The sequence below is a fragment of the Persicitalea jodogahamensis genome (assembly GCF_014651615.1).
GTDB classification, from domain to species: domain Bacteria; phylum Bacteroidota; class Bacteroidia; order Cytophagales; family Spirosomataceae; genus Persicitalea; species Persicitalea jodogahamensis.
In genome coordinates this window covers 135346-193016 of record NZ_BMXF01000002.1, presented here as the reverse complement: position 1 = coordinate 193016, position 57671 = coordinate 135346, and the positions used below count along the sequence as shown (strand labels likewise).

Sequence of the window (57671 nt, the reverse complement as noted above, 5' to 3'; positions counted from 1 at the left end):
CGGAAATCGTACGTTTGCCACTATTCTACCAAAAAGGCCCTGCCTTTCCACCGCTACAATCTGCACGCTGTACCAAAAGAACAGGAATACCACGGCGTGGTAATCTATGAGCATCCCGAATTTGGCGAACAGGAGAACATTTTGAAGGCCGAAAAGTAGTCACCGGACATTATCAATCAGTCAACGAGTCGAAGAATACCAGGGATTTATCAAAAAGCACATCCGGCTGCACAACGTACCGGGACAACGCCTACTTAAAAGCTGTCGCCCCCATTACTCGTTCCAAACCTTTTCTTTTATATTGCTCTCTCAAACCAAATGATCAGAGCAATTCATATGAAGAAATCTTTCCTTGCCTTTATCATCCTGAGCGCAGCCAAAGTACTCACTTCTTCCTCTCAGGCCCAGACTACCATCTACCGCGATCCGGCCATCACGCAGCTCGTGGAGCAGGTTTCTGCCGACAGCCTGAAAGCCCACGTCGAGAAGCTGGTCAGTTTTGGCACGCGGCAGACGCTAAGCGGTACGCAGGGAAAGCGCGGCATCGTTCCGGCGCGGGAGTGGATTCTGAGTAAGTTTCAGGAATTCGGCAGACAATCCGGCGGCCGGCTGACCGCAACCATCGACACCTGGACGCTGCAACCTGACGGCCGTCGCGTGGACAAAGTCGTCGACATGGGTAATGTGATGGCGACACTGAAAGGTACCGATCCGTCGGATGACAGGATTTTTCTGGTCAGCGGCCACATGGACAGTCGCGTAAGCAATGTGATGAACAGTACCGACGATGCTCCCGGCGCCAACGACGATGGCTCCGGCACGGCGGCAGTAATCGAGCTGGCCCGAGTGATGAGTAAACAAAGCTTCCCGGCCACGATTATTTTTGTGACTGTAGCCGGCGAAGAACAAGGGCTGCTCGGCGCCGACCACCTGGCACAGCGGGCGGTGGACGAAAAGTGGAACCTGGAAGCCTTACTCAACAACGACATCATGGGTTCTAACAACAGCCACGACACCAAACTGATCGACAATACCATCGTCCGGGTATTCAGCGAGGGATTGCCGGGCTTCGAGACTGATAAAAGCGCGGCTTCGCTACGGCAGTACGGCCTGGAAAACGACGGCAAAGCCCGCACCCTGGCCCGCTACGTAAAGGAAGTAGGCGAGCGGTACGTAGATCATCTGGAAGTACGGATGGTTTATCGCAACGATCGCTACCTGCGCGGCGGCGACCACACGCCTTTTGTGAACCGGGGATTTGGTGCTGTCAGGATTACGGAAATGAATGAAAATTTTCAGCACCAGCACCAGGACCTGCGCGTCGAAAATGGCGTGGACTATGGCGATAAGATAGAGTACATGGACTTCGAGTACCTGCGCAAAAACACGGCGATGAACCTGGCAAATCTGGCCAACCTCGCCAAGTCGCCCACCCAGCCCCAAAACGTGACGATGGACGTCCGCAGCCTGACCAACACCACCAAACTCTACTGGCAGGCTCCCAAAACGGGGAAGGTGAAGGGCTATTACATCCTGATGCGGGAAACGCACTGGCCTTTCTGGCAAAAGAAATTCTTTACCGACAAACTGGGCGCGGAAATGCCCTATTCCAAAGACAACTACTTCTTTGCCGTGCAGGCTGTGAGTGAGGACGGTAACGAAGGGCTTCCGGTGCTTCCCAAGCCGGGCATGCGGTAGACCGAAACGTGAATATGATAAACTACCACAACAAAAAATTCCGCCCCGTCCGGAATACCAACAACGGTGAGACCTCGGCGGAGACGATTTTCCATTACCAGCAGGAGGGTGATATTTTGACCTCAAACTACTCCGGCGGAAAAATCAAAAGCGGCCACCTGATCGGCTTGGTGGACGATGCCGGCAACATCGATATGCGTTACCACCAGGTCAATGATGCGGGCGAACTGATGACGGGCATCTGCCGTTCCCGGCCCGAAATCATGCCTGACGGTAAAATCCGGCTGCACGAAACCTGGCGATGGACCTCAGGCGATGGCTCGGACGGGGAGTCTATTATCGAAGAAATATAGCAAGATTTTCGTATGGCTGATTTCCCAAAGGAAAAACCCCTAAATTTGCGGCTGTTTTGTAAGAATTAGGCGGATAATGGTATTATACAAATAGTTATCCCCTATTCATTAATCACTATTCCTTATATAAAATGTCCGCAGTAGCCGAGCAAACGCAGTTGTTGGCCGACCGTATCACCGCCCTCGAAGAATCTTCAACGCTGGCGATGACTAAAAAAGCCCGTGAGTTGGCCTCTCAGGGCCACAAAGTAATCAGCCTGAGCGTGGGCGAGCCTGATTTTAAAACCCCCGTTCATATTTGCGAAGCCGCCAAACAGGCCATTGATGATGGATTTCACGGCTACTCGCCCGTAGCTGGCTATCCCGATTTGCGTCAGGCCATTGCCGACAAGCTGCGCCGCGATAATGATATCGACTGGAATTCTGAAAACATCGTGGTGTCCACGGGGGCTAAGCATTCGCTGGCCAATGCTATCCAGGTGTTGGTAAACCCTGGCGACGAGGTTATCATTTTCGCGCCCTATTGGGTGAGCTATTCTGAAATGGTAAAGCTGGCCGAAGGCAAAGCCGTAATCGTGGACGGTGCTTTCGAAAATGATTTCAAGGTAACGCCCGAGCAGCTGGAAGCAGCCATCACGCCACGTACGAAGGTAGTTATGTACGCTTCGCCCAATAATCCGACGGGGTCTGTTTATACCGAAGCCGAACTTCGCGCTCTCGGAGCAGTGCTGGAAAAACACGAGAATGTATTTGTAGTGGCTGACGAAATATATGAATACATTAACTTCACAGGCAACGGAAATTTCAGCATGGGTTCCATCCCGGCCCTGAAAGAACGTGTGGTTACCGTTAACGGTGTGGCCAAGGGCTTTGCCATGACGGGCTGGCGCATCGGCTTCATTGGCGCGGCCAAGTGGATTGCCCAAGGCGTAGAAAAGTTGCAGGGGCAAGTCACGTCTGGTACTTGTTCCATCGCGCAGAAAGCGGCCGTGGCCGCCTTTAGCGGCACGCTGGAACCGACAAAGGAAATGGCCCAGGCTTACGAACGCCGTCGCGACCTGGTGGTGAAGTTGCTGAAAGATATTCCCGGCTTCAAGGTAAACGTGCCGCAGGGCGCGTTCTACGCTTTTCCTGACGTGAGCTATTATTTTGGAAAATCCGACGGTGAAAACACGATCAACGATTCTGACGATTTTTCGCTGTGGTTACTTAATAACTCTTACGTCTCGACGGTCGCCGGCTCGGGCTTTGGTGCACCGGACTGCATCCGTATCTCCACTGCCGCCGCCGATGAAAAGTTGGAAGAAGCCGTTGGGCGCATCAAAAAGGCCGTAGCCACTTTGAAATAAACAAGGCATTTTTAAGAACGAGTACCGAATGGCCCCTGGCCGGGATTAGTCCCGGCCAGGGGCCATTCTTGTAGTCAGAAATCCGTTTGTAAAAAGCTGATATGACTACTTGGCATAACCTAGTACCTTTGTTTTATTCAAATTCAAAACAAACACTAGCCATGAACTTAAATAACAGATTATACCGAAACATGAACCAGCGGGTCATTGGCGGCGTTGCCGCCGGATTGGCCGATTACTTTGGCATCGACATTATCCTGATGCGCGTGCTTTTCGTCCTGGCTATTTTCATCCCGGTGCCCACGCACATCATTCTGGTCTATATTATCCTCTGGGTAGTGATGCCAAAGAATCCATTACGGATTCATCAGACTGCCACCGGTCCCAATCCGCAGGGATAGCCATTTAGAATTTCGACAGAATACTCAGCCGCCACTCCGAAACCATCGGGTGGCGGTTTTTTGTTATAAATTAAATTCCTACTTTTACAAATGGTATGCTTGCATACTATTGGCGATCGGCTGGCAGCAATTGGCATTCGGCTTTTCGTACAAATTAGAGAATACAGCCATAGCGGATCAAGATTCGTTGCATCTCATACTTCATATCTCAAAATTCATACCTATGAACGCATATATCGTAGCCGGCTACCGCTCAGCGGTCGGCAAAGCCCCCAAGGGCGTATTTCGTTTTACCCGTCCCGATAACCTGGGGGCGGACGTCATCAAACATACCATGGCCCAGATCCCGCAGCTTGACCCAGCGCAGGTGGATGATGTGATCGTGGGCAATGCCGTACCGGAAGCGGAGCAGGGAATGCAGATGGGGCGCTTCGTGTCGCTGCTTTCATTGCCCGAGAGCGTGTCGGGTATGGTCATCAACCGCTACTGCGGCTCGGGCGTGGAGGCCATTGCACTGGCGGCCGGAAAAATTAATGCGGGCATGGCCGACTGTGTTATTGCGGGCGGCACCGAGTCGATGTCGATGGTACCAACCATGGGCTGGAAAACGGCTTTGAATTACGAAATCGCCCATACCAATCCCAACTACTACCTCAGCATGGGCCTCACCGCTGAGCAGGTAGCGCAGGATTATAAAATCAGTCGTGAGGATCAGGATATGTTTGCCTACCAGTCGCACCAGAAAGCTCTGGCGGCGCAGGCGGCGAATCGCTTTGCTGATGAAATCGTGCCCATCAGCGTGAAGGAGACTTACTTCGATGCGGAAGCCGGTAAAAAGAAGACGCGGGAATATACCGTAGACAAAGACGAAGGTCCACGCCCTGACACCTCGCCCGAGGCTCTGGCGCGGCTGCGTCCGGTGTTTGCGGCGGGTGGCAGCGTCACGGCAGGTAACTCGTCACAGACATCCGACGGCGCGGCTTTCGTGATCGTGATGTCGGAGAAAATGGTGAATGAACTAGGACTGAAACCCATCGCGCGGATGATGGCTTATTCTACGGCGGGTGTCGATCCGCGCATCATGGGCATCGGCCCCGTAGCGGCGGTTCCCAAAGCATTGAAGCAGGCGGGTTTGCAATTATCTGATATAGAGCAAATCGAACTGAATGAGGCCTTTGCGGCGCAGTCTCTAGCGGTCATGCGGACACTGGATATGAATCCCGACATCGTCAATCCCAACGGCGGAGCCATCGCACTGGGTCACGCCCTCGGCTCGACGGGCGCGCGACTTTCGGTGCAGCTATTCAACGAAATGCGTCGCCGTGAGCAAAAATACGGCATGGTGACTGCCTGCGTAGGCGGCGGACAAGGCGTGGCGGGGATTTATGAGTTGCTGTGATAGAGGTACAAGTGCGTAAAGTTCAAAGTTTATGAGTAGAAAGTTCGAGAATTGCGGAAACACATCATCATCGCAAAACTCATAGACTTTGAACTTATAAACTTTGGACTCTTACTTCCCTTTCCCCAGTTTATACCATTCCACGTCTTTCAGCGGCTGTCGGCGTTCGTATTGGTCGGCAGGAGCATAATGTTTGGCGAGGTAGTCCAGAATTTTGGGCTCGGCTTCGCCTAAGTCCCAGAGGTTTTGGGTGCGCTGCATCCAGCGGATTTTTTCAAGCCAGACTTCGCGACTGGCACGGTACTGCGTCACGAGTTTACTGGAATGGCAGCCCGTGCAGTGCGCCCGCATCAGGTCGATGCCATCGTCTATGACGAATCCCGTGGCCGGATCAATGCCCTTTCTGACTGTATCTGATTTGCTTTCATAAGACCCGGCCTGCATTGAGGCCATCGGTACTTCAGGCCGGAAAGCGGCAACGAGCAGAAAACCAGCAATGGCAAGCGCAGGGGTAGTCAGGTGGGTTAATTTCATCAGATTGCTTTTTTAGCCGACGTTTCCTCACCAAAGCTGGTGAACTGAAGGCTTGATGTATTTGGCGTATACGGCGCTTACGGCTTTTACTTGCTCGGAGGTAAGCGGGGGTAGTTCGGCGGCCTGCAGGTTGGACTGCACCTGTGCGGGTCGCGACGCACCGGGGATCACAGTACTTACCTCGTCGAACATCAGTACCCAACGCAGTGCCATGGGGGCCAGGTTTTCATAACCGGGAAAGGCGGCTTTCAGTTCTTCAACCGCCGCCAGGCCCGTTTCGTAGTCCACGCCCGAGAAGGTTTCACCTTTATCAAATTTCTCGCCATGGCGGTTAAAGTTCCGGTGGTCGCCTTCGGAGAAAGTGGATTCCTGAGAGAATTTTCCGGTAAGCATGCCGCTGGCCAGCGGCACCCGAACGATCACACCGACGTCTTTTTTCCGGGTTTGTTCAAAAAACAATTCCGAAGGCCGCTGCCGGAACATATTGAAAATGATCTGCACTGTGGTCACGTTGTCGAACTCAATCCCTTTCAACGCCTCCTCTATTTTCTCCACGCTAATGCCCAGGTTCTGTACTTTACCTTCCTCTTTCAGGCGGTCGAATAATCCGAAGATTTCGGGACGGTAGTACACCTCCGTGGGTGGACAGTGTAGTTGCACGAGGTCCAGCGTTTCCAGGCCCATGTTTTTCAAGCTATCCTCTACGAATTGCCGAAGTACCTTGGGCTGGTATGCCTCATTGGTATGTGGACTGAGTTGCCGCCCGCACTTCGTGGCCACGTAGATACGCTCCGAGCGACTCTTCACAAATTTCCCCACTGCTTTTTCGCTCTCGCCGCCGCCATACACATCGGCAGTATCAATGAAGTTGACGCCACCATCCACGGCTTCATGGAGGATGCTTTCGGCTAGTTTGTGGTCGAAGTCAGCTCCCCACTTGCCGCCCACCTGCCAGGTCCCAAGGGCTATTTCCGATACATTGAAGTTTGTTTTTCCTAGTTTTCGGTAGTTCATATTTTTAAAAAAATTATCTGTTTTAATTGAAGGCCAATCCGTAAATCAAACCAAAATTTCCTTCAATTCCAGCAAAGAATCCACAACATAGTCTGGTTGGGCCGATTGGAGTTGATCTCTCGTATGCGCGCCGGTAGTTACGCCGACCGTCAAGCCGCAGGAGGCATTTTTGCCTTCTTCAATGTCTATGGTAGAGTCTCCTGCTTTCAGTACTTTGCCTGCGTCAGTAACCCCGGCATCACTCATAGCTTTCAGAATCATATCGGGAGCCGGCCTTCCGTTCGTCACATCGGATGCCGTGACCAGGGTATCATACTGAATACCTTTCTTCCATCCCATTTTTTCCAACAGGCTGGTGGCAACCGCTGCGTTGTATCCCGTATTCAAGGCTACTTTTATGCCCTTTTCTTTCAAAAAAGTCAGTAGTTCCACAACGCCTTCACAAGGCACCACATGCAGGTTGTCGTATGCCTCAGACAAGTAGGATTTGAATCGTTCAAATATTTCGTCCGACGTAGTTTTGATTTCCTCGGCGGGCTGCGTTTCGGCGATGATGTCTTTGATCGCCTGATGCTTTTCTTTTCCCGCGCCATGCGCCAGCACAAAGTCCAGGGTAGTTTCGTATCCTGCTTCGTCGATTGCTCTTTGGAGCGTTTTATAGACCACATTGTCTTCATTGACCGTGGTACCTGCCATGTCAAAAACTGCTAATTCTATCTTTTTCACGAGTTTATTTCTGTTTGATCAATAAGAAAACGCACGGGTGTAAAAGTACCGCCATATGCTTTGTTTCGCTCTATTGCGCCCGGGCTGGCTGTACCGCACTTTCATGATGACCGAATATTTCGACGAAGAGGTGACTATTGTTTTGTCAAATCCAACACGCGGATATTCCTGAATCGTAGCACATCGCCATGGCCAAGAAAGCCAATATGCCCCGAAGTCCGTTCGAGGCCGGGATGGTCTTTGTGGTCGGCGGTGCCGTTCTTGCTGGCTTCGGCCAGGTCCCCGTCCAGGATTACGGTACCATTGAGCGTAACCTTGATTTTGGAACCTTTCACGTAAACCTCTTCGGTGTTCCACTCTCCGACAGGCTTCAAGTATCCACGTTTGGCCGGGATTATTCCGTAGGCTGAGCCGTGGTACTGGTACTCTTTCAGGTCCTTGTATTTTTCTGCATCGTTGTCCAGAATTTGAATCTCGGTACCGACGTAGGCCGCGTCGCCTTCGAGCGGGGTGCGGATACCCAGGCCGTTATTGGCTCCCGGCGTGAGTTGAAACTCGAAGCGATAAATAAAGTCGCTGTATTCGTCTTTGGTGTAAAGGTTTCCCTGGCCACCGCGCTTCGGGTCAATGACCAGATCACGGCCCTCGATGTAATAGTCCGTCTTGTTACCAACCCATTGATCGAGATCGGTGCCGTCGAAAAGTACCTGATAACCCGCGCGTTTTTCGGCGGCGGTGGTACCCGTAGAGTTGGTGCGCGAACAAGCCGATAAGACAACCAGGCCAAGAAAGAGCGTGTAGCAAATTGCTTTTTTCATTTTTGCTGAAACTAAAAAAATGGTTTGGGAGCGTTTTATGGAAGTTGCAAGGTAGCTTTTTGCGCTCGTTCCATAAAGCCTGACTGGCCAAAAGATATTTGCGCCATCCATTCCCGTTCCCTTTGTGTATGAAAGAAGAACGCATATCGGTTTTCGACATTCTTAAGATCGGCATCGGTCCGTCGAGTTCGCATACGCTCGGGCCGTGGCGGGCGGCGCAGCTATTTCTGGTTACACTTGAAAAAGCGCCGGCCTGGCCCTTAGAATTCCGATTAGTTTGAGCGAGTGCTGAAAGTGGAAGCTTCCACGGCCCCGAGCAAATACACCAGCGGCGCGTTCCAGTTAATGCAGATTTCGTTGGAAGCATAGGAGCAGTCATCATCCGTAAAGGCTTCGTCGGGCAAATCCGAAGTGTAAGTGGGGCATTTATCCTGCTTACCCGGATTTGGCCCGCCCGAGAGCAGCCCCGGTACGGGTTCGGTTACGCCATCGGCAACGGAAGGGCGATGGTGCGGATGCATCACCCGCTTGCTGCCGAAGCCCGTCAGGAAACAATAGCCCGTGCCATTGCGACCCAGCAGATAATCCACGTTCGTGAGGGCGGCGTTCAGGTACTTTCTATCCTGGGTCAGGCGATACGCCTGCATGATCGCCATGCCCTGATTAGCCGCCACGGAGCTGCTTCCCCATGCGTAGTCGGATTTGCTATGGCCCATCACGGTGTTAAGATAATGCTTCTCCGTGCCTTCGATCAGGCCGTCGGCCATTGCGACCATCCGCACTTTAAGCTTGGCAACGTCTTTCCGGGCCACATCAGTAATCTCCCCGGCGTGGCGAAGCAAGGAGTAGTAGCCCATCAACCGCACTTGCGGCCAGGAAGGTAACGGCATTTTTTCATCGGGAAAAAGATTGACCGCCTTGTAGTACGTCTCGCTCTTAGTAGTAATGTACAGCTCACAAGCCGCCCAGATAAACTCATCCGCCAGATTCCTGTCGCCGTAGGTACCCGTCTTGATGTCGGGATCGAAGGAAGAATTGATGGCGTCCTGATCGTATACGACATTAGGATTTACCTTGGCCCAGCCCCAGGCGCGCTGCGCCGCAATGAGACAGGAATCGGCCAGGCCGGGTAGTGGCTGTCGGTACTTTTTGAAAATCCGGCTGCCCTGTGCCATCACCGCCGCAAAGTCCAGCGCGGCGGCGGTACTTTTCTGCACCACGAAACGCGGTTTGGTGGCCTCGTGCGGCATCACATTCATGCCATCAAAAACAGGATTGGTCAGTTTATGATACACGCCGCCATCGTTGGGATCTTGCATGGTGAGCATCCAGCGCAGGTTGTACAGCACTTCGTCGAGCAGGTCGGGCAAAGCGTTACTGCTTTCGGGAATGTTCAGGTTCAGCGTGTCATAGTAAGCCGGAAAATCCTCGTAGGCAGCCAGCATCGTCCCAACTGAAATACCCGAGTTGACAATGTACTTATTATAATCCCCCGCATCGTACCAGCCACCCGGAGCGGAAAGTGTCGTCCCGGCGGGGCGCAGCGGACTGGCCGCCGAAGGATGCACCAGTACCGACACATCGGGATGGCCGCCGGGTCGCGCCCACTTTCCGGCATACTTTTCCGGCAGAGGTGTGGACATCCTTTGAAAATAATAGCCCTTGATCGCCGCCCGCGACGCCGCATCGTGTACTTGATTTTTTATTTCAAAAGGGTATGAAGCTCCTATTTCAGGTACTTCCAGCACGTAACGCCCCGGCTTAGTGAACGCTGAGAAGTCGGCGATGCGGGTAGTTTTAGCCGAGAAAGGTGAAGTACGGTTTTCGCTGAGCTGTCCATGGTAAACGGTCTGGTTGCCTTCCGCCGTTTTCAATATAAAACCACCCTTACCGGCACCATAAATGGCGGCTGTTTTAGGAGCATCCGGGTAGTACCCGAGCTGATTCAACCGAACAGAATCGGTGGATAGCTGGGCCAGAGTAGTTTTGGTTAGAAAGGATAATAGAAAAATAAGTAGTATTTGGGTGAAATTTTTCATCAGGTAAGTTTAATAGAAAAACTAGCTTCTTGGTAAATAGTGTAGCGCTGCCTGGCTTTCCTGCGTATGGAACGCAGCTCCCGAGGTCAGGGGCGGGCTTCAGGCTTATCGGGAGGCCAAGTTAGGAACTTTCCTCAAAGTTGTAGAGTCGTGGCAAATGACTTATCATAAGAACATACACCGTAGCCAAGAATTATAAAGGCATTGGTTTGGCAGAACACTATTTATAACATCCTGCATGAAACCGGTACCCGAAGTTGACGCCTAACATCAGCGTGGTTTCGCCATTTTCGTAGCCCTGGAAAGCCGCCCGCGCGCCAAGGAGGCAGTGGCCGGAAATGTTCAGTTCGCCCTCGGCGAGTACCGGGTAGCCCAAGACTGCATAATTTTGGGAACGATCGTACCGAAGAAACGTGAGGATGTAGTCTGTAATGGCCGGGAAGCTCAGCCCCTCCCTTGAATACTATGGTTGGGAGCCTTTCCCGAATTGCTCTTCTCTGCGGAAACTTCCGAAAAACCATCACTATCCCACGAAGATTTTCAATCTTTGCAGGATACTTCCCAATCGGGATTATGTACACTTCAAATCCATAAATAACTATGTCAGACCATTTGGAACAGGGAAAAAAATTCCTGGATACTGTATTACACTATTACGACAAAGCCGCCGAACATACGGGCCTTTCAAAAGGCTTACTCGAGCGCATCCGCCATTGCAATAGCGTTTATAAAGTCACCTTCCCCGTAGAGGTCGATGGCGAAATCCACAACATCGAGGGCATCCGCGCCCAGCACAGTATGCACAAACTACCCACTAAGGGCGGCATTCGGTACAGCATGGAGGTGTCGGAGGACGAGGTGAAGGCTCTGGCCACCCTGATGACCTTCAAGTGCGCGGTGGTAAACGTACCTTTCGGCGGTGCCAAGGGTGGGGTGAAGATCAACCCTCATATCGCATCCGAAGAAATGCTCGAGAAAGTGACGCGCCGCTTTGCGACCGAACTTATCAAGAAAAACCTGATCGGTCCGGCCGTGGACGTGCCAGCGCCCGACTACGGGACAGGCGGGCGTGAGATGGGCTGGATTGCCGACACCTATATGACCTTTAAGTTTGGCGATACCAATGCACAGGGCTGCGTGACGGGCAAACCGGTGGGTATTGGCGGCATCAGGGGGCGTACCGAGGCAACCGGCCTGGGCGTTTTCTTCGGGCTTCGGGAGTTCTTTAAGTTCGAGGAAGACACGAAAAAGCTAGGCCTAAGTACCGGATTGCGGGGCAAGACGGTCATTATCCAGGGTTTTGGTAATGTGGGCTACCACTCGGCCAAGTTCCTGGCTGAGGAAGGCGCCAAAATCATCGGCATCGCTGAATACGATGGTGGCATCTACGACGAAAATGGCCTTAATATAGAAGCGGTGGACAAGCACCGGCGGCAAACCAAATCGATCACGAAATTTCCGGGAGCGACCGACATCCCGGATTCAAAGTCCATGCTGACGATGGCTTGTGATATTCTGGTACCTGCAGCCCTCGAAAATCAGATCACCGTAGAAAACGCCAGTGAAATAAAGGCGAAAGTGGTGGCCGAAGCCGCCAATGGTCCCGTTACGATGCGGGCGGAGGAAATTCTGCTCGAAAAGGGTATTACCATCATTCCCGACCTGTACCTGAACGCCGGGGGCGTGACGGTCTCGTACTTCGAATGGCTCAAAAACCTGCAGAATGTACGCTTCGGGCGTATGGGCAAGCGGGCCGACGAGAAGAGCTTCGACCGGATCATCGGCTCAGTGGAGGAACTGACGGGCAAGACGCTTGACCCTGCCGTCCGGGCCGATATTACCCACGGTTCTGACGAAGAGGACATCGTGCGTTCGGGCCTGGAAGACACCATGATTCTGGCCTACCACGAGATGCGTGACGCACTTATCGCCAAGCCGGAACTGGGCGACCTTCGCACGGCAGCCTTCTATATTTCCATCAAGAAAATATCCCTCAGCTACGAAATGCTGGGAATTTTCCCCTGATCAGGACAGTGTTTCCTGTTTGCAAAAACGGTCGCCCTTCATGATGAAGGGCGACCGTTTTTTGTGGGCATGATTCCCTATTTTAGACAATAACACATCCTACAATTTCCCGAGCACCTGTTCGATCCAATCGCTCCGGGTATGCAGGTACTGATCCGGGGCAATGCCTACTTCTTCGTAGTCCAGGTACTTTTCGTACTTCTTTTCCGTAAGATTGAGCGTAAATTTATAGCAAGGGGTAGTTTCCTGCCGCGTACTCCGGTTGCCGAAACCATAGGCGATCGCCCCGTGGGTGTTTTCGCCAAAAGCGGTCACCGATTGCTGAGATTTCAGTTTGACCAGAAACTGCTCGCAATCGCTGCCACAGAAATAATTCTGCAATACGAAAACGCGAAGATTCTTTTTGTTCTTTTTCAAGAAGTCCAGAAATAAGTCGGACGTTCTACTACCGCCGCCGCCGTTGTTTCTGAGGTCAACGATGACATTCCCTACCTGGATTTTGCTTTCCATCTCTTCGCGCAGCTTACTGGCCATTGCGTAGTTTTTGTTTTGTCCTGAAAAAGAACCCAGACGAACGTAATGCGTACCACCGTCCAGCATTCTGTACTGAAACAGATCCTCATCCATAAGGTACGGATTGAAAGCGTAATCAGTCGCCGCATCGGTTTTGATCCACCGTTCGGGGTAGAGTCTGCCCTCTCGGGGCTGAATCCGTTGGTAATCAGGCACGAAGGCACCCCCATAAAAAAGGCCATCATACCCATCAGGTGTTCGGGTGAGCACGAACTTTATCATTTTCGGTTGCCAGTTCCTGTTGGTCGATTCCAGAACTACCCCCAGATAGCGGCCCTCGACCTGATCGTCCGGCACGACCGCCACCCTGTACACATCGTCGAGGTTGTATATCCCGGTGAGACTGTCCGACTTGCCGGCTGCCTTGTTCAAAACAGTAGTTAGATCATCCGTAATCCGATAATCATATTGCTGGAAATCTACTGTCGCGCTCCGCGCCGAGGCAGAAAGGTGCTTGTCCCGCACAATGGTCAGGTACTTTTGCACGTAATACAGGCAATTGATCTCCGCCCTTGGATCATCCTTGATCTCTACTTTCAGGGCATTTAGCAAGGCTTCGCTCACTCCATCATCTTTAACCTGGCTTTTGTAGCTGGGGACAGTGCGCAATTGGGTACTTACAAAATCAAGTTCTTGTGCGCAGTTGCAGGGGGTAGTTTGGCTTTGCGCAAAATGGAAGAAAAAAAACAGGGTGGATACTAGAAGAACACGTCTGGTCATTAAAGCAGGAAATAGTTAAATATTGGAAAGAGGCTCCGCAGCTTTAGCGTAATGCCACAGACCAATATGCAAAATATTTGCTTTTCAGTATTTCAAAAACTTTTCCGACAGGCTCTTATCTTCCAGATTCACCTTTATCAGGTAGGCGCCGGTGGGCAGGTAACGCAGGTCGAACTGCGTTTTGAGATAATCTCCCTCGACCAGCAAAGGTTGTGAGCGAAGCGGCTCTCCTTTCATAGTAAAGAGCGAAGCACGCGAATGTAAAGGAACGCCCTGTATGGGAACCGTGACCGTCACCATTTCCTGAGAAGGGTTTGGAAAAAGTACAATCAGGCGATTGGGTTCCGAAGAAGGAGCAACGCCCGTAATCAGATAAGGTGAGTCACCCCCGGAAGCTCCCCCCCAAAGAGTAATAACCGCCGACTCGGCCAGGCAGCCACCATTGCTAACGGTGACCTTATACCTTCCGCCCTCCGTGGCTTTCAGTAACGGGGCATCTTCGCCGGCCAGCAGGCTGTCTTCGCGGTACCAGGCATAGCGGTTGCCAATTTCGTAATTGGCCTGCAGGGCAATGCTGCCGCCCTTCTCTATGAGTGCCGAAATGGGCGGTGTGATGACTGCCTTTACATTCTTTTTCTGAACAACTACATCCGTCGAGCGGACCCGGCAAGCGCCATTGCGTATCTCCACGGCGTAGCGTCCCGGCTTATCGGCTTGATAGAACGAACCCGTAGCAGCGGGAATAGACGAATTATCATAGAGCCAGGCATAGGTATAGTCCTTCTCCTGCGGGGCAGTAAGCCGGGCGGGCGAATCGTTACAAATTACCGCGCTGACGGCGGGAGTGAGCGTTGCTTTTACGGGCGCAACATCCACACGCGTGGGAGCGGAGAGTTCGGCGCAGTAATGTTGGCTAACACGCACCTGGTAATTGCCGGTCGATGTGACCCGGTATCGGGAGTCCGTTGCTCCGCTGACCGGCTTACCATCCATCAGCCATTGATAGTTGTAATCAACTCCGGTGTTGGCCGACAGTTCAGTTCCATTGTTGTCGCAAACCAGAATGTTTCCCTTTTGGGCGATGTCGGCAAAGAGGTCAGAGCCACTTACCTCCACCGGTTTGCTGAGTACGTTACAGCCGACGGAGGTGACCCGCACAGCGTAACGTCCGGGCTTGCTTACTTCCAGCGTACGATCCGAGCCTTTCCTGATCGTATTTCCGTTTTGCAGCCATTCATAGGTAAACCCAACACCCGCGTTGGCCGATAAGCTGATTGTTTGTCCGGCGCAGAGCGTGGTGTCGGAGCCGGGGATGAGCGTAGATGCCAGCGCACAATCCGGCTGCTCCAGTCCGCTGACGATGAGCGCGTAGGGCTGGCGGCCGTTTTTCAGGTTGTTTTTGTGCGAAATGGTCAAAGTGTAGGTACGACCTTTCAGAGGTTTCGCGACATAGATTTGCTCCACGTTATCCCGAAAATTATTGCCCGTTTTGGCTTTCTCGCCGGGAGCAGCGGGGTCAAGCACCCATGGCTGAAAGCGGTTGAATCCTTCGGTGAGCAAAGCGTCAAGATCATTTACCAGCTTGGGACCCGGATTATTCAGGTTGCGGCTGCTAACGGCTGTGGGCATTGCTTCGGGGTCAGTCCAGCAGATTGTTACCACCAGTGGTTCGGCACCGGAAGCCACAAAGCTTCGGGTGTAGGCATCGTCCTGAGAGAGCACGTTCTCAGCCAGAACGTATTCCCCCTGACCGTTCAAAATGACCTTTGCCGCTGCTTCGGCGTCAAGTACCCCCCAGCCGTATTCATAGCTGGGGGCGATGTTGCCGCCGGGTTTCACCGCCGTATGCAGCACCAGTCCTTTCAGGGTAGAAGCCAGCATAAATGTTCCTTTGCGCTGCTGATGGAGTTCCTGCAAAAGCAGCAAAGAGCCCGAAACATTGGCACTCGCCATCGAAGTACCCGTAAATACCCCATAAGCTTCGTTCCCGGTACCTACGCTGGACAGTATGCCTGTGCCAAGCCCCAGCAAGTCTGGCTTGATACGGCCGTCGTCCGTCGGTCCCCAACCGCTATACGGACTTACCAGGTAGTTAGCATCGTGGAGTTCGGCCGCTCCGACGGTCAGTACGTTTTTGGCGTTGGACTCACCGGGCAGAATATCGTAGCCATCGTTGCGGCTTCGCGGTAGAGTACTTTGGGTATCCGTATTTTTCAAATAGTATTTGGTTCCTGCCGGCGGGCCATTCTCTACCCGCTTGTTGTCCGCCGAGCGCACCATCAGAAAATACGGAAAATTGTAAGTAATGCGGTCCACTTCACTCACGGCGTCGTCATAAAAGCCAAAGCGGTAGTCCTGCTGCTCATCCACCGAGGGCGTTCCCCACCACTCCCACTTTTGGTCGTTGGAGCTGCCGGGCCTGCTGAGGTCAAGCACCCAGCCCGCTACGGGACCGTAAGCATGATTCGAAATGAGCAGGCTGGGTGCTTCTTTGGCAACCTCACTGAGGTCGTTATCGAAATCCCACGCCTTCAATTCCCCGCCGAACGCCATCCCCTGAGCAGGTTTATGAATACCCCGCCCCACCAGAATACCCGCCATGTGAGTGGCGTGGTCGTTGATGACCGGAGCCTCGGCATCGGTCTGGCTGACTTTACCGCTCAGCTCCCGGTGGTCGATCCGCACTTTGCCTCCATCCCAGAGCGCCAGTTTCCCTTTCAGTGCTGGACTACCGCCACTCAGTTTCAATCCCAAACTACCTCCCTCGTACATGGAGGCCGTGCGGGTGCCCAGCGAAAGCGGCGTGCTGTGGGTCGTATAATACACGGGCTGGCCGAGGCCATCGGTATGATGCAGGGAAACAGACTTATCGTACCCCAGACTCAGACGGAGCGGCCAGCCGTTCTGCCGGGCCTGCGATAGCAGACGGGTGTATTGGCTTTGATAGTCTGCTATTTTTTGACCGGAAAAACTTTGGGATAAAGCGACACTATGCTGCGCCCGAACTGGTGTGACAAACCAACCAGCGCCAACTACCACTAAAAGGAAAATGAATAATATGTGTATCCTTTGCTCTGTCGTAAATCTACCTCTCATGCCCACGCTGTATTTGAAACCTATCGATCCGTGGCCGAAAATAGTCAGTGATTCCGGCGGGAAAAGACGGATTTCATACAGCAATAACTGTACCGTTTTCCTTACGCTTCAGCGAGAAAAGGGATTTGACAGAAACCCGGTGGTTAAGGGTAGTTTCAGGCAAAAAATTACAGGAAGAAGAAAGGAAGGAATGGCTTTATCCGAGTGCTGCGTGGGACGAAGGTGATTCAACCGAATCGCTGTTCTTCGCCTTATTTTCGCGAACATAGCGCTTGAAAAAACTACCGATTTTCAGGCCCAGCACACCCAGGATGGCCTCCTTGAAGATTCCCGCCGACATTTTGGATTCACCCAAAGTACGGTCAGTAAAAATAATGGGCACCTCCGTGATCTTAAATCCATACTTCCAGGCATCGAACTTCATTTCGATTTGAAAGGCATAACCAACAAACTTGATATGGTCGAGGGGAAGCGTTTCGAGGACATCGCGGCTGTAACATATGAACCCGGCGGTGGGGTCCATCACTGTCATACCCGTGACGAAGCGCACATAGTGCCCCGCAAAGTACGACATGAGCACCCGGCGCATGGGCCAATTGACTACATTGACCCCCCGAATGTACCGCGAGCCGACGGCGATGTCGTTGCCCTCCACCGCACAAGCTTCGTGCAAACGCACCAAATCCTCGGGATTGTGAGAAAAATCGGCATCCATCTCGAAAAAATAGCGATAGTGCCTTTGCAATCCCCACTTGAAGCCATGAATGTAAGCTGTACCCAACCCTAATTTCCCCTTCCGTTCGGCCAAATGCAGCCGCCCGGGAAATTCAGCCTGCAACTCCTTCACAATAAGCGCTGTGCCATCCGGTGAGCCGTCGTCTACGATGAGCAAGTCAAAGGCTTTGGGGAGACTGAACACCTTGCGAATGATCGCTTCGACGTTTTCAATCTCATTGTAGGTAGGTATGATGACTACGGAATCAGTCAAAGTATGGGATGGTTCGGGACGCCTCGCGGCGGCAGTTGATGGTAGAGGTAAAAAAATCGCTATGCTGAATTCTTAATTTCAGGAAAAATAATCACCTGCGTCTTGTTCTAATGCGGGCAAAAGTAACAAAAATCACGGTTCAAGGCCCAAAACAATCGCTCTCAAAAACGAAGCCAAAGCCTGCGTTTATCAAAAATCACAATTTTATGTTTTTCTTTTTTTCGCGGACTTCCATGTTTTTCTCCACCTGCTCGTAAATTTCAGACAGCAAAGCAGGGTGAGTAGTGTAAAAGGAATAGCTTTTCCGGTAAACAGATGTATCCACTTTATTCTTCTCCCAAATACGTTTTTGCATCTTTTCGTATAGCAAAATCGAAGAATCCTGTGAGCGCAGTTGCATGTTGGTCACCCGGGCTTCGGCAATGTGGATTTCCGTAAGGATTTCGGCCATTTTTTCCTGAGGGATCAAATCATCCGGCGGGCTGTCCTCGCCGTTACAGGCCAGAAGCCCGGTCAGGATCAGAGACAGCATCAGAAAAGGTCGGGAGTTAAATGTGAAACGCGACATAGTCGGAGCAAAGTTTCTATATTTGTCTGGCAACCAAAAACGCCCCAAAGGTCGCAATTCTTTCAAAAGAAGCCCCCTTTTTAGGTTTTTTAACAAAAATCCTAAAAAGCCGAAGGAGGAATCAAGATATCGGTGCTAGATACTCTGCCATTCCATTCACTCTTGGTGTGGGTTGCCGCGTCATTCATTTAAAATTACAAGGTGTTCCAGGATTTCTTAACCAAACTTCGGCAGTACGAAATACGCATCCGCAAGGCAGTCAACAGCGAGCGGCATGGCAACTTTCATTCTGTGTTTAAGGGCTCGGGGCTGGAATTCGATGACCTGCGCCTCTATCAGTACGGTGACGACGTGCGGGCCATCGACTGGAACACCTCGGCCAAAGGCCACGGTACTTACATCAAAATATTCAAAGAGGAAAAAGAGCAGACCGTGTTTTTTGTGGTGGACGTGAGCGCCTCTCAGGAAGTAGGCGACCAAACCCGCCTGAAAATAGACGCCGCCAAGGAGATTTGCGGCGTGCTGGCGCTTTCGGCCATTGAGGAAGCCAGTCGTGTCGGCCTGCTTTGTTTTTCAGATCAGAAGGAGCGCTACATCCGCCCGTCGGACGGGATGAAGCATGCGTACGGTTTTATATCAGAGCTGTACAAATTGACGCCTGGTTCGCCGCGCACCAACCTTTCGGAAGCTATATTGCTGACTTTAAACGTCTTGAAGAGGCGCAGTTTGGTTTTTATGATTTCCGATTTTATCGACGATGGCTACGAACACAACCTCAAAGCGCTGGCGCGCAAACACGACCTCATTGTGATTCACGTCCACGACATGCGCGAAACCAACCTGCCCAAGCTGGGAATAATACCCATCTACGACGCTGAGAAGCAAGTCAGGAAATGGGTCAATGCTTCTTCTACCCTCTACCGTGAAGCCATGCGGCAGCGGTTTCAGGCAAGGCGGGAAATGCTGGAAAAGTTATGCCGACAGAATCGGGCCGACTACCTTTCTCTGGACGCGGGGGAAGATTACGTCCCTGCGCTGATTAAGTTGTTCCGGGTGAGAAGATTCAATTAGCGAACAATGGAAAGCGGATTTCTCATTACAGATCATTCTACGAAGCAAGGAGGCGTTCCCCGGCTGCTTCGCAATGTTGGCCGTGGGCTTCTTCTGGGTTTCTTTTCTTTGTCGATCCTGTCTACCAGCTTCGGTCAGCCGGCACCATCGAAACCGAATAAACGACCGCAAGGGGAGTTTCTGGTAGATACGATCGAGGTGGGGAAGCCTTTTTCCTATTCCTTCAGCTTCCTCCACGATCCGGCGACGGAGGTTTTCTTTCCTGATTCTGTCTTTGACTTTTCACCCTTCGAGATGATCGGACAGGAGTATTTCACAACAAGAACCGACTCGCTGGGTAGCCTTGACAGTACTATCTATCGGTTGGTATCGTTCGACGTGGCCAGTCTGCAAGTGTTGCGCCTGCCTGTATTCGTGTACGCAGACAAAGACTGCACAGCGGTGTACGCTGCTCCTGATACGCTGTGGTTGCGGTCGCCGTTGCCCGTGACCACACGGCCCGACACACTGAAACTGCGGGATCAAACCAAAGTAGGCATGTTGCAACGTACTTTCAATTACCCCATATTCCTGTTGTTTATCGGCTCGTTGGGTTTGCTTTTTCTGCTGGTTTACTGGTTCTTTGGCCGTGAAATCGACAGGCAGTGGCGGGTTTTTCTGCTTAGAAGGCAGCACAGCGATTTTGTCCGGGCATTCAATCGTTTCAACCGCAACGCCCGTGAACGAAACAACACCAGCGAGGCTGAAAAAGCGGTCGTGGTTTGGAAACAATATCTGGAAGATGTGGAAAAGAAGCCATTTGCCACCTACACCACCCGTGAGATCATAGACAATATTCCGGACGAAACCCTTGAAGGCGCTCTGAAGGACATCGACCGGATTATCTACGGGCAAGGTAAGTCACAGCAAATGGATGCTTCCCTGCAGACTTTGAAAAATGTAGCCCAAAGGGTGTACCGTCGGCACAGGCTAGATATCATGCGACCCACCCGCTAACGATACAGAAAAATTAAGTATGATGGAAAACTGGTTGTCGCTGCGGTGGTTTGGCTGGGAAGCTCTGGGCTCTTTTTACTGGGCGCACCCTTACTTCCTTTACGCCATCCCTGCTATTCCATTGGCCTTTTTGCTACGAACTGCTTTCCATCGCAGGTCACGGCAATTTCTGACGATCCCCTATGATGCCATAGAAACACCCAACGACTGGCTTACACGCTTGCGCTACGTACAGCCCGTCAGCATTGCCCTGGCCCTTACGTTTATTCTGCTGGCTTTGGCTCGTCCCCAGATCATCACCGAACGTACCGACCGTTTCTCCGAAGGAATCGACATCATGCTGCTTGTTGACGTGTCGGACTCCATGCTTGAAAAAGACCTGAACCCCGACCGGCTTACGGCAGCCAAGCAGGTGGCCCGTAACTTCGTCCGGGGACGATTACAAGATCGGATCGGGATTATTGTGTTTGCCGGCGAGGCCTATTCCCTTTGTCCGCTCACGACCGACTATGACCTGCTGTATGGATTTCTGGAAGACCTGAAACCCGACATGATCCGTACCGCCGGCACAGCCATCGGCAGCGCCCTGGCAGTGGGTGTCAACCGGATGCGCGATTCCAGGAGCCAAAGCAAGGTGGCGATTCTGATCAGCGACGGGGAGAATACCTCCGGCAACCTCGATCCCATCACGGCAGCTCGTTTGGCCAAGGCCTTCGGCGTGAAGATATACACCATCGCGGTAGGCAACACCCGCCGGACAAGTACCGGAGATACGCTAAAGATAGCTGCCGCGCAAGTGGACGAGGGGGAGCTGCAGGAGATAGCCGCCGCTGGCGATGGAAAATATTTCAGGGCAACCGACAACACTGCTCTGGTGAAGGTGTTTACCCAAATCAACAAAATGGAGAAAGTTCAATTCAAGAATGTCGTTTTTCGGGAGGTAAAGGACTACTATCGCGTTTATCTCTACTGGGCGGTTCTCCTTATTATATTGGCACTTGCTACCAAAAGTACCTTCATGAGTAATATTCTGGAAGACTGATGCTACGCTCCTGCCATACCGAAGGATTAGTGGAAGCCGGGCTCGACGAAGTAGGTCGGGGCTGCCTGGCTGGTCCCGTAGTGGCGGCAGCGGTGATCTTACCGCCTGACTACCATCACTCCTCGTTGACAGACTCCAAGCAACTCAGCAAAGAGCAACGCAATGCTCTGAAAAATGAAATTGAGTGCGAAGCCCTTGCCTGGGCTGTGGCCGAGGCTTCGCACCTGGAAATCGATGAAATTAATATCCTACAAGCCAGCTTCCTGGCCATGCACCGGGCAGTGGCCCAGCTTCGGACAATGCCCGAGCATCTGCTCGTGGATGGCAATCGATTCGTGCCGTACCCGCTTGTTCCGCACACCTGCATCACCAAAGGTGATTCTCTCTTCCTGTCGATCGCGGCGGCCTCGGTACTGGCCAAGACCTACCGCGACGAATTGATGGAACGTCTTGCGGCAGATTTTCCCCAATATGGCTGGGCGACCAATGTGGGGTACCCTACCATCCAGCACCGCCGCGCCCTAAAAGAGCACGGCCCAACGGTCTACCACCGCCGCAGTTTCCGGCTCAACTACTGATTCCTGTTTTACAGCCATTTGCGGACGTAGCGACGTGTGAACTCAACCACGACGCCATAAACGATGTGACTGGCAAACTCACTTCCGGCAAATTTCAAAGGTTGCTTCAGAGGCCAGGGCTCAGTATTCATCATGGGCAACACCGATCCGTGCGTCACGCCATACAGGGCTGTTCCCAACATTCCGCCCATGCCTTTTTGAGTTTGGGGTACAGCCTCGACTACGCCTCCGTACAAGGCCCCGATACCCGTTCCAAACGCCCAGTGGATAGATTGCTCCACAACGGGTTTCTCGCTTTTTGTCAGATCTTTATCGGCGGCTTCTTCTTTTACCCGATCGCCGAGTACCACGGGGGGGGAATCGCGGTTGGCAGGGCGAGCGGGGATATATGCTTCCCAGGCGGTTTTGACGGCCGTGCCTACGACGCCGGCGATGGCTCCGGCCAGTACGCCTTTCCAAATATTCTGAGTCATGAGGTATATCTATTTAAAGGGGTTTGAAAAATGATTTCAACACCACTTTAAAAAAGTATGCCTGTCTGTCTTGAGAAGAAAAGGGTCGAAGTGGCAAAGCGACAAAGTCAGGACGCCGAACCTCACCAAGCGGATATGGGCGTACAAAGATCCGATTTATCACTCTAACCGTACGCAAATTTACCGACTGAAAAAGGTTTTTGGCTGAACTGTGAGAGGCAGAAATCCCCAAAATATCACCCTCGCAGCTGAGCGCTGAGCTAGGAAACGCGCGGGCGCTTGTAGAGGGGTACGGTGCTGCATGGCTCGCCGAACATCAGGCTCTGGACAACGGGCTTGAGCCGTCGCGTGATTTCTACGTAAGCCGAGGTAGGTACCGGGTGCTTGCTGCATCCCTTGATGACGACCCGCGCATTGCGGTAGTTTTCGGGGTCTATCTTTTCGAGGGCTTCGTAAAATAGTTTGTTTTCCAGCGCAGTCAGATCACCGAATACGAAGGCATGGGCGAAAGGCTCCAGTTTGACAGCCAGCAGCATGTAGGCCCAGGTGGGCACAATGGCATCCTCACTGCACACAATCGCGACGTTTTTATCCTGGTACGCGCTCCAGTCGTGGTTTTTCAGGAATTCCCGAAAATCTTTTTCCCGCAGGATCAGGCCCTGAAAAAGGTTGTCTTTCAGGTCATAAACTACCCTTTCGCCAGGATGGTAGTGTTCCTCCAGATCCAGCGACACCAGGCCGCTGTTGGCTACTTTATTGATAATTGTTTCGGTGGACATGACTGTATTGATTTCGGTGTAGCAGGTTGTTTTACCAATAAACTTACTACACCGAAATCATACGAATCATTCCCTACACGTTCCTTGGCATCGTGAACGGCGCGCGGTACTCGCGGCTGAGCATGGCGTCGGCCTCCTTGTCGTTGACGAACTTCTCTTTTTTGGGGTCGAAGGTCAGGCTGCGGCCGGTGCGGTAGGCAATGTTGCCCAGGTGCGCCAGACCCGACGACAAATGCAGCGTTTCGGGTGGACCGTTAAGTTTGGATGGGTCGCGCGCCACCACAGCGTCGATGAAGTTCTTGAAGTGATCACCTCCCGCTTTGCGCGTGGGGCCGGGCTTGCGGTCACGGCCCAGGAAGGTTTCGTAGAAGTCGTAGCCTTTTACGACCATGTAGCCCTCGCTGCCGTAGAAGATATTGCCGATGCCTGTACCGCCTTCTTCGTTAGTCATCCAGGGGCGCACTTCGAACTCGATGATTTTCCGTTGGTCGGGATAAATGTAGGTCGAAGAAAGTACCTCGGGCGTTTCCTGAGCATCTTTCCAAAGGAATTTACCGCCGCCGGAAGTGATTTTTTCGGGAAAAGTATCCACGCCCAGCCCCCACATGCAGAGGTCGGTTTCGTGGATACCCTGGTTGCCGATGTCGCCGTTGCCGTAGTTCCAGTACCAGTGCCAGTTGTAATGCACGTAGTTTTCGGAAAAAGGCTTCATCTGCGCTGGCCCCGTCCAGAGGTCGTAGTCCAGTCCTTCGGGAACGGGACTGGTACCCTTATCGCCCAGGTCGGGCCGCCACTTGAACACCAGCCCACGGGCCATATAAACATCGCCGATCAGGCCATCGCGTAGATGCTTCACGGCCTCTTTCATGGCCTCCGAGCTACGTAGCTGCACGCCGTGCTGAACAACGCGCTTGTACTTTTTGGCAGCTTCGATGATTTTGGGTCCTTCGGCAAAGTCGTGCGAGCCGGGTTTTTCCACGTAGACGTCCTTGCCTGCCTGACAGGCCCAGATCGTGGCCAGCGCGTGCCAGTGGTTGGGCATGGCGATGCTCACGGCGTCGATCGACTTGTCGTCAAACACTTTGCGCAAATCCATTTCCGTCTTGACCTTCTTGCTGTATTTTTTCTCAAACTCTCCGGCGCGTTTCTGCAAAACCACATTATCGGGATCGCAGAGCGTGGCGACTTCCACATTTTTCAGATTGGAGAAACCCGAGATATGGTTTTGGCCGCGTCCGTGCACACCCAGTACCGCCACGCTCACGCGGTCGTTGGCACCGAAGGCACGGGCAGGAATGATAGTGGGTAGCGACAGGGCCACCGCGACGCCCGCCGAGTTCTTAATGAAGCTGCGGCGGTTCAGTTGGTTTTCGTTTTGCATACAAATCAGGGTTTGGAATGACGCGACAAGAGAAACATAATCAGGTATTTATCCAATAAGACGACAGGTAAAGGAAATTTACCCTAATTCCAATCGAAAAAGGTAGACTTTACTCCTACTTACATTCAAAAGGAATGGCGACGCAGCATACGTCGCCGCCCCCTTCCTTACTTATTATACAAGAGGCTTTTTCCTTCATTACCAGCATCCTACCTGATGGTGAGCGCTTCCACTGCATTGATCAGATGGCTCTTAGTCCGCAAACTACCTGAGCGGGCATGTTGGCAAAGTCTGATCCGCCCAATTGAGCATTCAAAAACCCCCGTTCCAGTCGGAGCGGGGGTTTCCAGATTATTAACCTAACCTAATCGTATGAGGATTAGCTTCTTTGCGCACATATTCAGTTCAGCGCAACGAGCGCACGGGCGGGAGCTTTCACTACCTCTTTGCTGCCCAGATGGATAGCTTTGCGCTCAACCTCGGCGCCGTTGGCAATTTCGATGGTGTAGTCACCGTCCTCAACTTTTGAAAAATCGAAATAGCAGCCGTATTTATCGATCCGGCGGCCTATCGACTCGCGGTGCAATTCTTTTCCGTCCTGGTCTATCAGGCGGACACTGACTGTTTCGCCAGGGGTTTTCTCCACACTCAGGCGCATCTTCATGCTGTTCTGCACGCGGTAGAGGCTGGTGCCGAACGTTTTGGGGGTGGTACTTTGCGCTTGTAAAGAAGCGGCAGACAAAAGAGCAAAAGTAAAGGCGATAGCGGAAGTTTTGAAAGCGTTCATGATCGTAGTATTTATAAGTTTATGATAAAATGAGTGATTGAAGTGTCCGTGTATTGCTCAGCAGCGAACATTACAAAGGTCGCTGGTTGCGCTTGACCGGACTTGGCTCATTCTATCAAAGCCGTGGCTTATTGTTGCGGAGAATTAGCTTATTGTTGCAGGTTTATCGAACAAGCACTCGAAAGCATTTTATTTATATTAAATCTTAGAAAAGTTGATATAAATACCCATGATTTAATTTTTTCAAGCGGGATTGATAGCCTGGACAGTGGGTTTTTCTGTCTAATGTCGAGCCTTGTATATGTTTCCGATGTGAACATCTTTTACATGCGCTCAACAGCGCTTCTCCATACGGTTTGAAATGACGCGTTATCAGCAGACTTTTGAACGGGCTAAAACAAAATGCCTGACAATTCCCTTCCACCTGCACTAGAATAAACCGTACTTTTGGGAAATTTTTGCAAAATATGGCTTCCAAGCGCCCTGCCGCCCTCGGCTTCATCTTCATCACCTTACTGATAGACATCACGGGCATCGGTATCATCATCCCGGTGCTTCCCACCCTCATCACGGAACTTATTGGCGGTTCGCTGAGCCAGGCGGCACGCTACGGGGGCTGGCTGCTGTTCACCTACGCCTTCGTTCAGTTTTTGAGCGCTCCGGTCATTGGCGGCCTCAGCGATCAGTACGGCCGGCGCCCGATCCTGCTGGCTTCACTCTTCGGTTTCGGCATGGATTACCTCTTTCTGGCTTTTGCTCCCACCATTGGCTGGCTGTTTGTCGGTCGCGTCATCGCCGGATTTCTCGGGGGTAGTTTCACCACGGGAGCCGCCTACATCGCCGACGTAAGTACCCCCGAAAACCGGGCTCAGAACTTCGGGCTGATCGGCGCTGCTTTCGGGTTGGGCTTTATTATAGGTCCGGTCATCGGCGGCCTGCTGGGGCAGTACGGCTCGCGGGTGCCCTTTCTTGCGGCGGCAGTACTTTCGCTGGTCAACTGGCTTTACGGCTATTTCGTCCTGCCGGAGTCGCTCAAGCCCGAGAACCGGCGCTCATTCAGCTGGAAGCGGGCCAATCCGGCGGGAGCCCTGCGGCACCTGCGCAAGTTTCCGGTCATTGCCGGGTTGATTGTTTCGCTGGTGCTGCTTTACATCGCTTCCCATGCCGTTCAAAGCGTATGGTCGTACTACACCATGGAGAAATTTGACTGGCACGAAGCCCAGATCGGGTACTCGCTCGGTGCAGTGGGATTGCTCAGCGCCATTGTCCAGGGCGGACTGATCCGCGTGATTATTCCCAAACTAGGTCGCGAACGCAGTGTGTACATCGGCCTGTTGTTCAGCTCCATCGGGCTGACGTTATTTGCTTTTGCCTCCCAAGGGTGGATGATGTATGCTTTCATGGTTCCCTATATCCTGGGCGGTATTGCGGGCCCTGCCATCCAGGGGTTGGTTTCCACACAGGTCCCTCCCAATGAACAAGGCGAGTTGCAGGGAGGGCTTACCAGTTTGCAAAGCGTTACGGCCATCATCGGCCCACCGCTCATGACCGGCCTCTTTGCTTACTTCACCCGCCATGATACTTATCTGTACTTCCCTGGAGCCCCCATGCTGCTCGCCGCCGTGCTGGCGTTGATAAGTACCATCCTGGCGCGGCGAAGCTTTAAGGTAGTTGAGAGTTGAGGCAAATTGATTTTGCGGCTATCCCTACTTACTTAATTTCAAAAACTTTGTCGCTTTGGCACTAGGGAACTTTGCCACTTCTACATCCCTTTTTAGCACCATTCTTGGATACCACGGAGAAAAGATTTTATTTTGCGGGTCAAATTTGAAAATGTACTATGTCAGTAATTAACAAGATTAGAGAAAAGTCCGGTTGGGCCGTGGGGTTCATCGGTGTCAGTATTACCCTTTTCGTACTGGGTGACCTCTTCGGCAACAACACGCTTTTCGGGGGGGGCAATAACCAGACCCTCGGCGAAATTGACGGGAAGGAGATTAATATTCAGGATTTTCAGGCCAGAATGGACGTGATGCGCCAAAACTACGAAGCCCAGACAGGCCGCGCAGCGGGCGAACAAGAGCTGACTGCTCTGCGCGAGCAGGCCTGGAACCAGATGATTATCGACATTGCCTACAAAAAGCAATACGACAAACTGGGCCTGACTGTCACCGACGAGGAAAAGACCGATATGGTGCAGGGCAATAACATCAGCCCCGCCATTCAGCAGGCCTTCGCCAACCCCACCACGGGCGCTTTTGATAAGAGTGCCGTTGTCAACTACCTCAAAAACCTGAAAACGCTTCCCCTGCCGCAGCAGCAGTCGTGGGCTGACTTCGAGAAAAATCTTTACGCGGATCGCCTCCGTCAGAAGTACGAGGGCATCATCCAGATGTCTTCATACGTGACCAAGGCCGAGGCTGAGAAGGAGTACATGGCTCAGAACACCAAAGCCAATCTGCGTTACCTGTACGTGCCATTCTACTCTGTGCCGGACACAACCATTAAAGTGACTGATTCGCAGCTGTCTTCGTACCTCAAAGATCATAAGGATGAGTACAAGGGCATGGACACACGTACGATCCAGTACGTGACTTTCCCTGTGGTACCCAATACTGAGGATAGTGCGACCCTTAACACGGAGATCAAAAATCTGGCTCGTGGCCTGGCTTCGGCAGCCAATGACTCAGCCTATGCCCGCATGAACTCGGACATCGCAGTGCCAACGACCATGTCCTACGCCAACATGAGCGACCAGTTGAAGGAAGCTGTTACGACCTTTGTACCGGGCGGAGTTTACGGACCTTACCGTGAGGGTGACACCTACTTTATCTATAAATACGGCGGCACGCGGAAGGACTCACTATCAACGGTGCGCGCCAGCCACATTTTGATCAGTTTCGAAAACCCCTCCGATTCGGCCAAAGCTGTTGCTCGGCAAAAAGCGGAGGGCATCCTGAACCAGCTTCGTGGTGGAGCCAGTTTTGAGGCTCTGGCCGCCACCAACAGCACCGACCAGGGTTCGGCCCAACGGGGCGGTGACCTGGGTTATTTCCAGAATAACGGCGGTATGGTGAAGCCCTTCGAGGATGCGGTTTTCTCTCATAGTGGAACCGGATTAATCCCTCGCCTGGTAGAAAGCCAGTTTGGCTACCATATCATCAAGGTGACTGACGCCAAGTCTAACACGCTCTATCGTCTGGCGACGATTGCCAAAACCATTGCACCTAGCCAGGCTACCCGCGATGACGCCTATCGCAAGGCTGACCAGTTTGCCGCTTCGGTTGATAACAAAGAAGAATTCGACGAGGCTGTGGCTAAGGACAAGTCGCTGGTGATTGCTACCGCAACGCGCATTCCCGAAAATGCCAACAATGTCAACGCGATCCAGAACGCCCGCGAAATCGTGCGTTGGGCTTTCAATGACAAAACGGGTCTTAACAAGGTTTCGCAGGTATTCGAGACGGACGATCAGTACGTTGTAGCCGTGCTCACCGGAAAAACGGACGCCGACGATGTGAAAGTGGACGACTTCCGCGACGAACTAACCGCCAAAGTGCGCAACCAGCTCAAAGCAGAGCAGATTATTAGCAAACTGGGCACTGTAAGCGACCTGGAAGCTGCCGCCAAGAAGTACGGCGCCGGTGCGCTGGTAGAAACGGCCGACGACATCACGCTGGCAACGGGCTTGTTGAGCTCGGCTGGCTTTGATCCTTACGCCTTGGGCAAAGGGTTCGGCTCGAAGAAGGGCCAGAAAACTAAGCCTTTCGCCGGAGAAAACGGGGTATTCGTGATGGAGCAACTCAGCAAAACGCCTGCTCCGCAAATCGCCGACTACACACCTTACAAATCGCAAATTCAGCAAAATATCGAAAGCCGCGCCAGCTTTCTGCTGAACGAAGCCGTGCGCGACAATGCGAACATTGTCGATCGCCGCGCCAAGTTTTTTTAGTAGATAACCAGTCAAAAATACTTTTCTAAAAAAGGCCGGAGCCAACAACGCCCCGGCCTTTTTCTATAAAGTGAAGGGTAGATTTATTATAAAATGTCATCTTTACACTTTAAAAGTCATCTCATAATTTATTTCTCATAACCTACATTCAAAATGGATATTCTCTTAGGAGACCGCGAATACTTTAAAGGTGTCGGACAAATCAAATACGAAGGTCCCGAAACCGACAACCCGTTAGCTTTCCGCTGGTATGACGAAAACCGCGTGGTAGGCGGAAAAACCATGAAAGAACACCTGCGCTTTGCGGTGGCGTACTGGCACACATTCTGCGGCTCGGGTCTTGATCCCTTTGGCGGGCAAACATTATTTTATCCGTGGGATGAAAAAAGCGACCCCGTTGCACGGGCCAAGGATAAGGCCGACGCCGCTTTTGAATTCATTACCAAAATCGGTGCTCCCTACTACTGCTTTCACGATCTGGACGTAGTAGACTACGCCGATGACGTGCGCGAAAACGAGGGGCGAATTAAAACCCTTACCGACTACCTCAAACAAAAGCAAGCCGATAGCGGAGCAAAACTCCTCTGGGGAACAGCTAACCTGTTCAGCCATCACCGTTATATGAATGGGGCTTCCACCAATCCTGATTTCGCAGTGGCTACCCACGCTGGGGCTCAGATCAAGATGGCGCTGGATGCCACCATCGCCCTGGGTGGCGAGAACTATGTGTTCTGGGGTGGCCGCGAAGGCTACATGACGCTGCTCAATACCGACATGAAGCGCGAGCAGGAACATTTTGCCCAAATGCTGAAACTGGCCGTGGCTTACGCCCGCCAGAATGGCTTCCAGGGCAAATTCTTCATTGAGCCTAAGCCCTGCGAGCCTACGAAACACCAGTATGACTACGATGCCGCCACGGTCATTGGATTCCTGCGGCAGCATGATCTGCTGGACGATTTCTCGCTGAACCTGGAAGTGAACCACGCCACGCTGGCCGGCCATACTTTCCAGCACGAGCTGCAAGTGGCCGCCGACGCGGGACTGCTTGGCTCCATCGATGCCAACCGGGGCGACTACCAGAACGGCTGGGACACGGACCAATTCCCCAACGACCTCATGGAGTGGACGCAAGCTATGCTCATCATCCTCGACGCGGGTGGACTGGCTGGCGGCGGCATCAATTTCGACGCCAAGCGCCGTCGTAACTCTACCGATGTGGAAGATATTTTCCACGCTCACATCGGCGGCATGGATGTCGTGGCCCGGGCCCTGCTCGTTGCTGACAAGATCATCCAAAATGGCGAGTACCACAAAATTCGTAAAGATCGCTACGCCAGCTTTGACGGTGGCAAGGGGGCAGCCTTTGAAAAAGGCGACCTCAGCCTGGAAGATCTCTTCCAACTGGCCGCCGAAAACGGCGAACCCGCAACTACCTCCGGTCGCCAGGAATACCTGGAAAATCTGATTAATAAGTTTATCTAAGAGTCAGGCCGTTAGATTTATAAGAAAACAAGATAATAGTGGATAGTGCCGGTTTGGCATTATCCACTGTTCATCATCCATTATTCATTAATTAAATGAGTCTTCTCACAGTAGGATCCGTGGCGTTCGACGCCCTTGAAACGCCTTTTGGCAAAACGGATAAAATCATCGGCGGTGCCGCTACGTACATCACGCTGGCAGCTTCGTATTTTACCAAAAAAAATAATCTTGTGGCCGTCGTCGGCGGCGATTTTCCTCAGGAAATGATCGACGTTCTGGTGTCGCATGGCATTGATACCGAGGGATTACAGATTAAGCAGGAGGGCAAAACCTTCTTCTGGTCGGGCAAGTACCATGAGGATATGAACAGCCGTGACACGGTGGACGTGCAACTCAACGTCATGGGCGATTTCGATCCCGTCATTCCTGCTTCGTACCAGGGTTGCGAGTACCTGATGCTCGGTAACACCGCTCCAGCAGTCCAAAAGTTGGTACTCGAACGCATGGAAAAGCGACCCAAACTGGTGATGCTCGACACCATGAATTTCTGGATGGACATTGCCATGCCCGACCTGGAAGCCGTGCTGCCACTCATTGATCTGCTCACGATCAACGACGAAGAGGCGCGACAACTTTCGGGCGAGTATTCACTGCGCAAAGCGGCGAAAGTGATCATGGCGAAAGGCCCAAAAACGCTGGTCATCAAGAAAGGCGAACACGGCGCATTGCTGTTTCAGGACGATCGCATTTTCTTCGCCCCGGCTCTGCCGCTGGAAGAGGTCTTCGATCCCACGGGAGCAGGTGACACCTTTGCGGGTGGCTTCATCGGCTACCTCGCCCAGACCGACGACATCTCGTTTGATAACATGAAACGGGCCATCATTTATGGCTCGGCGATGGCGTCATTCTGCGTCGAGAAGTTTGGTAGCGAGCGGCTGGTCAATCTTACGCAGGAAGAAATCAACCGAAGAGTAATGGAATTTGTGCAGTTGGCGAGTTTCGAGATTCGTTAATTACTGCCCTCGCTATTAAGTGCGATAAAATTTGTAAGCCGTCCTGATACTATTCGGGGCGGCTTTTTCTTTGTTCAGTTTTTAAGAAAACAGGGCAATCCGGGTCGTGCGCGTCGGGAAGATAGCCGGTACTTAGTAAAAATGAGCCCACGATTTCTCCGCCCACAAAACGGAAGTTTTTCCTGAACAGCTTCACCCAGTCTGCTTTGGTCAGCGGAGCCTGTTTATCCAGCCAGGTTTTGAAAGTACCAAACTCTTCCTTCAATTCAAGAATGCGCCGGGCATTAAAAACGGCAGCATTGATTTTGAGGCGATTCCGGATAATGCCCGCGTCGCCAAGTAGCCGTTGGACATCCTCCTCGCCGTAGTTAGCGACTTTTTCGATGGAAAAATTATCGTAGGCCAGGCGAAAATTCTCCTGCTTGCGCAGCATCAGGGTCCAGCTCAGCCCTGCCTGATTGATTTCCAAAAGGAGGCGACCAAACAACGCATCGTCGTCTTCCAGCGGAAATCCGTACTCGTGATCGTGATACTGTTTGTGCAGTAGTGCGTCCGTCGTTCCAGCCGAATTGTTATTGACAAAATCGCAGTAGGTCATGGCATTTTGCAGAAAAGCACTGTTCGTGCAAGCCAGTTTTTACTTCTTTCTTCGCTTCAACTTCCGCTTCACCCAGGGATACGCCATGTACACTACCTCTGTTGCCCCTATGCCCACGCCCGCGCCAAAAAGTACATCGGACAGCCAATGGCGATTATTGATGATGCGCAATGCGCCCACTCCTGAGGCCACAGAGTACCCGCCCACACTATACCAAACGCTCCGGTGGCCATATTCCTTATGCAGCAGTGTGGCCGAGGTGAACGCCCCGGTGGTGTGGCCCGAAGGGAAAGCATCGTAGGTGGTGCCATCAGGCCGGGGGTACTTTGCAATCAGCTTGATCGTTTGGGTGACGCCTTGCGAGGCTAATCCCGAAATGATCGCCAGCACTATCTGCTCGCCCAGCGGATGCCTGCCCTCCACACCCGCCACACTTAGGCCCAAACCCAGGGCAACCGGGGCGAACAGTAGATAATCGTCGGCGTTGGTGCGATAGCCGGGATAACGGCTTTCCACTCGCCGATTCAATTGCCGACTGATCTTGCCTTGCACCAGCAATCCGCTTACGGCCAGTCCCGCCGGAACAATAAGTGGCCTGACCCGGAAAGGCTCCGGCGCGAGGGTATCGCTTACTACGATTCCAACCGTCGAAGTACCTGGCAAATGCATGGCATCCCAAGTAAAATTCCCGGTAATAGTTTGTCCCTGAACTTGGAAAGTACCACTCCATACCAATAGCAAGAAAACCTTTATCCGCTTTTTCATTCTTCCGTTACCTTTTCAATTATTGCGTTTAAAGGAATCCAACCATGCCCGCACATTCTCGAACATTTCCTTCCGATTCTGCACGAACCATTCATTGGTGGGTGCATGGACATGACTCAGTCCCCCCCGATGTTTGCGATACACTCCCATAACCTCCGGCAGGTAGCCAATGTTGCCGCGCGCGGCCAGCTGCAGTACCAGTGCCCAGTCTCCGGCGGCGGCCTCAGCGTGCCAGTTGGCAAAATCCTCGGTCAGGAAGTAGTTGCGGTAGAGCAGGCTGGCCGTGGCCAGAAACCAACGGTCAGCCAGCAAATCATCAATGGTCGAGATGGCTTTCTGGTCGGGGGCATTGAAAAAATGTTCGGGTGAGCCGTCCTCGTAGGTCACGCGGACGTTATGATGACAGATGACGAAATCGGGATGAGCGTCCAGGAAATCGACCTGTTTCTGCAACTTATGCGGATCGGTCCAGTAGTCATCGCCTTCGCAAAGAGCAACGTACTCCCCCCGGCAGGCTTTGAGCAGGAACAAAACATTGTTGCGGCCCGCAAATTCGCGTGGTTCCTTCGGCCCCAGATTTTCGGGGTGCAGGTACGCTCTGATTTGATCAGGGTACTTTTCAGCGTAGGCGCGGATGATCGCCGGAGAACGATCCCTGGAACCGTCGTCACCGACGACAATTTCGTACGGAAAGGTAGTCTGTTGCGTCAATGCTCCATCCAACATCTGCGCGATATAGGATTCGTGCTGGTAAGTGGGCACACACACCGAAACCTTCATCATGATGTCTGGCGGAAGCGATGCGGCAGCAAAGCGAAGAAGCTGTAAACGCGCATCATCCACTTGGGGATAAGGTAGTCACGACATATTTCTTTCGCCTCTGTTGGATCGGGTTGCCGAAAACGCAAATACTTCACCGCCAAGGCTGCCCGCCGGAAATAGCTTCGTGAATACTGCCGGGCATCAAGCATCATCCGGTAGTAGCGGGCGATGTTAAGTCGCAGGGAGGAATTGTACCGACGTTCCGTTTCACCGTTGATGCCCTCGTACATCATGATGCGGTTGCGCAGGAAACGAGCGTCGCGGTAGTGATCTTTGAAGCTGGCGCCCGCTTTGTTTTTACGGTACACCGACATCGTGCCCGGTACGTAGCCGATCGGCCCGTGTTTAGCCAAAATAACGTAGCGCGGAATATCCCCGCTCGTCGATTTCAAAAACCATTCGGGATAGTGCACCAGACCATTTTTGAACATGACGGCCGAGGTCGCCATGAACCAAATCTCATCCTCGCCGATGAGGTCGTCCATGCCGATGACCATTTTCTGGTCGGCGGCATTCACTTCCTGAGCGGGAGAACCATCCTCGTAGGTAATGAGGGCATTGTGGAAACAGGCCGAGAAATCGGGATGGCTTTCCATGAAATCCACCTGTTTCTGCAGTTTGTCGGGACTGGTCCAGTAATCGTCGCCGTCGAGCGGGGCGATGTACTTTCCCTGGGCGAGTTTGAGCGTTTCAATGGTATTGAAAAGTCCATTCTGGCCCAGATTCTTTTTATGCAGAACGGGTTTTACTAAATCAGGAAAGCGTTTCTGGTAATCAAGAATCACTTCCCGCGTCCCGTCGGTGGAGAAATCATCACCCACCAGAATTTCGTACGCAAAATCAGTCTGCTGATTGAGCGCACTCTCGATGGCCTGCCCGATAAAGGCCACCTGATTGTAGGTGAGAATGGTTACGCTTACTTTCAATCGTGAATCAGTAAATGATTGAGTGATCACTTCCTCATAATTCATATCTACTTGTAAACCTCTTTAAGCTGCTCAACGGTCGGAAAATTGGGAGTGACCAGGTCGGGTTCGGGCTTGTAGAGGTAGGCCATCGGATAGCCACGCTCGATGAAGGTTGGCTCGGCGAGATTGTTGTAGCGCAATTGCACTGACCATCGGATGTTATTCGTCACGTTGTTGCCCGACTGGTGCACCAGGAATGAAGAGAAAACGAGCATATCCCCCACCTGAAACTCGGTCTGCACAAAATCTTCAACCTTCAGGGCCGCAGTGATCCCCCCTTGGTAACCGGAGGTACTTGCTTCCATTAGGCCGGTCGTGTGGCTGCCGGGAATAACCTGCAAGGCCCCGATGTCGGTGCCAGCGTCCACCATTGGAAACCAGATAACCGTGCTATCGAGTGAGCCCTGCCCGGTACGCCAATCCTGGTGCGCATCGAGTTTCCAGTGCTTGCTACCGCCTTTTGACAGGAAACGGCTATTGAACTGCATCGCGGGACGCGCTCCGATCACGGGTTTCTCGATCCCCAGATCCTTCAACACTTTTTCAATTTTGTCGCTCACCGCCAGCCGATGCAGGCTAAATGTATGCTGTACGGTTTTGCCCGTGTTGACAAAGGCATCGAAGTCTTTCTCAAAAAACTCGAACATGGCGTTTTCGAAAGCGTCGCGGTCGTCAATGTCTACCGTCCGGCCCGTTACGCGTTTGATCTGCTCGGAAAATATTTCACGTGCTTCCCGATAAATTTCTGAAACGGTATTTTTATCCAAAAATCCGCGCAGCAGCACGTAACCGTCTTTATTCAGTTGTTCTCTCTCTTTTGTCATAATGTTATCATGTGTGTATAAATCAACGCAATTATCACGCCTGAGTCTAAATGACCAAACGTATAACCTGGACTAATTCATATTTTTTTTTGAGTGAATGGCGTAAGGAGTTGAATCGTTTAGAGTCTGGTCGGTAAACCTGGTTCGTGGCTGGTCACTTTACGCTTGTCTGGTTCGACATCTCAACTTCCCCCAGAACTTTGTCGCTTTCCACCGGACTACTCTTCCCAAACTGCATAGGCAAAACCCGCCGCCCCAAAGCCATTGCCATTGTAGAGCAGGTACTTTTTGCCCTTATGTTCATAGCGGTGAGCGTAATTGATCATTTGATAATCAAAGTCCTCCGGATTTTCCGATTTGGCAATACCTACCAACTCATCCTTCCGGTCCCAGTGAGTTCCATCTTTCGACTCCGCGTAACCCAATCGGTAACTTTGGTTACGATCGGTACGATAGTCGCGGGTGTGGCGGTAGGAGTAATACATTTTATAAAGCCCGTCCTCTTTGAATACACTGGGCCGGCCCACAGCGTGGAGGAAATCGTCGAACTCAAGAGTCGGAACATCGCTGATTTCCCAGTGGATACCATCTTTCGAAATGGCCGATTGTCCCCGGTAAAATGGCTCGGGATAGCCGTGGATATATTCGCACTTGTGGCCCGAAATGTACCACATCCGCCAGGTGCCATCCTCGTCGATCAGTACCGAAGGCTGCGCCGCCCAGAGCGGATTCTCAATACTGCGATCCATGATGGGCCCTCGGAACATCTTCTTGAAAGTCAGGCCACCATCGTGACTCACCGATAAGCCCATCGAAAGCCGGTAGGAGTTCCAGGTACGGTTCCATCCCGTGTAATACAGCCAGATATCACCATTGGGCCGATTCACAAACCAGGCGGGCATGGCCCCCGTTTCGTCGTACTCGCCCGGTCCGCCAAGTTCCAGTACGGGCTTATCGTGGATGTAGAGAATTTTCGACGGATCATCATAATCTACGTCGATAAACGTAGGCCGCGACTGCCCCTGCGCATCACGAGAGGAAAAATATATCCGTAAAAAGTCGTCGTGCTTGTAGGCAAACGGCACCTGCGCGTGCGACACGCTGTGCGGCATTGTGCCGTCGGGTTTGTATACTACTCCTTTCTTAATCCACATAGGTCAATTTTGAATTTTGAATGATAGAAGGACGGGGCAGCTCGTGCGGTGAATATTGCTTTTGCCCGCTCTGACCTATTCACTCATTCTCTGATTCACTCATTGTATCATTGGCTTTCTCCGCCCTTAGCCGCCAGTTATCTACAAAATCCTTGCCGGGGATAGGCAGATCTATATCGATTTCGGGGGCATTTTCTCTTACGGTGTATTCCATCACGTAGAAAGCGTTGCCGAAAATGTAGTGCAACTTGAAATTTTCGACGTTAGCCGGGACGTCTTCCATCGGCACCTCAGCCCGAAAAAGTGGATTGGCTTTCAGGAGGGTTTGGTAGGTGGGTTGGCTGCGCATCCAGGGAGCAATGCTTTCGTCACCTACCACGACTTTTCCGCCGGGACGTACCACCCGGGTAAGTTCGTCGAAGGCTTTTTTGCGTTCAGAAAAAGTATTGATCCCGCCAAAGTGAAACACGGCATCGAAAGTGTCATCCTTGAAGGGCAGGTACGAGCCATTCCCCAAGAAGTAATGCACATTCACCTCAGCGGTGTTCAGCTTGTCCTGCGCCAGTTTCAACATATTGGGCGACAGATCGGACAGCACGGCCGTACCGCCGGGTTTAACTTTTTCAAGAATCAGGGCTGAATCTTTCCCCGTGCCGGCACCTACTTCCAGGGCCGTCATACCGGGTTTCAGATCCATCAGGCTGATCATAAACTGACGCGTGGCGGCTTCGTCGGAATGGTCCAGGGTCTCGAACACCCAGGAAACGCCCCGATCGTAACGCAGGAAAGCCTGGTCGTATAGGTATTGCTCGTGGGCATCTCCCGGCAGCAGTTCCTTGGGGTAGAGCATATTGACGATCCCCGTATCGCCTACTTCGTAGGTTACGCCATCCTGACTGGTCAGGCTTTTGCCATCATCGGCAATGGTCAGGGCGGTATGGGTAGTGGGGCAGACGAGGGCGTCCAGAAATTCGGGATGGGTCATACGGGCGATGAATTAACGGCTCATTTATCGCGCAAAATTAGTCATTTTCCGGGAAGTGCACTCAGATTTGCCGAGCTTCTTGTCGAGCCGCAGCGGGATGGCCGATAACCTTTCGCCCGGGATACCCGTTTCAGAAAATAATGAAGGCAGTGTTTTTGAGTAACACCGTCTCTACGTATTCACCTATTCAGAAGTCAGGTACCTATGGCCCGCCGGTTGCTAAAATATAAAAATTACGACATCCACTCCATCACTACCGCCACCCCGGACGGACGCCGGAACGCCAACATCGCGATGTGGATCACCCAGACAGCGATGGGAGGCAAGATGCTCTGTGTGGCGCTGGATAAGACGGATTACACACTGGAATTGGTGAAGGAAAGCGGTATTCTTAACGTGAATTTGTTGGCCGAGGAGCAAACCAAACTAATTGCCCGGCTAGGCCGCAAAAGTGGCCGGGATACGGATAAGTTCAAAAACCTTGCGTGCGAAACAGACGAGCGCGGATGCCCCTACCTCACCGAAGCCGTGGGGTATGTGCAATGCCAGGTGACCGGCTCCGCCGACAGCGGCGATCACGAGGTAGTTGTCTGTGAAGTGTTGAAGCAGACTGTGCTGCACCCTGAGAAAAAGGTGATGACCCACCACTTTTTACGGGAAAAGGGTTTGGTGAGAGGATGAGAAAACGGGTCCCCTGCCCGCTTATTTTTCTTGTCCGATGACTTCTAAAATCTCATCCAGATAGACGCGGTCGTTGCTTAACCGGGGTACTTTGTTTTGACCGCCAAGCTTGTGCCTCCGGCCCATCCAGGCGTAGAAAGTACCCTGAGGCACGATGTGAACCAAGGGTTTGAGTAAGGCCATGTCCTGAAAGCGCTTGGCATCATAGTCGGAATTTACCCGCCGCAGGGTTTTATCCAACAGGTCCATAAACTTGGCGTGGTCGCTGGGTTCCTGCGAAAACTCGATGATCCATTCGTGGCGTCCCTTGGAGCCGTCTCCCATGTATACGGGTCCGGCGGTGAAGTCACTCACCACGGCTCCGGTCTGGGCGCTGGCCTCCGTGATGGCAGCTTCGGCGTTCTCCACGACCAGTTCCTCACCGAAGGCATTGATAAAGTGCTTGGTGCGACCGCTGATCTTAAGATGAAAGGGGTACCTGGACGTAAACTTGACGGTATCGCCGATTTGGTAGCGCCACAGTCCGCTGTTGGTGGACATGATGAGGGCGTAACTTTTGTCGAGTTCCACTTCGTCGAGCGTCAGGGTACGCGGGTGATCTTTTCCGATTTCTTCCAACGGCATGAATTCGTAGAATATGCCGTAGTCGAGCATCAGCAGCATCTCGCCCGGCTTGGCCAGGTCGTCCTGCAAGGCGATGAAGCCCTCAGAAGCATTGTAGGTTTCGAGGTAGTAGGGATGCGGGGAAGGAAAATATTTTTTGGTGAAAAGCTCGCGGTAAGGATGAAACGCCACCGCTCCGTGGACGAAAACCTCGAAATCGGGCCACACTTCAAGCATCGATTTCGCTCCCTGCTCCTCCATGATACGATCCAGCAGCACAATGGTCCAGGTCGGAACGCCCAGTATACTCGTGACATTCTCCTGGGCGCATATTTCGGCCATTTTAGCCAGCTTCTCTTCCCAATTATCCAGGAGGGCCACTTCCAGCGGCGGCGTCCGGATGAGCTGTCCCCAGGCGGGCAGGTTTTGCATGATCACCCCCGAGACATCACCCGCCTGCGTCTGCGGGTTGTAGGGGTTAGGTCCAATGGTACCGCCAATGGACAACCCTTTACCGCTAAAAACATTGGTGTCAGGTTTGTTGGCCACGAGCAGCGTCATCATGTCCTTGCCGCCCATGTAATGGCACTCTTCCAGCGACTCGGGGGTGACGGGGATGTACTTGCTGCGGGCATTGGTGGTGCCCGATGATTTGGAAAAATGTTCTACCGGCGACGGCCACAGCACGTTTGGTTCTCCTTTTAAAACCCGCTCGATATAGGGGAACAATGTTTCGTAAGTTGAAACCGGTACCTGCTCCCGGAATTCCTGCACCGTTTTGATCTGGCCATAATTGTACCGCATTCCCCATTCGGTGTAGCGGGCGGTGGCAATCAGTTCCTGAAAAACCCGCTCCTGGGTCTCGATGGGATGTGCCATGAATTCCTGGATACGCGGCAAACGTCGCTTCATAAACCAGACAATCATGTCGTTGACCATTTCCATATTTTTTGAGGGGATTATGTGCGGAGAAGGACTGCTTCCGTGCCGATTCGGTGTATGCAGGTAGCGCGATGAATGGTAGTTCGGCTGATCAAACTTAGGGATTAAATCACCAGAAAAAGAAATGGCAATGCAAAACTACCCCTATCCGGTTCTGATTTTGAGACACCCCGGGAAAGTAAAGCCAAAATGTTCGCTGATATAATCAAAACCGAATCCCCATGGGTACTTGTGACGAGATTTGCGCGCTGAATCAGAACGGACGTCCGCCGTCTTCATTTCAACTCCAAATACCGATCCGGATAGTCGGTGATCAGCCCGTCCACCCCCATTGCTTTCACCTCACGCATGGCGGCAGGGTCGTTGACCGTCCAGGGGATTACCTGCATGCCTTTTTGGTGGAGTTGAGCTACCTTTTCCTGGGAGAGCAATTTGTAGTAAGGGCTGTAAATGGCGGGCGTAAAGCCCAGATCATCGAGGTTTCGTTCTATCCCTTTCAGGTTGGAGACCAGCGCGGCCAGCTTCACCTTTTGGTACTTTCCGGTTTCCATCTGCTTCTGCCAGTACTTCAAGACTTCGAAATCGAAGCTTTGCAGCGTCACCCGTTCCAGCGGGACATTTTCTTTGATGATTTTATATACCAATTCCGAGAAAGCGGCGGGCTGCGGCTGTGACTTATCGTACTCTGATGCTTCGCTTTTAATCTCGATGTTGTACGCTACGGGCGGACGGTTATGAGTCCGGCAGTAGGCTTCCGCATTTTTTAGTACTTCGCTCAATAATGGCTTGTAGGTTTTGAGCTTTTGCTGTTCAGGAAAATCAGCATTTCCCTTCGAGCCAGTGTCGTACTTTTTAATCTGGGCGTATGTCAGTGTGTAAAGGTTATCGTTTTTTCCCTTCTCGATGGATGAGCCGTTCGGGTCGAGGGCATAACTATTCAGGAAATACGGCTCGTGCGAAACTACCACCTGGCGGTCCTTAGAAATGACCACGTCCATTTCCAGCGTCGTGACGCCCAGCTCCAGTGCCTTTTCAAAGGCAGGCCAAGAATTTTCAGGCATCAGCCCCCGACAGCCGCGGTGGCCCTGCAGATCGAAGGTTTGGGCTTTTGCGGAAGCACAAAGCCACAAAGTGGCAAAGGCACACAGTGACAGGGTATGGGATAGCAAGGGGGTAGAAATAAGTTTCATTTTCAGTCGTAAAAATCAGATACCTTCAACAGTCAATATTCCTGAGGACCAGCCTCTTCGTGTCATCAAAACTACCATTGCGGACAATCGGCGCAGGAGTAAGTGCCGTTAATATTGAGCTATGCAAAGTCAATGATTGCGGACACAGCAATCGTTGGTAGTTTTGAACAAAACTACGCCTAAAATTTCAATCCTTGCCTCCACCCGCTCTTATCACACATTGAATTTTTGCTTTCTCACAGAAGTCGAATCCAGGGAATTTACTCTCTTAAAAAAATGAGTATTTTTACCGGAAAGGTACTTCCCAGACTTCATTCAACCGAACCGATCCCATGAAACACATCTTCACTCATCTTGCCAAAATGAAGTCTGCTGTCAGATCAAGCCTCGGCAAAGTCAGCCACTACCCTACCGCTTTGGTACTTTTAGGCTTTGCCACCTTGTGCCTCTCCCCCGCCCTCGCCCAGCAAACCCAAAAACCCCCGCTGCACGGTAAACACTGGATGGCTATCACGGGCAAACCGCTGGCCGCTACCGCCGGGGCCGCCACTTTCCAGAAGGGCGGCAATGCCGTGGACGCGGCCTGCGCCATGCTGGCGGCCACCTGCACCATGTGGGACGTGCTGAGCTGGGGCGGAGAAACCCAGGCTTTGATCTACAACCCTAAAACCAAAAAAGTAATCGCCATCAACGCGATGGGCGTAGCCCCTGCGGGTGCGACGCCGGAGTTTTTCAAAGGCAAAGGCTACAACTTCCCGCCCGAATACGGCCCGCTGGCGGCCACCACGCCCGGCACACCCGGCGGTCTGCTGCACATGCTCGCCAACTACGGTACCCTGAGTCTGGAACAAGTACTGGGTCCCGCCATAGAAATGGCGGCGGGCTATCCCATCGACGCCCAAACGGCCAACAGCATCGAGCGCGGCAAGGAGCAGATCAAGCAGTGGCCTTACAGCAAGAAGGTATTCCTGACGCATCCCGGCGAGAAACGCGAAGCCCCCGAGGCGGGCGAGATTTTTGTGCAGAAAGACCTGTTGCAAACCCTAACCAAATTGGTGGAAGCCGAGAAAACGGCCATAAAACAGGGTAAAAGTCGTAAGGACGCGATCATGGCCGCCTACGACCGTTTTTATAAGGGTGATATTGCCCGGGAAATCGTGCGGGGCAGTCAGGAGCAGGGCGGTTTGTTCACGATGGAGGATTTGGCAAAATGGAAACCGCTGGAAGAAACACCGTTATCGGTCGATTACAAAGGCATCGAGGTTTATAAGATGCAGCAGTGGACGCAGGGGCCGGTGCTGTTGCAAGCCCTGAATATCCTGGAAAACTTCGACCTGAAACCGATGGGCTACAACAGTGCAAAGTACATCCATACGGTGTATCAGGCGATGAACCTGGCTTTTGCCGACCGGGACTTTTACTACGGTGATTCCTATGCCCCACCCGCCGAGCCGATGGAAGGCCTGCTGAGTAAGCAATACGCCAAGCAACGCGCTTCGGTCATTCAATACGACAAAAACGACCCCAACATCGGGCCGGGCGACCCCTACCCTTTTGAAGGTAAAAAGAACCCCTACCTGGATCTGCTGAAAGCCCGGGGCTACGAGATGGACACCAGCCAAAGGAACTTCGCCCCGACGCACGACCTGCGCAACGGCTCCTCGATGGTCGACTACCAGGATCGCCTTTGGCGCGGCACCACAACCGTGGAGGCAGCCGACGAAGAAGGCTGGGTAGTTTCGATTACCCCGAGCGGCGGCTGGATTCCGGCCTGCATTGCGGGCAATACGGGCGTAGGCATGAGCCAGCGGATGCAGAGTTTTGTGTTGGACGCCTCCCTCAATCCCTACAACGTGGTGGAACCCGGCAAGCGCCCCCGCGTGACGCTGACGCCCTCGCTGGCTTTGAAAGGTGGCAAGCCGTTCGTTTCATTCGCCGTGCAGGGCGGCGATACGCAGGATCAGAACCTGCTGCAATTTTTTCTCAATATGGTGGAGTTCGGGATGACGGTGCAGCAGGCGACCGAAGCGGCCAATTTCAACTCCAATCAGCTTTGGCTGTCGCTGGGAGGCACCAAAACCGAAGACCGGCAACCCAAGCCCGGCCAGCTGCTGCTAAATGAAAGTACCCCCGAAAAAGTCCGTGACGAACTCAAAAAGCTGGGCTATACCCTCACCTTCTACGACCGCACCAGCGGCCCGATCAACGCCATATACTTCGATTGGGAGCACGGTAGCCTATGGGGCGGGTCGAGTAACCACGGGGAGGATTACGGAATCGGATGGTGAAGTAAATCGCAACGGGCACCGACCGGAAGCTTCGTCAGGTTGATAATACAGCGGCCTGGTGATAAGGTAGTTGAATAATAAACTCGGTCCCCTGCCCTTCGTGCGTTTTTACGCTCAGCTCCCCGCCATGCCCTTTGACTACGATGTCATAACTTAACGATAGGCCCAGCCCGGTACCTTGTCCGGCTGGCTTGGTGGTAAAAAATGGATTGAAGATTTTGCTCAACACTTTTTCCGGGATCCCCGTCCCGTTGTCTTTGACCGAAATCTCAACCTTACCATCCATCCGTCTGGTACTGACTACCACCGATGGTTTGTAGGTTTTGTCGGCTTGCTTCTTTTTTTCAGTGACGGAGTAGAAAGCATTGTTACACAGGTTCAGCAGTACCCTAGACAGATCTTCCGGGGCAGCCTCCACCTGCCCGATAGCCTCATCAAGATCAGTTTTGTAATCAGCCACGAAAGAGGTGTCCTTGGCGCGTAACCCGTGGTAGCTCAGCCGCAGGTACTCCTCCGCCAGGGCATTCAGGTCGATCGGCTTTTTTTCGCCCGTGCTGCTGCGCGAATGCTGCAGCATTCCCTTTACGATGGCATCCGCCCGCTTGCCGTGCGAACCGATTTTTTCTGCCATGACCTTTATATCGTTCGCAATTGCGGTGGCTTCTTCCACATCTCCCTTTTCCAGCTCTTCCAGCATTTCGTCGATGAGATTCTGGTTGACCGACGAAAAATTATTGACAAAATTCAGAGGATTCTGGATTTCGTGGGCGATACCCGCCGTAAGTTCACCCAGCGAGGCCATTTTCTCTTTCTGGATAAGTTGATTTTGAGTGGCGTTCAACTCCAAGACTGTGTTATGCAGGGCATCGTTGGTAGTGGCCAGCGACTGATTCGCCTCTTTCAACTTTTGGGTAGTTCTCGAAAGGTAATCGACCATGATATTGAACGATTTTCCGAGGTCACCGATCTCGTCATTCGACTTACAGTCCACCCTGGGGGTAAAATCCCCCTGACTTACCCGGATGGCCGCCGAACGCAAATCCATGACGGGCCCCGAGATATTTCGGGCCAGCACAAAACCCAGCACGATCCCTATGCCCAGCACCAGGCCGCTCACCAGCAGAGAAACTACCCTGATGCGCTGCTTGCCAATATTGATGGCTTCCGTGGAGAAGCCGATAAGCACTGCCCCGGAAATGACCGGCGTCTCGAACGACGACCGCTTGACGATGGATGAATCGTTGGACACGGCCCCCAGGTTTATCTCCTTATTGGCGGGAAATGCTTTGAAAAGCTTGTCTTCCAACACAAAGGAAGTATGTGCCTCATTCCAGACCGTGTCTACTTGAAGAAGATAGACAAACTCAAGACGAGGATCGTTCTTGACGAATTCCATGGCCATCTGTACGCCCTCAAAGTTCTGCTCCGTCATCCCGATTTTTACGCCCAGCGAAACCGTATTGGCCAGGTTCTGGATTTCCGTATTATAATTATCGTACAGCAGTTTTGCTTGCTGATCGGGAAAATAATAAAGCGTAAAAAACGAGAACATCAGCACCACCGCGGCCACCGTCAGCCAAATCTTGGATTTTAGGTTAAGTACCATTTCCATGCTCTTGGAGTTTATGAATGTCAGTAACGCAGGGGCTGAAACGAGAAGAAGGATTTATATCGATTTCTTACCATCGACCGAAACGGTTTTGATATCGGAGTTTTCAACTCTTTCGTCAAGAATGCCCACCGCCCCCGGATTCTGCGCGACAAAATTCTGCAGGTCAGTAGGGGAATTGAAGTAGTAAGGCGCCGAAACCCTGCCCTGGAAAACGAGGGCCAGCCAGTACTTATTCATCTGGTCGGGCTTCATACCGTACACCTTGTTGCACACCGTTAGCCCCAGCTTGGTATTGGTTTTCATCAGGGCAATCATCACTTTGTTTCCCGTATCCCATCTTTGCTTCTCTCCCAGAAATACCGATTTGAGTTCCTTGAACGAGAGTTCGGTAGGTGCGCCTTCCTGATTGGCAATAACCGAGAGGCTTTCCTGTGCGTAAACCTGCATGACGGCCAGCACGGCTATACACGACAGCACGAGCCTGGGTATGCTATATTTAAGGTAGTTCTTTTTGCTATTTTTCATGTCAGAATCCGATTGCGAACTGAGTGGTGATCATGTTTACAGAAGGCTGCTGCCCAGTGCGTCTGTTTTGGAATTCTATCTTGGCTGTAGCGAGGTAGTTGATCTGGTATCTCAACCCTGCCTGGTAAGCAATCGTGTTCCCGACAGATTCGACACCGCCGTGCTCGTGGTCATGCTCGTGGTCGGAGTAGGATAAGTGATCGACCCGGACGTAAGGCGTCACTTTGTCCGTCAGCTTGTAGCCCAGGTACGCATAGGAAAAAAAGGACTGCTGCTTGCCGGTGGAATCGGAGTTTGTCAGAGCCAAAGTACTTTCTGCCAGCAATTCGAGCTTTTCGCCGAAATTGGCCACCGACAACGTGACCAGCTGCTCATCCAGCCTCGACGATATGCTGGGTGGTCCGCCGGTGTGACTGTGCAATTCTATTCCGCCAGGTATTCTGTCGTAATAATACGAGAGTCCGATCCGCAGGGCATCCCGCGGTTTGATATGAATCGCGGCCGTGACCGATTTGCCTTTATCCAGGTCGAGGACGTCTGTCGATCCGATGCCGTTGCCGATCATGAGGTCGTAGCCAAACCGGAGCGGCCCGAGATTGAGCCCCTGAAAACTGATGCCCGTGGTATGCAGGGGAAATAACTCGCTGGAAAAAATCAGCGGACGCCCGACCGTGGGAAAGAAGACCCGGCCATGGTGGTAGGTATCGTTCCAATAGTTGATAGGCGTGTGGTGCTTGCCGATCAGGATATTATGATTCCCCTTGTAATTGTATTTCAGGATTATTCTTTCAATGCTTACCGAAAACTGCGTTTCAGATTCGGGATCGAATTTAAAAACAGTTTCCCCCAGAAAAGACAATCTGTCGTTCAGGTCTGAGGTAATAAACAGATCCTGTTCGCCCAGTCCAAAAGAAACCTTATCGTTGCTGTAGGTAGCCGACACGTCCACAAATCCTCTGATTTGCGTGTTGTTCTGGGCGAAGATTTGGGCGTTGGTCAACGCCAGGAGGACAATCGGGAGGATCCGAAGCCCCGGTTTTATAATGTGGTTCATGAAAAATAACGTTGAGTAAATAATATAGGCACATAGTATGAAGAATTCGGCGCGGAATGTAGACTCTCAGTTTGCTCCGAAGGCGGGCCGTAGTGAGAAATCCAGGGCTTAAAGGTACACCTTAGAGGCCTGAATATCAAAGAATCGTAGCATTCAATTAGTGAACGGTGCTGCATCCGCAGCAAACCATTCACCCCCTTATTCCACCCCTTGGGCCGTTCATTTTGGCCCTTGATGCCAGGGGGGGGCGCATCGGCGCAGCGGGCGGGCCAGGCTCGATGGCAAGCCCGCGCCAAAAGCCCTTTTTACCGCTGATTTTCTTTTCAATGAAATCGCCACTACCTGCCTGAGGCCGCAACTCTGAATAATGTGGCTCTTGGAATCGGCTTTGTTGTGTATAATTTGATACTAAAACTGGACTTTTTCAACAAAAGTGGGTACTGAAATCATCAGCAAAAGTGGGTAGTTTGGCGACAAAAACAGGATCATTCGTCCGGCATTATTATTTATAGCAATCGGTAATTGTCTTAAATGGGAAAAACCTTTTAGCTCCCTGAATCCGTAAGCTCATGATCCAGCAAAGTCTATCCGATATTTCTGAATTCGATTGGCATAGTCCAAAGCCCGATCGACCCAATCCCGCGGCTCAGATTGTATTCGCCATCCCGGTGAAAGACGAGGAGGAATCAATTTCGGCTTGCATTCAAGCCCTGGAAAATCAGTATAACTCCAAAGGAAAGCGTATCCCATGGTCGGAGTACGAAGCCCTCATCCTAGTCAACAACACGACGGACGCTACCATTCAGCAAGCCATGAAGGCAAGGCGGCACCCCGGGATTCATATCGCTTCGGTACAGTTGTCCCCCCAGCACGCGCATATCGGCTGGGCCAGACGCACAGCCATGGAGTGGTGCAGCGAGCGCCTCAGGCAGGGACGCCAGGCAAGGGGCTTGATTGTTTCGACCGATGCCGACAGCCAGATCGCCCCCGATTTCATTTACGAACTTCGCCGGAGTTTCATTGATCCGGAGGTCGACGCAGTGGGGGCCAGCCTGCAGGTGGAGGATGGGCCTTCGGACCGCCTGTTCGATTCACTTCACAGTTATTTCACCCTGGAAAGACAATTACGCCTCTTTGCGCAGGAAAATGCCACCTTCGACCTGATGCACACGCATTTCTCAGGAGCAGGATTTGCGGTGCGCCAGTGCGTGTATGAAGAGGTTGGCGGGCTAACGCCTTTCCCATACAATGAAGACAAACACTTTTACCATAAGCTCGTCCAACGCGACGCCCGTATCCGGATGTGCGATCGCCTGATGGTGTACACCTCTGGTCGCCTGTCGGGCCGCACTGAGTGGGGCATGGCCGCGCAATTCAGCCATTGGCAGAAAGCGGAGGAGAGCGGGGAGCCGATATTCGTCTCCTCAGCCCAGTCGCAATGGATCTACTTCCAATTGCAGATGGCGCTGTATGCTTTCTGGTTGGCGAGGACGGAGGAAAAACTTGCAACGGTGTGTCATTACCTGCAAGTATGCCAGATTTTTAATCCAATGGAATTCCTGGCCAAAATAGAGATTCCCTCGTACTTCGGCCAGTATTGGTGCTGCGTGTGGGAACACCCCAAACTCGTGGAGGGCCGCCAGCGCACGTTTCCCAACGTGACGGTAAACGACAGCCTGGCCGGGTTCGGCGAATTGCTGGCCGGGCTTGACAACAAGCTGGCTCGACGTGCCTGATTACGGGCAAACTACCTGTTCAACTTACGGAATACATCGAGCCGGTAGGTCGTTTCCCGGTTGCTTTCAAGGTGCCGGAGGGAATCGTTTTGCTGCGAAAAGCGGATAAACCGTTCGTGCACCTCGTCACCCGTAAGGGGGTAGTCTTCCACAAAGGGCGTCCAGTGCACCAGTACCAAATCGCCCCCGGGTTCCAGCATCTTCATCACCTCGTCACGCGCCCGGTCGAATTCTTCGTCACCCCAGTAGTAGGCCACTTCCGATAGAAGTACCAGATCGAAAGTACCTGTGGGTACCTGACTGGGAAACTGCATATGCTGAAAATCAATGTTTGCTTTGTCCCCATTGCGATACCGGGCTTTTTCCAGCGCTTTTGTACTTACATCCACGGACAGCAGGTTATCCACGCGGGCAGCCAGCATACCCGACAAAACCCCGATGGAACAGCCCGGCTCGAAGGCCGCGCGATAGTGCGGGCGGGGTAAGTGCATCAGCGTATCAAGGTACTTGTGCAGCTCATACTCACGACTGGCAAAGCCCCAGGGGTCGTCGGATTTGGCGTAGATTTCTTCAAAATATTCGGGTGGTAGGGATTCATTTTTCATGGGTACGGTAGTAAAATTCAATGGGTGTGAGAAAATGCGCCAACACATGGGGTTGCAGGCAGAATGCGTCGGGATCGTCGTGAATGACCTGTCCCAATTGGGAGGCATGGCACTCGATGGCTTCTTTCTTTTTTATCAAAAAATTTTCTGCCACTTCAAAAACAGAAACCTGGACCTCACCCGGATGCGGAGCATCCCCCTCGCTGGCGAGTTCATAGAGCCAGATTGGGTATTCGTACAAAGTACCCGTCCAGCGGGTTTGTGAAATAACTTCCCGAATCAGGGCCGTGGTGGCCTTATGATCGCAGTGCGGGTCACGCCGCCAGGGCGTAAAAACTGTTTGGGGATTCAGCTTTTGAAAAAGGGCACTGACCTGCGACACCGTCCTGTCAAAGTCTTCGGTATCCGGCAGCGGCACCCGTGTGTCAGGAAGCTGAAAGAAATGTAGCATTCCTTCCTGAACTCCTAAATGCACACAGGCTTGACGAAACTCGGCTTCCCGGACTTCCTGCCGTTTCATGGCAGGATAAGCGATGGAATTCGGATGCGACATCGTCCCGTCGCTAATCAGCCACACATGTACGGGTACTTCGGCGGCACACAGGGCGGCGATGAGTCCGCCGCAACCCAGGCTCTCGTCGTCGGCGTGGGGCGCCAGAATCAGCACCGGACTGCCCATGTTCTCGATGGTCAGTTTCCTGATTTTCTGGGAGGAACCTTTATTCATTGTCCAGGTGATTATTCCAAAGTTGGGGTAAAGACTGCCGGGCATTGCCCACGTATCGACCCACCGCAGCCAGAGCTCCATCGGGATTGGGCTGGCAAAGGTACGTCTGCAAATCGCGGAGGATACGCTCGATGGGATTGGGTTTCATACAGCCCTGCACGCCTACGGAAGACAGCGTAAGCTGGATAACTTCCTGACAAATACCTGTAATAGCCGTCCGGACCATGTTGGCGTACTCCATGACTTGCTCCGTGGAATTGTAGGCATAAAGTGCGTTCCCGGCGGCTCCACCTAGCCATTGGTTGCCGCCTTCTACGGCGATAGCTAACTGCCCCAACCGGTGCAACTGGTAGGGATGATCCACGCGATCGCGCCGCTGCAACTGGCGGCGGGTGTGTTCAAACAAAGCCTCCGCGCCACCCAGATGCACCGCCGCGAAGCGCACCGCCCCGCCGCTGAAAGCAGGTTGAAGATGGTAGTCGTCGGGCTGTCCCAGCAGATCGGATTTACTCAGCTGAATCCCCGAGAAATCGACCTTGTAGCTAGCCGAAGCCTCCATGCCCATCGGATTCCAGAAACTACGGTCGATGCGCTCCGCCGCCACCTTTACCAGCGGCACCACCACCATCTGCCAGCCCAGATTATCATCGCCTTGCAATAGATGACCCGTAATGATCATTTGGTCCACTTCGCCGGCTCCCGAGGAGAAAGTCTTGCTTCCTTCCAACTCATAGCTACCATCCGCTAACTGGTGCACCCGAATCCCGTCCTGAAATTCCGTATTCCATATTCCAAAGAGGTGCCGGGCTTCCGTGGCCAGGTTCATCCAGTATTCCTTCTGCCCGGTGGTGCCGTACAGACCGATAAGATGAAGCGCATTGACGTGGCCTTCGTAAATCCGCCCGGCGGGCAAGCTACCTCTACCGATGGCTTTGAGCAATTGTAGCTGGCGAAGAAACGTCAAACGGGCTTCTGCGAACCCAGACGCCTGCATGGGGTCGTATTCGGGCAGGGTGGGCAGGGCCAGCAACCCTTCTTCACGGATGATTGAAAAAGTGGTGTGCGGAAAATCGGTATCGTTCGGGTGAGGGGTGAAATTGTCCAACCGGGAAACCAACTTTTCTACATCAGTTAGGGTCATGGTAGTGGCAAGCATACTGGATACAAAATGATGGACTATATGGCGACCATACCTATCAATCTTGTGCCAACCTGATTGCCGGGAACAGAAGGCAAATATTGGCCATCGACGGGTTCACAAAATCAAGGGTAAAACATTTATCCGCTCGTTCTCAAAATTTGACTATCCAGCTATTCTGTATTTATTGTAGGGTGACAAATAGCCAAACTGTATAGAATTTTCCTCAGCTTTTTTTCATAGATTTCAACCCCGAAATTTTTCATTCATCCTCCCCTCGCCCCGTTAACCCTCCGCCAAAAATGGCCAAACGCCTCGCTTCCCCCATCTCACTGCTTTTACTCCTGGCCGCCACTTGGGCCTGCTCCTCCTTCAATGAAGTGCACCTCGTAGGCCGGAACTTCACCGATGAGGTGCAGCTCTCGCAAAACATGGTTTTCACCTTCAACAAAGACCTGGTGCAGGAGAGTCGGCTGGGCGTTTGGGATTCCACGCAGTACGTCAGGTTCTCGCCCGCCGTGCGGGGCAAATTCAAGTGGACGGCGCCCAACGAATTGGTGTTTTCGCCCGTGGCGGCCCTGGCCCCGGCTACAAACTACAAAGCCGAGCTGACCGACGAGCTTCTGAAGCATGTCTATGAGGACAAAAAGTACGGCATAGACGACGAGGATGTGGATTTTCATACGCCCTACCTCCAGCTTACTGAATTGCAAAGCTGGTGGACCCAGAGCGTGGAAAGCGGCCGGCCGGAAGCGCGGCTGCGGCTGACGTTCAACTACCCCGTAGATCCGCAAGCGGTGGCCGAGCGCCTGAAACTGAGTCTGCGGGACAATGCCACCACCTTCCGCGCCCTGCCATCGTCCGATGGACGCAACATAATTGTCGCCCTCACCCAAACGGGTACCCCCGACGAAAACGCCACACCGATGATAGTGCGCATTGAAAAGGGGCTGAAGATCAAAGCGGGGGCCGCCCCCGGCAACGACTATGCCACGCCCGAGCCGCTGGAACGTACCGCCAGCCTGCCCTCGCCGCTACGCCTCGACGTAGCCGACGTGCAGACGGGATTCGAGAACAACCGCGCCTTCGTCCGCGTAGTAACTACCCAGGAGCTCGCTCCCGAAAGCGTGGAAAGTGGGTTCAGCGTCGATCCCGCCATTCCTACCAAAACCGAAACTACCGAGAACGGCTTCGTGCTGCGCGGTGATTTCAACGAAACGGACACCTACATTTTGAAACTAAATACCGCTCTGAAAGGCGTTCTGGGTTCGAAATTGGAAGAAGATATTTCGCGCGATTTGTTTTTTGGCAAGATGCCCGCCGGGATTTCTTTTGCCAACAAAAAAGCCATCTACCTTACGCCCAAAGGCGCCCAGAATATTGGGGTGCAAATCGTGAATGTACCCAAGGTGCAGGTCAAGATTGCCAAGATTTACGAAAACAATATCCTGAGCTACGTTCGTAACAATCGCTACGAAAACTACGACTACATAGGCGACGAGTACCAGCCCACGGGCAGCTACAACTACACCGACGACGACCAGAATTTTTACAGCGACGTGGTCGTCAATAAGACCGTTGAAACCGAAAACCTACCACGCGCCAGAGGTATATCGGCCCTCAATATCGCCCTGCCGGATGGCAATGGCCGCAAGGGCGTTTATCTGGTATCGGTCAATTCCAAGGACGAAGCCTACCTCGGCTCCACGAAACTGATTTCGGTTTCGGACATCGGTCTCATTGCCAAGGAAGGCGACGACGAGGTCTGGGTCTTTGCCAATTCCATCAAAACCACCGAGCCGCTCAAAAACATCGAGGTCACACTTGTGAGCAGCAACAATCAGTCGGTGTATACCCTGGAAACGGACGGCGATGGCGTGGCACACTTTGAGAAACTGAGCGAAAAAGCGCCCGGATTTAAAGTCGCGATGATCACCGCCCGGACGAAGGAGGATTTCAACTACCTGCTGTTCGAAGATACCCGCGTCGAAACCTCGCGCTACGAGGTAGAGGGCGCGCGCGACAACCCTTCCGGTCTGACTGCCTTCATCTACGGCGAGCGCGACATGTACCGTCCCGGCGAAACGCTGCACTTCAACACCGTTGTCCGTACCCAACGCTGGGACACCCCCAAAGAAATTCCCCTGAAAATAAAACTCGTCACGCCCAATGGCCGCGAGTACCGTACCTGGCGCAAAACTACCAACGCGCAGGGCGCCGTAGAAACCGAGGTTACCGTGGAGGCGTCGGCCCTCACGGGTACGTACCAGCTGGAAGTCTACAACGCCAACGATCTGCTGCTGGCGTCGCAGGCCGTGAGCGTGGAGGAGTTTATGCCCGACCGCATCAAGGTGGATTTGAGCGGAGCCAAAAAGGAGTACAAAACCGGCGAAACCGTCGCGCTGACGGCCACAGCGCTCAATCTTTTCGGGCCGCCCGCGGCGGGTCGTACCTACGAGATGGAAGCCCAGTGGAAGCGCAAGGGCTTCGCGGCGCCCGACTTCCCGGAGTTCAGCTTCGATATTCCGGCGGACGCCACCTTCGAGCGCGAGCAGCGGCAGGGGAACACCGATGCCCAGGGACAAGCCACCGAGAAATTTCCCATCCCTACCAGCTACAAGGATATTGGTTTGCTGGAAGGCAAGATTTACGTAACGGTATTCGACGAAAACGGGCGTCCTGTCAACCGACTGCAACGCTTCGATGTACTCACCCAAAGTACCCTGTACGGCGTCCGGCTACCTGACCGCTACGTGAGCGTCAACGCGCCCGTGCCGATGGAGGTGATTGGAGTGAATAGTCAGGGTAAATTGCAAAAGGGTGTGCAGGCAGCCGTAGAAGTCGTCCGCATCGAGTACCAGACGGTCGTTGAAAAGCAAAATGAGCAGCTGCGCTACACCTCGCGCAAGCGGGAGAAAACAATGTACTCCAACACCCTGAACCTGAGCAATGGCAAAGGCACTTTCCGCTACGTACCCACGGTCTCGGGCGAGTACGAGTTGCGGGTGCGTCGTCCTGGCGCGGAGCATTACACCGCCACGACTTTTTATGCCTACGGCTACGGCTATACGGAATACTCGTCCTTCGAGGTAAGTACCGAGGGCCGGGTATTGATGGAAACCGATCAGGATCAGTATAAGGTAGGTGATAAAGCTAAGATTTTGTTCAAAACGCCTTTCGATGGCCGCTTGCTGGTGACCATCGAGCGCAACCACCTGCTGGAACACCACGTGCTGACGACCGAAAAGAAGGCCGCGGAACTCACTTTTTCCGTCAAAGAAGAACACCTGCCCAATGTGTACGTCACGGCCACGCTCATCCGTCCACTCGATGCCTCCGACTTGCCGTTGACGGTAGCGCACGGCTTCGCACCCATCGCCGTGGACGCGCCCGACCGTACTTTGCCCGTCGCCATCAGCGTTGCGGCGCAGTCGCGCTCCAAGAAAAAGCAGCAGATCAAGATCAAAACTGCCGCCAACGCGCAATTAACGGTGTCGGTGGTGGATGAGGGAATTTTACAGATCAAAAACTTCCGCACGCCCGATATTCACGCCCACTTTTACCAGAAACGCGCCCTGGAAGTCGCCAGCCACGATTTGTACGCCTTCCTTTTTCCCGAATTGAACTTCTCTACCTCATCGAGCTTCGGGGGCGACGGCTACGATCTGGAAAAACGCATCAACCCACTCAGCAATGGCCGCACCGAACTCGTCACGTTCTGGAGCGGCATCCTGACCGCCAACGGCAGCGGCGAAGCCACTTTCGACATCGCCATTCCGCAGTTCAGCGGCGACCTGCGTGTGATGGCCGTAGCCTACAAAGGCGACGCTTTTGGCTCGGCTTCCGAAAATATGAAAGTAGCCGATCCGGTGGTGATCAGCACGGGTGCGCCGCGCTTCCTTAGTCCCAACGACGAACTGACGCTACCCGTAAATGTGAGCAATACCGAGAAGAAAGCCACCAACGTCACCGTGTCACTGGTCACCACCGGGCCACTCGCCAAAGGCGATAACGCCACGCAGAAGCTGACCATTCCGGCGGGTAAGGAAGCACGAGCAATGTTCAGCGTGAAGGCCGGAAATACCATCGGACAAGGTAGAATCACTGTCAAAGTGAATGCCTTCGGTGAAACCTTCGTGCAGGAAACGGACCTGACGGTGCGTCCTGCCTCGCCACTCCTCAAAACCAGTCAGTCGGGCGTGATTGCCGGCGGGCAAACGGGTACCATTGATCTGAACCAGAATTTTATTCCCGGCACGGCCAGCAGCAAGGTAGTTCTGAGCCGCTCGCCGCTGGTGCAGGGCGGTGGCAAGGCGCTGTCTACGCTACTCGGCTACCCCTACGGCTGCCTGGAACAGACGATTTCGAAGGCATTCCCCCAAATCTATTTCGCCGACCTGACCAAAGCGATGGCTACGCCCATCTACCTCGTCCGTAGCGGTGAGAGTGATTTCAACCCCGCCACCAACGTGCAGCAGGCCATTCGTAAAACCGAAAGCCAGCAACTCTACAACGGCGGACTGGCGATGTGGCCGGGCGCGCAACGCGAAGACTGGTGGGTGACGGCCTACGCCGTGCATTTTCTGGAAGAGGCGCGTCGCGCCGGATTCGAGGTAAACGGAGCCACAATGAGCCGCGCCATCGAGTACCTCACGACCAAAACCGGTACTACCGCCACCGAGGAAGTACCGCAAATGACGGAGGACGGCAGTACCGTCCGGGCCGTGAAGGCGCAGCGGGAGAGCCTGTATTCGCTTTACGTGCTGTCGCTGGTCGGTCAGCCCAACCGCTCGGCCATGAACTACTACAAGCAAAACCCCAACCTGCTCACGTCCGATACCCGCTACCTGCTGGCCGGGGCCTACCAGCTCATCGGCGACTCGCGCAGTTTCGCGGCCCTGCTGCCCGCCAAATTCGAGAACGACAACGTACCCAATACCTTCGGCGGTAGTTACGCTTCGCCACTGCGCAACCTCGCGCTGGTACTGAACACCTTGCTGGAAACGGATCCCGGCAATATCCAGATTCCGACGCTGGCGCGGCAACTTTCGCAGGCGGTGCGGTCGGCTTCGTACATCAATACCCAGGAAGCGGGCTTTGCCGTACTGGCCCTCGGCAAACTCGCCCAACGCGTCTCCGGCTCCACCGTCACGGCTAGCGTCGCCGCGAATGGCAAGTCGATCGGTACTTTCGATGGGAAGGAGCTGAGCCTGACCAAGGGGATACTCGACCACAAACTAGCCGTAAAAACGCAGGGGAAGGGCGACCTCTACTGGTTTGCCCAGTCCGAGGGGCAATCAGCGAAGGGGGCTTACGTGGAAGAAGACAACGGCCTGCGCGTGCGGCGACAGTACCTGACGCGCAACGGCAGCACTGCCAGCAACATTAAACAAAATGACCTGATCGTCGTGAAAGTGAGCGTGGCAAGTACCAGTGGCCTGCCCATCGAAAACGTGGTGGTGACCGACCTGCTGCCCGCCGGCTTCGAGATCGAAAACCCGCGACTGACTGAGCCACGCGACATGCCCTGGATCAAGGGTGCGGCCACGCCCGACTACTTCGACATCCGCGACGACCGCATCCATTTCTTCACCACCGCCACCGCCCGTGAGCAAACGTTTTACTACCAGGTTCGTGTCATTTCCAAAGGTACTTTCACCGTAGGCCCCGTGGGTGCCGATGCGATGTACCAGGGCGAGTACCGGAGTTATTCGGGGGGAGGAAAGGTGACGGTGCAGTAGTGAGGGATTATGCGCGTCTGAGAGCGAAGGAATAATTCGGTATATTTGGTCACAGCAATTGACCAGCAACCAATTGAAAGTTCAAGACGTTTGAGTGATACGTCAGCTAAAATGTGAATCCCATGATTAAGGAACCTAAAAAAGCTACCAGGAAGCCTGCGAATAAATCAGCGGCTACGATCAGAAAGCCAGACCCCAAGAAGAAAATCGAACTCGGCTTGGGTCGGCATCTCGTTTATATGTCCGAGACACTTTTCGATGAGGATTTGGAAAGATGAAAAGCTATCTGTTAGATACGCACATCTTCTTGTGGGCTTCTGCCGAACCCGAAAGGCTGGGTAAAACCATGACTCGCATTATAGTCAATGCCAACGCGACCAAGTATGTTAGTGCTATTTCGCTGGTAGAGATTGCGCAATTGTCTGAAACGAAGCCCAAAGACTTCGATTTCAAGATTCCCCTTTCGACCTTCATTTATCAATCGTTGGCTCAATTGCAAGTTCAAGTACTAGCGATTACGCCAGAACACGCCCAGCGCTACTACGAAATCCAGCCAATCGAAAATCATAAAGATCCGTTCGACCGAACCATTATCGCCCAGGCTGCCAGCACGGGCTTTACGGTTTTGTCAGATGATAGCAAGTTTCCGCTGTATCCGATTGAAGTGATCTCGAATTACAATTGACAGAAGTAGTGATGAGAGTGACTTTGAAATAAAAACACCAAAGCCATGCTGATTATTGAAGGAACCTGCAAAAACGGTCAAATTGTTCTGAATGAGAAACCGAAGAATTTGACCAAAGCCAAAGTTGTCGTCGTTTTCGAAGAAGACCACGCCGAAAAGAAATACGCGCCTAA

General features: G+C 52.8%; 52 protein-coding genes (2 of these 52 only partly in view). 23 read left to right on the top strand and 29 right to left on the bottom strand.

What is annotated here, in order from left to right:
- The 6 genes from IE117_RS10920 to IE117_RS10895 form a co-directional block, all read left to right on the top strand.
- Nucleotides 1–159 carry the final stretch of a phytanoyl-CoA dioxygenase family protein gene (locus IE117_RS10920; protein WP_189564458.1) on the top strand. 858 nt of this gene lie to the left of the window's left edge, so the window shows 159 of its 1017 coding nt (coding positions 859–1017); the start codon falls outside the window, past its left edge; its stop codon occupies nt 157–159.
- A 177-nt stretch (nt 160–336) separates the two neighbouring features.
- The gene (locus tag IE117_RS10915) at nt 337–1698 is read left to right on the top strand and encodes a M28 family metallopeptidase (protein WP_189564457.1); all 1362 of its coding nucleotides are present in this window, start codon (nt 337–339) and stop codon (nt 1696–1698) included.
- Between the two features lie 14 nt (nt 1699–1712).
- Nucleotides 1713–2051: an avidin-fold protein gene (locus tag IE117_RS10910; protein ID WP_189564456.1), complete on the top strand. Its 339-nt coding sequence runs from the start codon at nt 1713–1715 to the stop codon at nt 2049–2051.
- Nucleotides 2052–2182: 131 nt separating this feature from the next.
- Nucleotides 2183–3400 carry a pyridoxal phosphate-dependent aminotransferase gene (locus tag IE117_RS10905; protein WP_189564455.1) on the top strand — a complete coding sequence of 406 codons (1218 nt, stop codon included), beginning with the start codon at nt 2183–2185 and terminating at the stop codon, nt 3398–3400.
- Nucleotides 3401–3561: 161 nt separating this feature from the next.
- Nucleotides 3562–3801 carry a PspC domain-containing protein gene (locus tag IE117_RS10900; protein ID WP_189564454.1) on the top strand — a complete coding sequence of 80 codons (240 nt, stop codon included), beginning with the start codon at nt 3562–3564 and terminating at the stop codon, nt 3799–3801.
- Nucleotides 3802–4024: 223 nt separating this feature from the next.
- The gene (locus tag IE117_RS10895; protein WP_189564453.1) at nt 4025–5200 is read left to right on the top strand and encodes an acetyl-CoA C-acyltransferase; all 1176 of its coding nucleotides are present in this window, start codon (nt 4025–4027) and stop codon (nt 5198–5200) included.
- 111 nt (nt 5201–5311) lie between these two features.
- Here the strand turns inward: IE117_RS10895 and IE117_RS10890 are convergent, their stop codons facing one another.
- From IE117_RS10890 to IE117_RS10875, 4 genes are all read right to left on the bottom strand, one after another.
- Nucleotides 5312–5734 (bottom strand): hypothetical protein, encoded by a 423-nt coding sequence (locus IE117_RS10890; protein WP_189564452.1) that lies wholly within the window; start codon nt 5732–5734, stop codon nt 5312–5314.
- Between the two features lie 27 nt (nt 5735–5761).
- Entirely contained in the window at nt 5762–6748 is a 987-nt protein-coding gene (locus IE117_RS10885) for an aldo/keto reductase (protein ID WP_189564451.1), read from the bottom strand.
- A gap of 45 nt (nt 6749–6793) precedes the next feature.
- Nucleotides 6794–7474 carry a phosphonatase-like hydrolase gene (locus IE117_RS10880; protein ID WP_189564450.1) on the bottom strand — a complete coding sequence of 227 codons (681 nt, stop codon included), beginning with the start codon at nt 7472–7474 and terminating at the stop codon, nt 6794–6796.
- A gap of 134 nt (nt 7475–7608) precedes the next feature.
- Nucleotides 7609–8292, bottom strand: coding sequence for a 3-keto-disaccharide hydrolase (locus tag IE117_RS10875; protein ID WP_189564449.1), 684 nt, complete (start codon nt 8290–8292; stop codon nt 7609–7611).
- 128 nt (nt 8293–8420) lie between these two features.
- Here IE117_RS10875 and IE117_RS10870 point away from each other — a divergent pair, with 128 nt between their 5' ends.
- Nucleotides 8421–8573, top strand: coding sequence for a serine dehydratase beta chain (locus tag IE117_RS10870; protein WP_308439284.1), 153 nt, complete (start codon nt 8421–8423; stop codon nt 8571–8573).
- Here IE117_RS10870 and IE117_RS10865 read toward each other — a convergent pair.
- Nucleotides 8565–10331: a glycoside hydrolase family 9 protein gene (locus tag IE117_RS10865; protein ID WP_189564448.1), complete on the bottom strand. Its 1767-nt coding sequence runs from the start codon at nt 10329–10331 to the stop codon at nt 8565–8567. The genes IE117_RS10870 and IE117_RS10865 overlap by 9 nt on opposite strands.
- Nucleotides 10332–10551: 220 nt before the next feature.
- Nucleotides 10552–10707, bottom strand: coding sequence for a hypothetical protein (locus tag IE117_RS10860; RefSeq protein WP_189564447.1), 156 nt, complete (start codon nt 10705–10707; stop codon nt 10552–10554).
- Between the two features lie 224 nt (nt 10708–10931).
- Between IE117_RS10860 and IE117_RS10855 the strand changes: the two genes are divergently transcribed.
- On the top strand, nt 10932–12356 hold the full coding sequence (locus IE117_RS10855; protein ID WP_189564446.1) for a Glu/Leu/Phe/Val family dehydrogenase: 1425 nt from the start codon (nt 10932–10934) through the stop codon (nt 12354–12356).
- Nucleotides 12357–12455: 99 nt separating this feature from the next.
- Here the strand turns inward: IE117_RS10855 and IE117_RS10850 are convergent, their stop codons facing one another.
- The 4 genes from IE117_RS10850 to IE117_RS10835 all read right to left on the bottom strand — a co-directional run bounded on the left by IE117_RS10850 (nt 12456) and on the right by IE117_RS10835 (nt 18301).
- Complete coding sequence (locus IE117_RS10850; protein ID WP_189564445.1) at nt 12456–13649, bottom strand: S41 family peptidase; 1194 nt, start codon at nt 13647–13649, stop codon at nt 12456–12458.
- A gap of 84 nt (nt 13650–13733) precedes the next feature.
- The gene (locus IE117_RS10845; protein ID WP_189564444.1) at nt 13734–16745 is read right to left on the bottom strand and encodes a S8 family peptidase; all 3012 of its coding nucleotides are present in this window, start codon (nt 16743–16745) and stop codon (nt 13734–13736) included.
- A 196-nt stretch (nt 16746–16941) separates the two neighbouring features.
- Nucleotides 16942–17733, bottom strand: a complete 792-nt coding sequence (locus IE117_RS10840) for a polyprenol monophosphomannose synthase (protein ID WP_189564443.1) — start codon at nt 17731–17733, stop codon at nt 16942–16944.
- A 196-nt stretch (nt 17734–17929) separates the two neighbouring features.
- Nucleotides 17930–18301 carry a DUF4296 domain-containing protein gene (locus IE117_RS10835; protein ID WP_229580730.1) on the bottom strand — a complete coding sequence of 124 codons (372 nt, stop codon included), beginning with the start codon at nt 18299–18301 and terminating at the stop codon, nt 17930–17932.
- A gap of 201 nt (nt 18302–18502) precedes the next feature.
- Between IE117_RS10835 and IE117_RS10830 the strand changes: the two genes are divergently transcribed.
- The 4 genes from IE117_RS10830 to rnhB are packed head-to-tail and all read left to right on the top strand — an operon-like array spanning nt 18503 to nt 21988.
- Entirely contained in the window at nt 18503–19372 is an 870-nt protein-coding gene (locus IE117_RS10830) for a DUF58 domain-containing protein (protein ID WP_189564442.1), read from the top strand.
- 6 nt (nt 19373–19378) lie between these two features.
- Nucleotides 19379–20368 (top strand): hypothetical protein, encoded by a 990-nt coding sequence (locus IE117_RS10825; RefSeq protein WP_229580727.1) that lies wholly within the window; start codon nt 19379–19381, stop codon nt 20366–20368.
- 19 nt (nt 20369–20387) lie between these two features.
- Nucleotides 20388–21410 carry a VWA domain-containing protein gene (locus tag IE117_RS10820; RefSeq protein WP_308439283.1) on the top strand — a complete coding sequence of 341 codons (1023 nt, stop codon included), beginning with the start codon at nt 20388–20390 and terminating at the stop codon, nt 21408–21410.
- Complete coding sequence (rnhB, locus tag IE117_RS10815; protein WP_189564441.1) at nt 21410–21988, top strand: ribonuclease HII; 579 nt, start codon at nt 21410–21412, stop codon at nt 21986–21988. The genes IE117_RS10820 and rnhB overlap by 1 nt, the downstream gene beginning before the upstream one ends.
- Before the next feature lie 8 nt (nt 21989–21996).
- On the opposite strand, the gene IE117_RS10810 is transcribed toward rnhB, so the two are convergent.
- The 4 genes from IE117_RS10810 to IE117_RS10795 all read right to left on the bottom strand — a co-directional run bounded on the left by IE117_RS10810 (nt 21997) and on the right by IE117_RS10795 (nt 25408).
- Nucleotides 21997–22461, bottom strand: coding sequence for a DUF1440 domain-containing protein (locus tag IE117_RS10810; protein ID WP_189564440.1), 465 nt, complete (start codon nt 22459–22461; stop codon nt 21997–21999).
- Nucleotides 22462–22721: 260 nt separating this feature from the next.
- A complete protein-coding gene (locus tag IE117_RS10805) occupies nt 22722–23240 on the bottom strand; it encodes a DUF2480 family protein (RefSeq protein WP_189564439.1) in 519 nt (172 codons plus the stop codon).
- 73 nt (nt 23241–23313) lie between these two features.
- Nucleotides 23314–24621 carry a Gfo/Idh/MocA family protein gene (locus IE117_RS10800; RefSeq protein ID WP_189564438.1) on the bottom strand — a complete coding sequence of 436 codons (1308 nt, stop codon included), beginning with the start codon at nt 24619–24621 and terminating at the stop codon, nt 23314–23316.
- 400 nt (nt 24622–25021) lie between these two features.
- Nucleotides 25022–25408, bottom strand: coding sequence for a hypothetical protein (locus IE117_RS10795; protein WP_189564437.1), 387 nt, complete (start codon nt 25406–25408; stop codon nt 25022–25024).
- A gap of 467 nt (nt 25409–25875) precedes the next feature.
- On the opposite strand from IE117_RS10795, the gene IE117_RS10790 reads away from it, so the two are divergent.
- The 4 genes from IE117_RS10790 to IE117_RS10775 all read left to right on the top strand — a co-directional run bounded on the left by IE117_RS10790 (nt 25876) and on the right by IE117_RS10775 (nt 31855).
- Nucleotides 25876–27090 (top strand): TCR/Tet family MFS transporter, encoded by a 1215-nt coding sequence (locus IE117_RS10790; protein WP_189564436.1) that lies wholly within the window; start codon nt 25876–25878, stop codon nt 27088–27090.
- 158 nt (nt 27091–27248) lie between these two features.
- Entirely contained in the window at nt 27249–29360 is a 2112-nt protein-coding gene (locus tag IE117_RS10785) for a peptidylprolyl isomerase (protein WP_189564435.1), read from the top strand.
- Between the two features lie 153 nt (nt 29361–29513).
- Complete coding sequence (gene xylA / locus IE117_RS10780; protein ID WP_189564434.1) at nt 29514–30842, top strand: xylose isomerase; 1329 nt, start codon at nt 29514–29516, stop codon at nt 30840–30842.
- 95 nt (nt 30843–30937) lie between these two features.
- Nucleotides 30938–31855: a PfkB family carbohydrate kinase gene (locus IE117_RS10775; RefSeq protein WP_189564433.1), complete on the top strand. Its 918-nt coding sequence runs from the start codon at nt 30938–30940 to the stop codon at nt 31853–31855.
- A 49-nt stretch (nt 31856–31904) separates the two neighbouring features.
- Here IE117_RS10775 and IE117_RS10770 read toward each other — a convergent pair whose 3' ends face one another.
- The 7 genes from IE117_RS10770 to IE117_RS10740 form a co-directional block, all read right to left on the bottom strand.
- Complete coding sequence (locus tag IE117_RS10770; RefSeq protein WP_189564432.1) at nt 31905–32453, bottom strand: DNA-3-methyladenine glycosylase I; 549 nt, start codon at nt 32451–32453, stop codon at nt 31905–31907.
- Between the two features lie 39 nt (nt 32454–32492).
- Nucleotides 32493–33218, bottom strand: coding sequence for a phosphatase PAP2 family protein (locus tag IE117_RS10765; RefSeq protein WP_189564431.1), 726 nt, complete (start codon nt 33216–33218; stop codon nt 32493–32495).
- Nucleotides 33219–33233: 15 nt separating this feature from the next.
- Nucleotides 33234–34001 carry a glycosyltransferase family 2 protein gene (locus IE117_RS10760; protein ID WP_229580725.1) on the bottom strand — a complete coding sequence of 256 codons (768 nt, stop codon included), beginning with the start codon at nt 33999–34001 and terminating at the stop codon, nt 33234–33236.
- Complete coding sequence (locus IE117_RS10755; protein WP_229580723.1) at nt 33998–34966, bottom strand: glycosyltransferase family 2 protein; 969 nt, start codon at nt 34964–34966, stop codon at nt 33998–34000. Before IE117_RS10755 ends, IE117_RS10760 begins: the two co-directional genes overlap by 4 nt.
- A 47-nt stretch (nt 34967–35013) precedes the next feature.
- Nucleotides 35014–35832, bottom strand: a complete 819-nt coding sequence (locus IE117_RS10750; RefSeq protein ID WP_189564429.1) for a phytanoyl-CoA dioxygenase family protein — start codon at nt 35830–35832, stop codon at nt 35014–35016.
- A 218-nt stretch (nt 35833–36050) separates the two neighbouring features.
- A complete protein-coding gene (locus IE117_RS10745; RefSeq protein ID WP_189564428.1) occupies nt 36051–36986 on the bottom strand; it encodes a glycoside hydrolase family protein in 936 nt (311 codons plus the stop codon).
- A gap of 79 nt (nt 36987–37065) precedes the next feature.
- On the bottom strand, nt 37066–37971 hold the full coding sequence (locus tag IE117_RS10740; protein ID WP_189564427.1) for a class I SAM-dependent methyltransferase: 906 nt from the start codon (nt 37969–37971) through the stop codon (nt 37066–37068).
- 204 nt (nt 37972–38175) lie between these two features.
- Between IE117_RS10740 and IE117_RS10735 the strand changes: the two genes are divergently transcribed.
- Complete coding sequence (locus tag IE117_RS10735; protein ID WP_189564426.1) at nt 38176–38652, top strand: flavin reductase family protein; 477 nt, start codon at nt 38176–38178, stop codon at nt 38650–38652.
- 21 nt (nt 38653–38673) lie between these two features.
- Here the strand turns inward: IE117_RS10735 and IE117_RS10730 are convergent, their stop codons facing one another.
- Together IE117_RS10730 and IE117_RS10725 are read right to left on the bottom strand one after the other, a co-directional pair.
- Entirely contained in the window at nt 38674–40200 is a 1527-nt protein-coding gene (locus IE117_RS10730) for a GH3 auxin-responsive promoter family protein (RefSeq protein ID WP_189564425.1), read from the bottom strand.
- Between the two features lie 272 nt (nt 40201–40472).
- A complete protein-coding gene (locus IE117_RS10725) occupies nt 40473–41387 on the bottom strand; it encodes a glycerophosphodiester phosphodiesterase family protein (RefSeq protein WP_189564424.1) in 915 nt (304 codons plus the stop codon).
- Nucleotides 41388–41890: 503 nt separating this feature from the next.
- Between IE117_RS10725 and IE117_RS10720 the strand changes: the two genes are divergently transcribed.
- Nucleotides 41891–43675 carry a gamma-glutamyltransferase family protein gene (locus IE117_RS10720; protein WP_189565333.1) on the top strand — a complete coding sequence of 595 codons (1785 nt, stop codon included), beginning with the start codon at nt 41891–41893 and terminating at the stop codon, nt 43673–43675.
- Between the two features lie 34 nt (nt 43676–43709).
- Here the strand turns inward: IE117_RS10720 and IE117_RS10715 are convergent, their stop codons facing one another.
- From IE117_RS10715 to IE117_RS10705, 3 genes are read right to left on the bottom strand one after another with little or no spacing between them, the layout of a single operon-like run.
- Nucleotides 43710–45281, bottom strand: coding sequence for a HAMP domain-containing sensor histidine kinase (locus IE117_RS10715; RefSeq protein ID WP_229580720.1), 1572 nt, complete (start codon nt 45279–45281; stop codon nt 43710–43712).
- Nucleotides 45282–45341: 60 nt separating this feature from the next.
- The gene (locus IE117_RS10710) at nt 45342–45812 is read right to left on the bottom strand and encodes a hypothetical protein (RefSeq protein WP_189564423.1); all 471 of its coding nucleotides are present in this window, start codon (nt 45810–45812) and stop codon (nt 45342–45344) included.
- Nucleotide 45813: 1 nt separating this feature from the next.
- On the bottom strand, nt 45814–46866 hold the full coding sequence (locus tag IE117_RS10705; RefSeq protein ID WP_189564422.1) for a hypothetical protein: 1053 nt from the start codon (nt 46864–46866) through the stop codon (nt 45814–45816).
- 569 nt (nt 46867–47435) lie between these two features.
- Between IE117_RS10705 and IE117_RS10700 the strand changes: the two genes are divergently transcribed.
- A complete protein-coding gene (locus IE117_RS10700) occupies nt 47436–48602 on the top strand; it encodes a glycosyltransferase family 2 protein (protein ID WP_189564421.1) in 1167 nt (388 codons plus the stop codon).
- Nucleotides 48603–48613: 11 nt separating this feature from the next.
- Here the strand turns inward: IE117_RS10700 and IE117_RS10695 are convergent, their stop codons facing one another.
- Genes IE117_RS10695 through IE117_RS10685 form a run of 3 tightly spaced genes read right to left on the bottom strand, consistent with a single transcriptional unit; the run spans nt 48614 to nt 51090 of the window.
- Nucleotides 48614–49207, bottom strand: coding sequence for a class I SAM-dependent DNA methyltransferase (locus IE117_RS10695; protein ID WP_189564420.1), 594 nt, complete (start codon nt 49205–49207; stop codon nt 48614–48616).
- A complete protein-coding gene (locus IE117_RS10690) occupies nt 49197–49934 on the bottom strand; it encodes a PIG-L deacetylase family protein (RefSeq protein WP_189564419.1) in 738 nt (245 codons plus the stop codon). The genes IE117_RS10695 and IE117_RS10690 overlap by 11 nt, the downstream gene beginning before the upstream one ends.
- Nucleotides 49927–51090 carry an acyl-CoA dehydrogenase family protein gene (locus IE117_RS10685; RefSeq protein ID WP_189564418.1) on the bottom strand — a complete coding sequence of 388 codons (1164 nt, stop codon included), beginning with the start codon at nt 51088–51090 and terminating at the stop codon, nt 49927–49929. Before IE117_RS10685 ends, IE117_RS10690 begins: the two co-directional genes overlap by 8 nt.
- A 284-nt stretch (nt 51091–51374) precedes the next feature.
- Here IE117_RS10685 and IE117_RS10680 point away from each other — a divergent pair, with 284 nt between their 5' ends.
- The 4 genes from IE117_RS10680 to IE117_RS10665 all read left to right on the top strand — a co-directional run.
- Complete coding sequence (locus IE117_RS10680) at nt 51375–56813, top strand: alpha-2-macroglobulin family protein (protein ID WP_189564417.1); 5439 nt, start codon at nt 51375–51377, stop codon at nt 56811–56813.
- A gap of 122 nt (nt 56814–56935) precedes the next feature.
- Entirely contained in the window at nt 56936–57091 is a 156-nt protein-coding gene (locus IE117_RS10675; RefSeq protein ID WP_189564416.1) for a hypothetical protein, read from the top strand.
- Nucleotides 57088–57498, top strand: a complete 411-nt coding sequence (locus IE117_RS10670; RefSeq protein ID WP_189564415.1) for a type II toxin-antitoxin system VapC family toxin — start codon at nt 57088–57090, stop codon at nt 57496–57498. Before IE117_RS10675 ends, IE117_RS10670 begins: the two co-directional genes overlap by 4 nt.
- A 45-nt stretch (nt 57499–57543) precedes the next feature.
- Nucleotides 57544–57671, top strand: partial view of a hypothetical protein gene (locus IE117_RS10665; RefSeq protein WP_189564414.1) — the 5' portion only. It continues 19 nt past the right edge of the window; only the first 128 of its 147 coding nucleotides appear in the window; its start codon is at nt 57544–57546; its stop codon lies beyond the right edge, outside the window.

What these genes read in the sequence shown, in the direction of transcription:
- IE117_RS10915 (WP_189564457.1), top strand. Translation starts at nt 337, where the DNA reads ATGAAGAAATCTTTCCTTGCCTTTATCATCCTGAGCGCAGCCAAAGTA.
- IE117_RS10910 (WP_189564456.1), top strand. Translation starts at nt 1,713, where the DNA reads ATGATAAACTACCACAACAAAAAATTCCGCCCCGTCCGGAATACCAAC.
- IE117_RS10905 (WP_189564455.1), top strand. Translation starts at nt 2,183, where the DNA reads ATGTCCGCAGTAGCCGAGCAAACGCAGTTGTTGGCCGACCGTATCACC.
- IE117_RS10900 (WP_189564454.1), top strand. Translation starts at nt 3,562, where the DNA reads ATGAACTTAAATAACAGATTATACCGAAACATGAACCAGCGGGTCATT.
- IE117_RS10895 (WP_189564453.1), top strand. Translation starts at nt 4,025, where the DNA reads ATGAACGCATATATCGTAGCCGGCTACCGCTCAGCGGTCGGCAAAGCC.
- IE117_RS10890 (WP_189564452.1), bottom strand. Translation starts at nt 5,734, where the DNA reads ATGAAATTAACCCACCTGACTACCCCTGCGCTTGCCATTGCTGGTTTT.
- IE117_RS10885 (WP_189564451.1), bottom strand. Translation starts at nt 6,748, where the DNA reads ATGAACTACCGAAAACTAGGAAAAACAAACTTCAATGTATCGGAAATA.
- IE117_RS10875 (WP_189564449.1), bottom strand. Translation starts at nt 8,292, where the DNA reads ATGAAAAAAGCAATTTGCTACACGCTCTTTCTTGGCCTGGTTGTCTTA.
- IE117_RS10870 (WP_308439284.1), top strand. Translation starts at nt 8,421, where the DNA reads ATGAAAGAAGAACGCATATCGGTTTTCGACATTCTTAAGATCGGCATC.
- IE117_RS10865 (WP_189564448.1), bottom strand. Translation starts at nt 10,331, where the DNA reads ATGAAAAATTTCACCCAAATACTACTTATTTTTCTATTATCCTTTCTA.
- IE117_RS10855 (WP_189564446.1), top strand. Translation starts at nt 10,932, where the DNA reads ATGTCAGACCATTTGGAACAGGGAAAAAAATTCCTGGATACTGTATTA.
- IE117_RS10850 (WP_189564445.1), bottom strand. Translation starts at nt 13,649, where the DNA reads ATGACCAGACGTGTTCTTCTAGTATCCACCCTGTTTTTTTTCTTCCAT.
- IE117_RS10845 (WP_189564444.1), bottom strand. Translation starts at nt 16,745, where the DNA reads ATGAGAGGTAGATTTACGACAGAGCAAAGGATACACATATTATTCATT.
- IE117_RS10835 (WP_229580730.1), bottom strand. Translation starts at nt 18,301, where the DNA reads ATGTCGCGTTTCACATTTAACTCCCGACCTTTTCTGATGCTGTCTCTG.
- IE117_RS10825 (WP_229580727.1), top strand. Translation starts at nt 19,379, where the DNA reads ATGGAAAGCGGATTTCTCATTACAGATCATTCTACGAAGCAAGGAGGC.
- IE117_RS10820 (WP_308439283.1), top strand. Translation starts at nt 20,388, where the DNA reads ATGATGGAAAACTGGTTGTCGCTGCGGTGGTTTGGCTGGGAAGCTCTG.
- rnhB (WP_189564441.1), top strand. Translation starts at nt 21,410, where the DNA reads ATGCTACGCTCCTGCCATACCGAAGGATTAGTGGAAGCCGGGCTCGAC.
- IE117_RS10810 (WP_189564440.1), bottom strand. Translation starts at nt 22,461, where the DNA reads ATGACTCAGAATATTTGGAAAGGCGTACTGGCCGGAGCCATCGCCGGC.
- IE117_RS10805 (WP_189564439.1), bottom strand. Translation starts at nt 23,240, where the DNA reads ATGTCCACCGAAACAATTATCAATAAAGTAGCCAACAGCGGCCTGGTG.
- IE117_RS10800 (WP_189564438.1), bottom strand. Translation starts at nt 24,621, where the DNA reads ATGCAAAACGAAAACCAACTGAACCGCCGCAGCTTCATTAAGAACTCG.
- IE117_RS10795 (WP_189564437.1), bottom strand. Translation starts at nt 25,408, where the DNA reads ATGAACGCTTTCAAAACTTCCGCTATCGCCTTTACTTTTGCTCTTTTG.
- IE117_RS10790 (WP_189564436.1), top strand. Translation starts at nt 25,876, where the DNA reads ATGGCTTCCAAGCGCCCTGCCGCCCTCGGCTTCATCTTCATCACCTTA.
- IE117_RS10785 (WP_189564435.1), top strand. Translation starts at nt 27,249, where the DNA reads ATGTCAGTAATTAACAAGATTAGAGAAAAGTCCGGTTGGGCCGTGGGG.
- xylA (WP_189564434.1), top strand. Translation starts at nt 29,514, where the DNA reads ATGGATATTCTCTTAGGAGACCGCGAATACTTTAAAGGTGTCGGACAA.
- IE117_RS10775 (WP_189564433.1), top strand. Translation starts at nt 30,938, where the DNA reads ATGAGTCTTCTCACAGTAGGATCCGTGGCGTTCGACGCCCTTGAAACG.
- IE117_RS10770 (WP_189564432.1), bottom strand. Translation starts at nt 32,453, where the DNA reads ATGACCTACTGCGATTTTGTCAATAACAATTCGGCTGGAACGACGGAC.
- IE117_RS10765 (WP_189564431.1), bottom strand. Translation starts at nt 33,218, where the DNA reads ATGAAAAAGCGGATAAAGGTTTTCTTGCTATTGGTATGGAGTGGTACT.
- IE117_RS10760 (WP_229580725.1), bottom strand. Translation starts at nt 34,001, where the DNA reads ATGATGAAGGTTTCGGTGTGTGTGCCCACTTACCAGCACGAATCCTAT.
- IE117_RS10750 (WP_189564429.1), bottom strand. Translation starts at nt 35,832, where the DNA reads ATGACAAAAGAGAGAGAACAACTGAATAAAGACGGTTACGTGCTGCTG.
- IE117_RS10745 (WP_189564428.1), bottom strand. Translation starts at nt 36,986, where the DNA reads ATGTGGATTAAGAAAGGAGTAGTATACAAACCCGACGGCACAATGCCG.
- IE117_RS10740 (WP_189564427.1), bottom strand. Translation starts at nt 37,971, where the DNA reads ATGACCCATCCCGAATTTCTGGACGCCCTCGTCTGCCCCACTACCCAT.
- IE117_RS10735 (WP_189564426.1), top strand. Translation starts at nt 38,176, where the DNA reads ATGGCCCGCCGGTTGCTAAAATATAAAAATTACGACATCCACTCCATC.
- IE117_RS10730 (WP_189564425.1), bottom strand. Translation starts at nt 40,200, where the DNA reads ATGGAAATGGTCAACGACATGATTGTCTGGTTTATGAAGCGACGTTTG.
- IE117_RS10725 (WP_189564424.1), bottom strand. Translation starts at nt 41,387, where the DNA reads ATGAAACTTATTTCTACCCCCTTGCTATCCCATACCCTGTCACTGTGT.
- IE117_RS10720 (WP_189565333.1), top strand. Translation starts at nt 41,891, where the DNA reads ATGGCTATCACGGGCAAACCGCTGGCCGCTACCGCCGGGGCCGCCACT.
- IE117_RS10715 (WP_229580720.1), bottom strand. Translation starts at nt 45,281, where the DNA reads ATGGTACTTAACCTAAAATCCAAGATTTGGCTGACGGTGGCCGCGGTG.
- IE117_RS10710 (WP_189564423.1), bottom strand. Translation starts at nt 45,812, where the DNA reads ATGAAAAATAGCAAAAAGAACTACCTTAAATATAGCATACCCAGGCTC.
- IE117_RS10705 (WP_189564422.1), bottom strand. Translation starts at nt 46,866, where the DNA reads ATGAACCACATTATAAAACCGGGGCTTCGGATCCTCCCGATTGTCCTC.
- IE117_RS10700 (WP_189564421.1), top strand. Translation starts at nt 47,436, where the DNA reads ATGATCCAGCAAAGTCTATCCGATATTTCTGAATTCGATTGGCATAGT.
- IE117_RS10695 (WP_189564420.1), bottom strand. Translation starts at nt 49,207, where the DNA reads ATGAAAAATGAATCCCTACCACCCGAATATTTTGAAGAAATCTACGCC.
- IE117_RS10690 (WP_189564419.1), bottom strand. Translation starts at nt 49,934, where the DNA reads ATGAATAAAGGTTCCTCCCAGAAAATCAGGAAACTGACCATCGAGAAC.
- IE117_RS10685 (WP_189564418.1), bottom strand. Translation starts at nt 51,090, where the DNA reads ATGCTTGCCACTACCATGACCCTAACTGATGTAGAAAAGTTGGTTTCC.
- IE117_RS10680 (WP_189564417.1), top strand. Translation starts at nt 51,375, where the DNA reads ATGGCCAAACGCCTCGCTTCCCCCATCTCACTGCTTTTACTCCTGGCC.
- IE117_RS10675 (WP_189564416.1), top strand. Translation starts at nt 56,936, where the DNA reads ATGATTAAGGAACCTAAAAAAGCTACCAGGAAGCCTGCGAATAAATCA.
- IE117_RS10670 (WP_189564415.1), top strand. Translation starts at nt 57,088, where the DNA reads ATGAAAAGCTATCTGTTAGATACGCACATCTTCTTGTGGGCTTCTGCC.